The following is a 57,671-nucleotide window of genomic DNA, read 5'->3' as shown; positions in this document are numbered from 1 at the left end:
CTGATACTGATCAGCCTCATGCATGAAGACGAGTCGGCGAACCTGCCGCGCATTACCTATGACCTGCCCGCCCCGGCGCTGTTACGCCGTCAAATTGCCAATTGGTATCCCGATGACCAGACAAGGCTGCGGGCAATGGCACATTGGCACGATGTCCCCGATGATGGAAGTTTTGAGGCCTTCAGCGGCTTTCTCGAACGCCTGAGCGAGACCACCCATTTTTCCAATGCGATTCTGCTTGCCGACATCACGCAATGGCTGGATCGGCTTGCCATGGATCAGGAACTGCGCAACTCCACAATGGTATTGAGCGCAGAAGCGCTGGGACATTGTGATGACCGTATCACGCTTTCATTCAACCACATGAAAATGCTTGATCTGGCGGCGCAGATCAACAGCGGGGCCTATGACGAGCGACTGCCCGAAGTCATTGCATTGGCACGAGGCTGGTATCGCATGGAGCGGCTGGAATTGTTCGCCCGCCGCAAGATTGAAGAACAGACCGCAGCACACGAAGCGTGGCAAGGTGACGAAGCCGCCACGCCGCGTCCCCCTCTTCCCGATGACGTTGAAGTCTATCTTGCGCTTCAGGTGCGGCTACGGCGATTACTGGCACTACCCATCGATGATGCTGGCATGCTTTTCGAAAACATTGCCGCTCTGAGTGAGGAAGATTACACCGCAGCAGCGCGGGAAGTCATTGCATCCGAGCGGGATGGTTTCGTGCGCTACCTTGCGTTGCAATGGTCGCCCTGGCTGGAATTACTGAAGCGGCTGGACCCGGAGAACTATGAAAATGCGCAGGAGCGGATTGTCGATCAGCTCAGCAGCGACCAATATCACCAAAGCATCAACGCTCGCCTTGCCAGTTTCGAAATCGAAGAACCCGGTGGAGAACGCGATATCGAAATTCAGCTGGGCAGAGTGATCAGCGACGAAATCAGAGAAAGGGAAATCGTTGACTTAACAAGACATCTTCTTGAATCAAGAGGTCTTGTTGATTTGCTGGACCGACCGGCTCTTCCCGACATCAACGATGCAACTGCGATCCCGGAAAATCCGCATGCCGCACATGACGGCCAGGCAAACCAGCCTGAAGCTCAAGGACATCCACAGCATCCGCGGCATCCATGATTTTTCGTAGCATCGCCAGGTAGTTGATTTTCAAACTTAGCTCCAGGTCATTGCAGCACGAGAAGGATCGATGAACGCCTTTTCTGGAAAGGCGCACCCGTCATCCATGGCAGAACCATGGACGGCGGGCACAACGCAGCCAAACCTGAAAACCGCAGCCAAACCTGAAAACGCAAGCTTACAGGATTGACTCGCTTGAAATTGGCATAAGGCTGATGACAGTAGTCACAGCCAGGTAGATCAGCGCCAGGCCGCAAGCCACATTGATGAACATGGTTGTTCTTGCCGACATCGTACGATGCAGCACATGCACCAGGCCGGCGCAAGCGAAGCACCAGAGCAGCGAGGAAGTCATGAAGCCGGCAAAGAAAACCACGTAATGCGCAGGCTGGGGCTCCGCTACCCCAAGTGCGCCGAGCACGCCGCCCAGCGCCGCCCAATAGAAAATGTTGGCCGGATTGGTCAGCGACAGCGACGCGCCGCTGGCCAGCGCTCCCTTGTCCATTGCGCGGGACTGCGTGCTTGGTGCTTCCTGATCCGGATCCGGATCCGGACGGCTGAAGCAGGATTGGAGGCCAAGCCATGCAAGATAGATGGCGCCGAGGATGGAAAGGGGCACCTGCACGGAGGGCAGTTGCAACAGCATGCCCGCGCCAGCCAAGCCCAGCACCGCCCACGTCGCATCTCCCGCCAGCGAGCCGACCTGTACATAGAATGCCGGGAAGTACCCGCCAGCGATACCCCGGCGCACGGTTTCGGCGAACACTGCACCCGGCGAGGCATTGAAGATCAATCCAAGCCCGAATGCCGACAAGAATAAGCCCGTCATGCGAACAAGGTCTCCATGGTCTCGTGCGAAGTAGGCTTGTCGAGCTCGTCCATTGCTGCCCACACCATGTTGACCACCACACGGCTTGTGCCTTCCTGTATCGGGCTCACGCGGTGCATGCCGGTGTCGGTGCGCAGTATGTAGGCATCGCCGGGCTCCAGCCTGAAGGCATAGGCGGGGCCGCTGAAGAGTGCGGCCTCGACGCTGGGTTTGTCCTTGTTCCATGACGTATTCGGTACCACCTGTACGTAGCCGCCCGATTCAGCGGGAGGCGTCTCGACGGCGAATACAACCCCGTACTTGTAGTCATCCCAGTGCCAGCCGTGGGTATCATCGGCACGATACAGGCAATTGATGATGTACTCCTCGGGTGTGTATGGGCAGGTCGTAAAGCGCTCGCCGGTAATGATCTCGAACAGCCGCCTGACCATGGGATCATCATAAATCCTTGGTATCAGCAAGCCATGCTCGTTGATCCTGTCGCGCTTGACATTGACCATCCTGCGCGGCGTATAGGCGGTTTCCTTCATGTGGAGATTGCGCTCGACTCCGTGCCTGTCGATCAGCTTCGCGCATTCATCCTGCAGCTGCCGCAGCAGTTTGTCGCGGAACAGGCCGCGTATTACCGCGAAACCCTTTTCGCGCATGGAGGCCTGCAATGCAGGCAAGTCGGTGTGACGCAGGCAGCTGGTAACATTATCAATAAGCTGGAGATGCAATTGATCGCTGGTGTTGCTCATTAATTCCTCGCAAGTCGAAAGTCAAACAAACGTGTCTGGATCAGGCGGAGAAAGATTGTAAGCACTCACTAATCATGACGCAATTGCAATAAAAAGAATGCTGGTGCGATTTCAACAACGCTGCAATAAGCATTGACTCCTGTCCGCCGATGTGGCCGACGACTGCAAACCTTAATCAGGCTTGACACTGCATGCGTGCCTGCGCCAGGCATGCATGACACGAATTAATTGTTCAATGAACCGTTGCAGCCAAGCGGTTAACCACGATGAACATGTATTCGAAACCCGTCCCCGACCTGCCGGGTGTTTTAAAACAATCCCGACAGACGTGCGTGCATTTGATGTGGTAAATGCCGGACAATGAGATTGCCGATTCAGGCTGGACCAACTAAACATTTCGCATGTAGCTGCATGAGGCGATTTATTAACTGTTCAATGAAGGCCTTTGATATGACCGCAACATCTCAGGGCGCTGAATCAATGCATCGCGTCATTTTCGATTTTTAACACGGAATCAACAAAGCCTCGATTCGACCGGCAGCGTTGCACGCGACGCGGAGCGACTTCCGCTTCGTAAATAAATGCTGTCCCTTTTCCAATGGAACCAAAATGGAGGTAGCAACACTCATTACGCTCTTCATAGCACGGAGGTCACATGCCGGGAAAACGCGATCCCAATCGGTGCCATCCTGCCGCGCTTGAGTTCGACGTTCCGGCATATTGCACCGTTGCGCCGATTATTCAAATTTCATTGAAACCGTTATGGGAAACTTCATTTCTACCATTCGCAATCCAGCCTCTCTGCCAAGTGTTCAGACGCCAGCCATACCTTCCGAATCCGATCCTGTCGCCAGGCTATCCGAACCAAATCCCGCAAACGAGGAAGCTGCTACCTTCGGCAGGACCGTTTCCGAAGGAGCGACTCGCAGGCGCCTTCTGGGAAAAATACCGGGCTTTTACCGTCGGGACAGGCCCGGAGCGGCAGCCTCTCCAAACGCACCCGTCTCGACAGACACTCAAGGAACGATGCCTGCGGTCGTGCAGCCAGTGAAGCAGGTCCATAAAACGTCGATGTTCAGGGATGCCTTGCCTGAGCTTCCCTCCCTGTTGCAGAAACGGTTCCCGAATGGCGCGAACATTCATGTTTACGGGGCTTCGCACGGCGATGAAGTCGTCGGCTTTGCCATCCTGTTCGACCGGAAGCTTGGGCCGGAAAATGCCGCGAAATTCAGGTTCATCGCATCGGATTATGAACCACAGGTCGATGGAACACGGATCTTCGACAGGGTCAGGGAAACAGGGCAGGTTGTGATGAAAGCAAAAACCTCGAGACGTGTTTCCATTAATCATTCCTCTTATATGGCGCTGGAACAGCCAGCTGACAGCAACGCGAGATTCCGTCACTACGTGCTGACGGAAGCCGGCACCCGTCTGGTGAATGAACGAATCACTTTTATCGGTCAGTCAACGAACATCATCGAAGATTTAAGAACCAAGCTGAACAACGACGACTTCAGAAACCAGCCCCAGGTAATCATGTTTCGCAACGCAGCTTATCTTCTCGATGCGCCCGTCAATCCGGGCGGGCGTTCTCTGTATCACGAAATTGAAGCCGGATTCACGACTTCGGGAAAAAAGGATTTCAGCAACATCAGAAAGGAAGTCGCCAGGCGCTATCCCGAATTTCACAATGCCAGATTACTGGAAGGCTTGCTGAGGCAATGCGCCCGCGGCACGGTGGTGGTCATTGGCGGCATACCTCAAGAAATCATCATGAGCAGGCATGTGCTGCCAAATGCGGGTTTTAAAGCCCGCCACAATAGCGATAACAGATATAACCCCGACTATGAGCATCGGAATACGCGGCAGATTTTCATCAAGACGGACCCGGTATGGAAAAGGATACTTCAGGCGGGATGAACTTCGCTCATTCAATGCCCCCCTCTCCAATCATGCGGAAAAACAAGGCGCCGTACTGGAGGCGGGGGTGATAGGTGCTCAAGGCGATCTGTCGAAGCAATCATTTTTGTTATGCCGACTTGTCCAAGGCGGGACGTTTCATAGTGCCGCACCCAGTCTCCCTCTTGCGGACCGCATGTGACTGCTTGAGTGTCCTTTGCTGCAGGTCCGCTGTGACAGCTTATGGAACTGCCATGGCCCGGATGTCACTCATTATAGATCCGGCCCGAAAATATATTGAGCCGGATCCCCTCACCCCGCCCCTCTCCCAGAGGGCGAGGGTGAGATCGGCGGTCCGAAAAATCAACCATTTTTCGGGCCGAATCAATAGTGCAGTCCAGCGACTTTGTCTGAGGACACGATCATGTTCGATGCATCCAGGGAAGAGAATGCGCATCTTTAACAACAAACGTCCGGATCTTCCGGGAAGCGAGACGAAGCTGTCACTGGACAATTCCTCAGCGCCCGGCATGATGCATCCACCAGGGGCCGTACCGCCCGGGATGCAGACTGCCAGCAGTCGCACTGCCCTCAATGCCTTCATGCGCAATGCGGGCAATCGCATGGGGAGCAAGCTGATGACGATGTTGAATTCAATGAACGCCGCCAAGACCCAAGGCTCCGCGCCGTCGAGTGTTGCCGACCTGATGCGACAGTCGCATCAAGACAGCTATCAAAAATTCACAAGGAATGAGGCCGGCATCAACAATGCCATGGCGGAGTGGGCCAACAGCAGCGAGACCCTGACGCACTTGCTCAAGCCCTACATCAACCCCGGCAGCAAGAAAGCAGGCATTCCTCAGACCGACGGACTGCGTTCCGGCGTAACCACCCTCTTGAACGGCATCTACAAGGAAGGATCCCGGGCACCGCAGGACCTGCAGGATGCGGCAAGGGCGCTGGGCAACACGCCCATCTTCAAGGTGCAGCAGGAAGACGGAACATTCAGGGATATCACGTTAATAAACTTTGCCACTACCTATGAACATGGCACCGGAATGCTGGACGCATTGGACATATCGCCGGAACACAGAAAACAGATTGCACAACGCGTAGCCTTCGCACTCGCCGATCTCCGCAAAATCGGAGATGCCTACATCAATAACGGCACGTCTGCACCGGAAAGACGATTGGATAGCGCCGATTACGTCCTCGTGTCCCCTCGGACTCCTGAAACCACAAACCTGAAAAGACGCAATGCCATCCGAAGAACGTCTCAGGAGATTGGCTCTTCCAAGCAGGCGGACACATCACTCGCTTCGGCAACGGATCAGCTGCCTGTACGGCAGCGCATGGAACGTCCTCCCCGTCCCTTGGGGCCAAGGTCAATGTCGAAGCCCACATCCTGATCATGTAGAGAGACTGCGTCTGCTCTGCCTCGGCACGAGGCACGAGGCACGAGACATGTGAACAAACCGTCATTCCCTCCGTGCAATTGTCATTCCGGCCATCCAAATGGACCTCCAAAGTTGCAACTCGGGAACAAAACGTCCCCATCTTGCATCTAGGACATTGCACATTTCCGGAAGTCAACGGATAGTAACGTTCATGCGGTCGACCGATGGTCGTATCGCACCGATGACACATGCATCCCGGCCCTTCCGGTCCAACTCGCGGCTTGCGCCGCAGGGACGGATTGCATAGTGACCTTATGAGCTTATGAGAGTGTCATGATCATTTACCAGGTATATCCCCGCAGTTTCCAGGATTCGAACAACGACGGCATCGGCGACCTGGCCGGCATAGAACAGAAGCTTGCCTACATCAAGAGCCTTGGCGTGGACGCCATCTGGATCAGTCCCTTCTTCAAGTCGCCGATGAAGGACTTCGGCTATGACGTATCGGATTACCGTGCCGTCGATCCCATCTTCGGCACGATGGACGATTTCAAGAGCCTGATGCGGCGGGCCAAGGCGCTCAAGCTCGGCATCATTGTCGATATGGTCATCTCGCACACCTCGGAAGAGCATGCCTGGTTCAAGCAGAGCCGCGCCAAGGAAAACAACAAGTCCGACTGGTATCTGTGGGCCGACCCGAAGCCCGACGGCAGCCCGCCCAACAACTGGGTTTCGGTATTCGGCGGCCCGGCGTGGCGCTGGGATGCCGAGCGGCGCCAGTACTATTTCCATTCCTTCTTCTCCAGCCAGCCCGACCTCAACATGCACAATCCCGACGTGCAGGCCGCGGTGCTGAAGGAAATGGACTTCTGGCTGGACATGGGCGTATCGGGCTTTCGCTTCGACGCCTGCAATCACATCTTCCAGGACCAGCTGCTGCGCAACAATCCGCCGCGCCAGGACACCAGCGCCGCGCTGCATCCCTACGGCTTCCAGCTGCATGTCTACGACCAGGCGCGCCCCGAGATGGATGCCTTCCTGGAAAAGATCCGCAAGCTGCTCGACGCCTACGGCGCCTTCAGCCTGGCCGAAGTCGGCGGGCATGACGCGCTCAAGCTCATGGGCCAGTACACCAGACCGGGCCGCCTGCATTCTGCCTACAGCTTCGCGCTCATGCAGCCCGACAGCAGCGCGCCTTATGTGCGCAATGTGATCACCACGCTGGAAGAGAGCATCAAGGCGCCGGGTTCGCCCTGCTATGCCTTGAGCAATCATGACAAGCCGCGCGTAGCGAGCCGCTGGCTCAACGGCCGCGACCCCGAACAGAATGCCAAGCATGCGCTGGCACTGCTGTTTGCAATGCGCGGCGATATCTGCCTGTATCAGGGCGAGGAGCTGGGCCTTCCGCAGGCCGACGTGCCCTTTGAACGCATCCAGGACCCCTTCGGCAAGACCTTCTGGCCCAAGTTCAAGGGCCGCGACGGCTGCCGCACGCCGATGCCTTGGACGGCTGCTCCGCATGGCGGCTTCAGCCAGGCCGAGCCATGGCTGCCGGTCGACAACGTGCATATCGAAATGAATGTCGAGAAGCAGGATGCCGAGCGGGATTCGATTCTCAACTTCGCCCGCGAGATGATCGCCCTGCGCAAGTCGCGTCCGGAATTCAGCCAGGGCGGCATCACGCTGCTCGATGCTCCCGATGGCGTGCTTGCCTTCTCGCGCGAACATGAAGGTTCGGAGATCGTCTGCCTGTTCAACATGGATGTCGTCGAGAAGAAGGTGGCGCCGGTCGATGTCGGCACGGTAATCATGAGCAGGAACATGAGCGTCGACGCACGCACGGTGGTGCTGGGCGTGAGCGGGTTCTGCTTTCTTCAGGGTTGAGCAGGAACGAGACAGGAACGGAGCGATGCGGGAAGTTGGCCAAACCGGCCTCCATGCCTGCATCCTTCACAACGAATGGTAGTGGTGCAGGCATGGAGGCCTGCACATCGATGACGCAACCGGCATTGCCCGGGCGGCAATTGCCAGCCGCATCATCATCTGCAGCGAAGGATAGCCGTCCAGCCGCCGTCCACCGCTAGCGTCGTTCCCGTGACCAGCGACGCCGCGCCGGAGGCGAGGAACACGACCGGCCACGCAATTTCAGTGGTTACCCCTACCCGTCCCAATGGGATACGGCTGATGACGCTATCGAGGAACTGCGGATCGTCCAGCCATTTGCGCGTGCCGTCGGTGCTGACGAACGTCGGCGCCACCGCATTGACGCGTATGCCGGCCGGCGCCCATTCCACCGCGAGACAGCGCGTCATGTGCATCATGGCGGCCTTCGTCATGCAGTAGACGGATTCATCGCGCAGCGCAACCGCCCCGGCCTGCGAGGCGACGTTGACGATCGCTCCGGTCCGCCTTTCGGCAATCAGCCGGCGCGCAACCGCCTGTGCGGTGAAGAACGCGGCCTTCACGTTCAGCCCGAACATGCTGTCATATGCCTCGGGCGCGACATCCAGCGCGGCAGCGGGCAGGCTGTGGCCGGCATTGTTGACCAGCACCGTGACCAGGCCGAGTTCCGCTTCGGCTTCGGCAACGGCCTGTGCGATTGAAGCGGGGCTTTGCATGTTCATTGCAACGGCCATCGCCTTCACGCCCTTGGCGCGCAGCACGGCGGCAAGCTCGTTTCCCGCTTCAAGATCGCGGCTGTCGATCGCAAGCGAGGCGCCCGCCTCGGCCAGAGCAAGAACGCATTCGCGCCCGATTCCGCGCGTAGCGGCTGTCACCAGTGCCGCCTCGCCGTGGAGTGAAATCTTCGCGCCGCCGGTGCGAGCCCCCGCGCCGCCCATATCGGATATGCCTGTCAGCGCTTGCACGATTAAGCCCTCCTAACGGTATCCGTTGACAGGCTGATAGGCACGGACATAATCCACCACGAAGTCTTTCGGATAAACCGATGAACGTCCTTCGGACTGGGAAAGCGTTTCCTTCGGCCTTTCATAGATGCCCAGCATGAACTGCATCGGATAGCTTGGCGATTGATGCACCGTGCGGATCAGCTGGTTGTCGACGAAGAAATCGATATGGGTCGGCGTCCATTCGGCGGCATAGACATGGAATTCGGAAATGTCGATGGGCAGTTCGACTTCGCGGAAGTCATCGGTGATCCTCTCGTCGCCGAAGGGGTGCACACCGACGCCGACCTTCGACGTGCCGGCCGTGACGTGCTTGCCGAAGATTTCGCAGATGCAGATCTCGGCGGAATTTTCCGACACCTCTTCATAGCCGATCATCCACAAGGCCACATGGTAGCCGGCTTCCCTGACGCCCTTAAGCCGGGTCTCGAAATAGCCGTAGGTCGGCGTGTAGAGGGCGCGGTTGGCCTGCACTTCGCGCACGACGCTCTCGCGGTTGAACCGGTGCTGTCCCCTGGTACTGCCGAGCGGCCCGGAAAACACGCCTGTCTGGAGCGAGGAAACGCGTATATCGCCGTCATATTCCGGACACCAGGGTTGCTGATCGGCCCCGATGCTCAAGACAAGATGGCCGTCCTCGAAACGTGCGCTTGCCGCTGACTGGCGCGAGGAAGACCACTGCGGCAAATGGCATGCAATCCATTTGCCATCGTCCATCGAGTTGCCGTCGAACTCGTCGTGGAACTCCAGCCGGTAGCCCGGCTTTTCCAGAGGGTTTGCAGGAAATACTTTTTGCATGAAGATGTTTTCTCCTTTGATTAGCCTTTGGTTTGCCGTGCAAGTGCAGGCGATGCGCAATGCCCGGTTCAGCGTTCCGATTTCAATGGCACCGGAGGCTTGTAGGACGCATGGCCGAACAGGATGGCCCGCCAGTAGCGCAGCCTGTTGGTACCCAGCTCTCTCAGCATCTGCAGCCATGGCCGGAACAGAAACCGCAAGGGCGTGCGGCGGTAGTCCGCCGTGTCGCTGAAGAGTCCGGTACGCGGCAGGATTTGCAGCGGTTCGATGTCGGTGCCGAACAGGCGGTCCCAGAGCGTGGTGCGTGCGCCGAAGTTGCAGCCGTCGGAAATATTGTGCCGCCCTTCCCTGGAATGATGCGTGTAGTGAACGGCGGGCGTCAAATGCCGGAGAAATGCGAATCGCGTTTCCAGGTAGTAGAGCACCACCGAGTGCGAAGGATCGGTCCAGGTATCGAAGACGATAACGGCAATCAGCGCCCATCCGCTGTCCCGGATGTCCAGTGAGAACAGCTGGGTCACCAGCGGCAGGAAGAGCAGCACGAACACCTTGCCGCCGGCGGTATCGAGAATCAGCGATTGAGGATCGACTGCCTGAGTGAGCTGGCAGAGTTCGCGGTTGCGGTGATGATTGATGTGTCCCAGATACCAGAAGAAGCGGATCTTGTGGCAGAAACGGTGCGACCAGTAGAAGCAGAAATCGCCGAGCAGGCAGGCGAGTATCAATGCCACTGCGCCGTTCATCTGCACCAGCGTAGGCACATGATCGAGCAGCGACGAGTAACCGTCGATCCATGACTCGACAAGCGGATTCGTGAACGTAAAGACGACGGTCAGCAGGAAAACGCAGTTGACGATGGGCCGTATTGATCATCCCTTCCCAATCGAAAGGCCGGACGGTGACCTTGCGGTACATCGCCAGATCGAGCAGCGCGATCGTCATGCCGAAAAGGGTTCGGCAGATTGCTGCCGCGATGAGTATCGATGCCATGGACGGATTCAAATCTGCCAGCACGACTGCCTTGACGTTGTAGAACACCACGACCGATTTCTGCACAAGGGCTTCACGCAAGCCGAATCCGCCATGATGATAGGCCAGTTCCAGCAGCAGTGCGGCTGTCCATAGGAAACAGAGCAAGAGCACCTTCCATCGAGCACCTTGTAGTGATATTTCTTTATCCCACAGCCATCGCTTGCACTAGGAAAGCGAACGAAGCGGTGAAGTGTTTAATGCAGCAGTAACGCCAGTGTTGTCTGCCATACGCATCTTTCCTTATATCGAAGCTGGCGATACTCGCTTTCTTCGATAGGGCAAGCCCTTCCTGACAGCCGCCACCGGTTTCAAGCAATCTTGAACCGAGCTTAAACGAGGAATATTGTTTTACAAACAATTACTGTATTTTTATTTCTTTAATTTTTCGATCCATTGTTGGATTCGTGCCATTGGCCATTCACGGGAGACTTCGCAAATGCGAGTGTGTAAAAGACGACGCCTGCGAAAGGCACATATGCCTGCATTGGTTGTCTACCTCAGCTCTTGGCAAAGGAGCATTCGACTTGACCTGCATCGGATATCACTGCTCTCACGAGCAATACCTTCCTTCCCAGCTGCTGCGCAACGCAAAGCTCGCCGCACAGGCGGGCTTTCGAATGGCAATGTGCTCGGATCATTTCCATCCATGGAGCGAACGGCAGGGGCAGAGCGGCTTCACTTGGTCATGGCTGGGAGCGGCATTGGAGTCCACGCCGCTATCTTTCGGCACGGTATGCGCGCCGGGCCAGCGCTATCACCCCGCCGTCATCGCGCAGGCCGCCGCCACGCTGGCCGAAATGTATCCCGGCCGCTTCTGGATGGCCGCAGGCAGCGGCGAGGCGCTCAATGAAAGCATTACCGGCGAACCCTGGCCAGCGAAGTCCCGGCGTCGCGAACGCTTGAAGGAATGCGTCGACGTCATGCGCGCATTATGGGCAGGAGACACCGTCAGCCGCACCGGAGCGGTGCAGGTACGCAATGCCCGGCTCTATTCCCGGCCGGCGCGGTCACCGGCGGTGCATGCGGCCTGCCTGTCGCCGGAAACGGCGGAATGGGCCGGCGGCTGGGCCGACGGCATGATTACCGTCTCGCAGGACCATGCGCAGATGAGGGAGGTGCTGGACGCATTCCGGCGCGGCGGCGGGGCCGGCAAGCCGGTCTACCTGCAGGTCGTGCTTAGCCATGCGGCCAGCGAGGAGGAAGCGCTGCACGCCGCCGCGACGCAATGGCGCCAGGCTGCGCTCGACAAGGCATTGCTGGCCGACCTTGATACGCCGGCTGCCTTCGACCGTGCGACCGAGCACCTGACGCCGAAGGATGTTGCCGCCAGCGTTCGCGTATCCGCAAATGCGGAGCAGCATCTGGAATGGCTGCTGAGAGATGCCGAGCTTGGTTTCGATGCGCTCTTCCTTCACAACGTGCATCATGACCAGCAAGCCTTTGTCGAAACGTTCGCCGAAAAGGTGCTGCCGCATTTCGATCGTTAGAGCGCTTTCGCACTGACAGACGCATCCTATTTCCGCCGGCGGCAGAGGAATTCACATAAGCCGTTCCATGCTGACTTAATGGGAAATGGGCAACCGCAATCAAACGATGTTTGAACCTGGTTCGACTTGCACGTGGCGCGGAGAAGAGGGAGTAGGCGTGCACTTGGAAGATGCCGTGCAAGGAAAAGCAAAGGCGGTGGAATGACAGCGTCGGAACTCGTTCGCACGGCGCCTGGCGGCGCCGTGCATGGTCGCGGCAAGCCCGAGGCTTGCGCGCTTGCATTTCAACAGTTTACGGTGCGTATGACATGGCAACATTCTCGGCCGTCGCGAGCACGCCGACCGGCGAATTGATGTCTTCCAGGTCTTCTTCGCTGTCCTTCGTGCGGCGCGCCATCCTGCGGTCGCGCGCATTGTTGAGGCCGGCGTCCTCGCTATCCGACAGGCGCACCATGTTGCCCTTGCGATCGACGCTGTAGTCGCCGCAGACGATCACTTCCTCCAGTTCGGTGCCCGGCAGTACGCGGGTATATTCGAACAGGATGCTGCGTACGACTTCTGCGCCGGCACAGACATGGCTGCCGTGACCGATCCATGTCGGACCGATGATGGTGCTGCCGGCTTCGATATGGCAGCCGGCGCCGATATAGACCGGGCCTTCAATGGTGGTGCCTTCCCATTCGATGCGGGTATTGAGGCCGACCCAGACGCCTTCGCGGATCTGCGCACCGGGCACTTCCAGCTGCGGCACATCACCGGTGAGCAGGCTCTGCAGCACGCCCCAGTAATCGGTGACGCTGCCGATGTCCAGCCACTCGAACTCCTGCTTCTGGGCGTAGAAAGGCAGGCCCTTTTCGGCCATCAGCGGGAACAGCTGCGAACCGATGTCGAACACCTCGCCGGAAGGAATCAGATCGATGGCTTCCGGTTCGAAAATATAGATGCCTGTGCTGGCCAGGTTGGACAGGGCATCTTCGCGCTTCGGCTTTTCCTGGAACTTGATGATGCGGCCATCTTCGTCGCTGACGACGACGCCATAGTCGGAAACCTTGTCCCAGGGAACTTCGCGAGTGATGACGCTGGCCATTGCACCCTTGCGCTTGTGTTCCGCGACAGCAGCCTGGATATCGAGATCGATCAGCGCGTCGCCGCAGAGAACGATGGTGGTGTCGTCAAAAAATCTTCCGAACTCCTGTATTTTTTTCATGCCGCCGGCCGAGCCGAGCGCTTCGGGAACGACCTCGCCGTTCTCGTCCATATAACCTTCAAAGGAATAGCCGATACGCACGCCAAAGCGGCTGCCTTCACCGAAATAACTCTCGATCTTTTCGTGGAGGTAACTCACGTTGACCATGATGTCCTTGACGCCGCACTTCGCAAGGTGCTCCACAATGTAGGCCATGACCGGCTTGCCCAGGATAGGGATCATCGGCTTGGGCAGGTCGTAAGTGAGAGGACGTACGCGAGTGCCTTTGCCGGCAGCGAGAATCATTGCTTTCATATGTATTTAGCCTTGAATAATTGTCCGGATACGCAATGAATGCGCAGGCCTTAAGGAGAACACGTGTTGCCATCGAAGGGCTTGAACAATCTCAAGCTATGATGCGGTAAGGCAACCTCAAGCTGCTGCATTTTCATTCCATTCAGGCGCGTTCACGTTCGGGTGACGCGTCTTTTTATTAACGCAAGATTTATACCCAGACCCCGAATCGGCGCCGGTAGTTCCCCGAAGCAGTTAATAAAAGGGAATCATCTTTGCGCTGCACCAATCTACCGCGCATTTGCCTGAGATGCTCGGAAAACCGGCTCGAATTACGCTCGAAGGGCAACGAACGACCACAGGAATTGCATGAAGAGTTCGAAACTCGATGGATCATGCCTTTCGTTGAACGACTGCAAGCCAATCCTACGGAGCCCTGACCTTTCTCTTGTCGTTTCTCATTGCTTCGAGTCTTTTCCCGTCTTGTTTCGACCTGGCCTGCACACGTCACGACCCCTCGCACTGCAGGACGATGGTCGCTAGCGGCGGCAGCGTCAGCAGCAGTGAAGCCGGCTGTCCATGACTGGGTTCATCCTGCGCGATGACAGCGCCGAGATTGCCTGTGTTGCTGCCGCCATAGCAGTGCGCATCGGTATTGAGAACTTCACGCCAGCGCGCCCCCTTCTTCGCGGCCGGTATGCCGATACGGTACGCTTCGCGCGGTACCGGCGTGAAATTGCACACTACCAGCACCGGAGGCGCATCACTTGCGACGCTGCGTCGCAGATAAGCGAAAACGCTATTGCCCGCATCATCTCCGATCAACCATTGAAAGCCCTCCGCATGCGCATCGCTGTCATACAGCGCCGCTTCGCTGCGGTAGAGGCGATTGAGATCGCCAACCAGATCGCGAATACCGCTGTGCCCGGGATCGATCAGCAACTCCCATTGCAACTCGCTGTCGTGATTCCATTCGCTCTTCTGGCCGAACTCGCTGCCCATGAACAGCAGCTTCTTGCCGGGATGGGTCCACATGAAGCCGAGAAAGGCGCGGAGGTTGGCGCGCTGCTGCCAGTCGTCGCCGGGCATCTTGCCAAGCAGCGAACCCTTGCCATGCACGACTTCATCATGGGAAATCGCCAGCACAAAACGCTCGCTGAACGCATAGCACAGGCCGAACGTGAGATCGTCGTGATGGTAGCGCCGATGCACCGGTTCGCGCTGCATGTATTGCAGGCTGTCATGCATCCAGCCCATGTTCCACTTGTACGAGAATCCAAGCCCGCCTTCGTCCTCGGGCATGCTGACGCCGGGCCACGCGGTGGACTCTTCCGCAATCACCATTACGCCGGGACAGCGCTCCCGCACCACATGGTTCAGCAGACGCAGGAAATCGATGGCTTCCAGGTTTTCGCGGCCGCCGTAGCGGTTGGGAATCCATTCGCCCTGCTTGCGGCTGTAATCGCGGTAGAGCATCGACGATACCGCATCGACCCGCAAGCCGTCGACGTGATAGCGTTCCAGCCATTCGAGCGCACTGGCGATCAGCATGCCGGCGACTTCATTGCGGCCGAGGTTGTAGATCAGCGTGTTCCAGTCCTGATGGTAGCCTTCGCGCGCATCGGCATGCTCGTACAGGGCGCTGCCGTCGAAGCGTGCGAGGCCATGCGCATCGCTTGGGAAATGCGCCGGCACCCAGTCGAGAATCACGCCCAGTCCGGCTTGGTGGCAGCGGTCAACGAACGCCGCGAATGCCTGAGGCGATCCGAAGCGAGCGCTCGGCGCGAACTGCGACAGCGGCTGATAACCCCATGAACCGCCGAAGGGATGCTCCATGATCGGCAGCAGTTCGATGTGGGTGAATCCGCATTGCCGTACATAGGGTATCAGGCGGTCGCCGAGTTCATTCCAATCGACAATGTCGTCCGCACTGGCATTCACTTTGCCGCCGGGTCTGCGCCATGATGCGGCATGCACTTCATAGATCGAGATCGGCGCAGCGGCATGCTGGCGGATGGCGCGTTCGCGCATCCAGTCATGGTCGCTCCAGCGACGATCGATCGGCGCGGCAATCACCGATGCCGAGTCCGGCGGCAAGCTGGTGGCTCTGGCTGCCGGATCGGCCTTCTGCGGCAGCAGCGTGCCGTCGGCGGCACGTATTTCGTAGCGGTAGCGTTCGCCGGCGCTGAGCCTCGGGATGAAGAGTTCCCAGACTCCGGCCTCATGGCGCAGCCGCATCGGATGCCGGCGGCCGTCCCATTGATTGAAATCGCCCACGACCGACACCCGCATCGCATTCGGCGCCCATACCGTAAAGCGCGTTCCCTCAATGCCGGCTACCGTCATCGGCAGTGCCCCCAGGCAGTCAGGAGCCTGCCATTGCAGGCCCTGCGCGATCAGCTGGAGCTCCGCATCGCCAAGCAGCAGGTCGAATGCATACGGATCTTCCAGGATCTGGCGCAGTGTTCCTCCAAATCCGTCGGGCCAGGTGATACGCAATCGATAGCATTGCGGCGTGTGCCCAGGCTCGCCGCTCAAATCGACGATACCGGAAAACAGCCCGCCGCTGCTCACCGGCGTCAGCGTGGCCAGCACGCAGTCCTCTTCGTCGCCCGTCGTGCCGGCGAGCACCTCCACCCTGAGCGCGCCTGGCTGAAAGGTCCTGATGACGTACATGCCGTCCTGCGCGATTGAACGCGGCCCGTAGAACGAAAAAGGATCGCGCAGCCTGCCGGTTTCGGCGGCATCGATGGCATGTCTGTCGAACGTGAGCGGATCAATCCATCCGGCAAGCTGCCGGATGGCAAGGATTTCACTGGGTTGATCGGAATCGGCGTTGTTGCCTGTTGTTGTCTTGACGTCCGGCAGATGACGTTGTCGGCTTGCTCCCTGCGCCATGCGTTATGCCGTCATGTATTCAGGCATGGCCGCTGCTTCGGCAGCCTCCTCGTCGGCCGGAAGGTTGACGCTGTCATTGACGGCGGCGCTGCGTTCATCGAACAGAGCCTGCGCCTCGACAGGAGCGATCTCGCGATAAACGCCGATGTACTGCTCGGCCGGTCCGGACCAGGAGAAATCGGCGGACATCGCATTGCGCTGCATGAGGTGCCACTCATTCGGGCGGGCATACAGCTCGAAAGCGCGGCTGATCGCAGCCACCATGTCCTGGGCCTGTTCGCCGTCGAACAGGATGCCGCTGGCATCGTCGGGAATGGTGCCCTGCAGGCCCGCATCGACGATGGAATCGATCATGCCGCCGACGCGCGAAGCAATCGGTATCGTGCCGTAACGCATGGAGTACAGCGGCGTCAGGCCGAAGGGTTCGAAGCGCGTGCCGTGCAGCAGCATGTCGGCGCCTGCATGCAGCGCATGGGCGCGGCGTTCGTCATAGCCGATATGGATCGCGACACGTCCCGGGAAACGTTCTGCCATGCCGAGGAAAGCCTGCTCATAAGCATGGTCGCCGCGGCCGAGCACGATCAGCTGCGCGCGCGGGAAGCGTTCGAGGACGCCGGGCAAGGCATCGATGGCGACGTCGGCCATCTTCTGATGGGTAATGCGGCTGCCGATGGCAAGCACCGGCGCAAACGGATCGACAGGCAGACCGAACAGCTGCTGCAGGTCGCGCTTGCAGCCGCTCTTGCCGCGCATGTCGTTCAGCGAGAAGTGGCGAACGGTCAGCCGATCGCTTGCCGGATCCCAAGCGCCGGTATCGACGCCGTTCGGTATGGCGACCAGTGCTTCCCTGCGGGCACCAAGAAGGCCGTCGAAGCCATGGCCGAAGCGCGGGGTCAGAATCTCGTTCGCATAAGAGCGGCTGACCGTGGAAATACGGTCGGCATAAAGAATGCCGGCCTTCAGGAAACTCATCTTGCCCCAGAATTCAAACTGGTCGGGCGTCAGCATGGAATCTGGAATGGCCAGATCAGCGGCCGCACTCATGGCGAAATTGCCCTGGAAGGCAAGATTGTGGATAGTCAGCAGCGTGCCCACGCCGGTAATGCCCTTCATGCGCAGCAAAGCCGGGACCAGGCCTGCATGCCAATCATTCGCATGCACCACATGCGGCACCGGCAAATCGGTTTCGCCAGCGCAGATGCTGACGGCCGCGTGAGCCAGCGATCCGAAGCACAAGGCATTGTCGTCGAACTCGGCACCGTTCTCGTCAACGTAGGGATTGGCCGTGCGCTGGTCGAAGCGTTCAGTCTTGAGCAGCACCACGGGCACGTCGCTGCCCGGCATGACGCCGTGGAGGATGGTGCCCGGCCCGCCAGGCAATTCAGGCAGATTGCCTGCCTGCTTCAAATTGCAGGCATTTTCGATTGCGGCCGGATAGCCCGGCATCATGACAGTGGCATCAACGCCTTGCTGGCGGAGTGCTTGCGCCAATGCAGTGATGACGTCGGCAAGTCCGCCGGTCTTGACAAGAGGTACGGCTTCCGAAGTGACGAGTAGGACGCGGGCGGTCAAAGTGGATGCTCCCTGGGATTGTTGGATGTTGATGCTGGCAAGGGCATCAAGCTTCGGTATTCGACTATGCAGCGTTACATGTTGTTGCATGAGGCAGCGCAAACTTTTTGTTTTTTACAAGTTTTTTGTTGCAGCAAATTAATATTGATGTAGCGTGTGAAGACGATAAAGGCAGGCTGCTCATCGCCCATTGCGTAAAGTCAACTTTGTTGCGCTGCTACATAAGATTGATCGAACAGGGATGGTGTTGAAGACCGGAAAAATGAGAAGCGGGGAAGAGGCGAGAAAGAAAAGCGGAGGAGACAGAGAGCAAAAGCCGGGGGAGGAAAGCTTGAAGGGGAAAGTCGGGAGAGGGGGAGCAGGAAACTGCAGCGTTTGTGTTCGCGGCCGTATTGCGAAGAGGAGCACGCTGCGCAGCTCCTTCGCGGCACGAAACTCAAACGACCAGCGTCGCGTGGTCAGGCAGCATGTGAAGAACCTTGTCTACGCTCGCCTGCATTTCCATCTTGTATTCAATGCGAGCCATGCGCACGAGGTTGTGCAGGGACTCACGCAGCAGGTACTTCTCGCGGGCCGGCGCATCTGCGCCAAGTGTAACGTCAACAAGGTTTTCAATCGTTGCTGCGGTATTGAGGATGGTTTGCATAAATGCTCGAACGGAGGAAGTGAACTAAGGAGACCTCAGTATGGAGGCATCCAGCTTCGCATACTTGATCATGCGCAAGATTTCATCGGAATCGTCCTACACGCAACAAGGTGAATGCTGACGCCCGGACTTCTTGCATATCGCATAACTGTTGCTTGAGAGAACAGTCACGCAATGTACGCTTCCCGACATATCCCGCTTTCCGCCGATTTTGTTGAAAGGAATTCATCTCCCCTGAGCGCATTGTCCTTTTCTTTTCCGAAGGTTTTAATGCATACTGGAATGATGCAAAACGGAAACGGGCAGCCTATGAAAGACAAGCATGTCGTCGCTGTCGCGGAAGCGATTCGTTACTACCTTTATCGCTGGCCGGATGCGAGCGGTACGGTGGCGGAGATTGCCAAGGAGTGGATTCCTGCTTCCGGCATGGTGGATCACGATACGGTGCTTGCCGCACTTGTGCAGTTGGAGGCGCAGGGCTTCATTGAGCGCAGTCTGGCCAACAATGCACTGATCTGGCAACTGAAGCGCGGTAACGGTAACGGTAGCAGCAGCGGCTGAAGAAAGTTCACAACCGATCGACTAACGCCGGAAACGTCCCCCACCATGGCCCCATCCATGACCGCGATGGCCGTAACCGCCCCTCCCGCCCCAGTAATTGAAGCCGAAGCTGAATCGGACCGGAGGGCCGACATACACCGGCGGACCCGCATAGACCGGAGCAACCGGAACTGCGTATGTCGTCACCGGTGCGCCATAGGCACCGTAGGTTCCATAATAGGCGTCATCGTAAGCAGGCACGGCTACGCATCCCGATAAGGCGGTCGCCAGCAGAATCAAAGAATATCGGATCATGTTCCCCTCCGGAAGCAAGAGACTTCCACCAAAGCACGCCGCTTAACTGCAGCATGGCAGGGTTTTCGTCAGACCGTTTCCATCGGGCGAACGTTCCGTCCGGACAGGCACTCGTCATCAATCCTGCGTTCAAACACGCACCAATGCAGTTCGCTTGTGCCGGCTCAAGCAGCAGAGCGCGGAGCCTCCTAATGTAGGAATGAGTTTGCGTGCATTGCGCATGCCCAAGGCCCCTCATGCCAACCATCAACCAGCCCAAGGACGCAAAGGAAAAGGTCCGAGAATACATGGAGCGGCGCCACGCCGAGCGGCGCGTCAACGAGCGCACGCCGCTGCATGGCCCGGAGGAAATCCGCAAGGAAATCGGCTGGGATCAGGTGGAGCGCCGCAAGAACGATCGGCGCGAACGCTGAGGGCGTGAAGGCAACGGAGGCTGCAGTGCGCATACTCCGCTTCGCTCCCCCGGCGGCTCAATCAGCTATGGGCCTGGTCGTCCGTTTTTTCCGCTTTGGTTTGCGGTGTCACTGTTGCGGCAGGCTGTTCCGTCGCAGCCGGATCGCCGATGCCGCTCACCTCCGAAGGCAGCTGGCCTTGCCCCATTTCGGGAAAGAAAAGGATGACTGCGCTGAAGAGAACAACGACTGCGAAAGCAGTCAGGTACTCGAAGATATTGTGAGCGGCTTTCATGGTGGTACTTGGCGATGTGGATAGCACCACTGTAGCGGGCATGTTTGCGAGGCGAATTGAGGGAAGTTAAGCCGACGACGTCGACTGCATGAGCGAACGCACCTTGCCGCAGCATGTAGAAATCGGCATGCGGCGAGTAAGAAATTCACTCGCCGCGCGCGCAATGAATCATCTGGACGAAACGTTCGCAGGGGACCATGCGCGGACTGCCACTGGCATGCTTTTCGCGATGGCCATGCATTTTCGGGAGAGCGGCATGCGTATCCAATTGAAGGCGTTGGCGGATCAGGTCATGGTGATCACGGGAGCGACCAGCGGCATCGGCCTGGCGACGGCGCGCATGGCCGCACGCCGCCGCGCCAGGCTGGTTCTTGTGGCGCGCAACGAAAGCGCGCTGCGCCTCATCTGCGATGACTTGAACATGCTGGGCGCGGAGACCATGCATGTCGCAGCCGACGTGGCGAACGAAGCCGATGTGCAGCGCGTCGCCGACGCCGCCATCGAACGCTTCGGCGGATTCGACAGCTGGCTCAATATTGCCGGCGTCGGCATCTTCGGCAAGAGCGAGGCGGTGCCGGCCGAGGACATGCGCAGGCTGTTCGATGTCAACTTCTGGGGAGTCGTGCATGGCTCCATGATTGCGGCAAGGCATCTGAAGAAGCACGGCGGCGCACTGATCAACATGGGCAGCGAAACCTCCGACCGCGCAGTGCCGCTGCTGGGAATCTATTCCGCATCCAAGCATGCGGTGAAGGGCTTTACCGACTCGCTGCGCACGGAACTCGAAGAAGAAGGCGCGCCGGTATCGGTCACGCTGGTCAAGCCGGCCTCGGTGGATACGATGTTCGTTGCCCACGCAAAGAACTATATGGAAGTCGAGCCGCAGCTTCCGCCGCCGGTATATGCGCCGGACGTTGCAGCCGATGCCTTGCTGTATGCCGCCGAGCATCCCATGCGCGATGTGTATGTCGGCAGCCGCGCACGCTTGTCCGGTACCGGCGCCCATCTCATGCCGCGCCTGCTCGACAAGGGCATGGAGCGCTTCATGATTCCCATGATGAAAACCGACCGGCCGCCGCGCGATCGCGACGACAACAATCTTTATTCTTCCAGTACCGATCTCATGGAGCGCGCCGGCGCCGGCAGCAATCCGCCGCGTGAATTCAGCGTTTATACCAGCGCGGTTACCCACCCGCGCACCACGGGTGCGGTCATGGTGGGCGCAGGCCTGGCGCTGGCGGCGCTGCTGCAGATGCGCCGCCAGCGTACCCAGCAATAACAGGGCCATCCGCTTCAGGCATCTGTCAATGCAGGAAGCGGATGGCATGAGACATATGCGCACTGCTGTCTTGTCGCGCTTGCATTACAAACCATTTTCGACCATATCCAGCAGCGCTGCGATATGGCTTTTTTCTGCTCCGCCTCAAGGCCGCGCAGCGGGCCGTCCAACACAGGCACCGGCAATCCATGTACGGCCGACCAGGCGAGAAATTCCGCTCCCGAACGTTTTCCTGCGGCAGTAAGCCGGCCCCGCCTGCGCCACGTCGTACACCGGTTCAAAGCCTGCTTGCAGCCGAGTTTGATAAAGATCGCCGTGCCGGTATGTCTCCCGCTTTGCGATGTTGGCTTTATTTCGTGAGATCGAAAATGTTGTGTACAGCGTCCACAAACCGTTCTACTATAAGTGGACACTGTACACAACATTGAAAGCTGGTGTGCAGCGTCGAGCAGCATGGGGCATGCAGTCCATGATGCTCCATAGCGCATGCGGTCCATGGCCTGCAATTGCAGTCGGTGCAATCGATGCCGCTGTCGCGGGCGTTTGACCACCGCTGCCAACTCTTACTTTCAAGGATAGCCAATGCAAGTCCAGCCTTATCTGTTCTTCGATGGCCGATGCGAAGAGGCGATCGAATACTACCGCAACGCATTGGGCGCGCAGGTCGATATGCTCATGCGCTTCAAGGACAATCCCGATCTGCAAGGCCAGCAAGCTCAGCAGAGTCGAGAGAACTCGTCGGCATGCATGAGCCCGCCGGATGCCGCCGACAAGATCATGCATGCCAGCTTTCGCATCGGTGACACCATCGTCATGGCTTCCGATGGGCGCTGCAGCGGCGCCACCGACTTCCGCGGTTTTTCGCTCTCGATCTCCGTGCCGCGAGCCAGCGAAGCAGAGCGAGTGTTTTCCGTTCTGGCGCAAGACGGACAGGTGCAAATGCCTTTGGGACAGACCTTTTTCTCACCATGCTTCGGCATGGTGACGGACAAGTTCGGCATGAACTGGATGGTGGTGACCACCGCCTGATCTGCCTGGCGAACCGTCTCGCCAGGCCGGCTCCCCATGATGTTTCCAACATTGTTTTGCAGCACAAAAGGAGAAGGCCCATGAATTACGTCGATGGCTTCGTGCTTGCCGTGCCGACCGCAAACCGTGAAATCTACAAGACCCATGCCGAGAATGCCGCAGTGGTGTTCAAGGAGCATGGTGCATTGACGCTGGTGGAATGCTGGGGAGACGACGTGCCGGAAGGAGAAGTCACATCCTTTCCGATGGCGGTAAAGCGCAAGCCGGATGAAACCGTCGTCTTCGCATGGATCACCTGGCCGTCCAGGGAAGTGCGCGACGCCGGCATGAAGAAAGTGATGGAGGATCCCCGGCTCCAGGCCGGAGCGGAATCCATGCCCTTCGACGGCAAGCGCATGATCTACGGCGGCTTCCAGAAGATCGTCGATGCGTGAAAGGCAGTCGCGCACCTGATGCCGCACGCCGGCCCCTTCTTCAAGAATGCGGCCGAAGGAGCCGGCGTGCCCGTATTAATCCGTTGCCGCAGCAGGCGCCGGAAGCAAGGCCAGCATCCTTCCGTAATCGAATCCCGCCGCCAGCAGTGCCAGGGCGTCGGCCGCTTCGGGATCAACCATCCTCACTTCATCGATCGCAAGGTTGACGGCCTCGACGTCCAGTCCTGCCAGGGCTGCGCTCAGCTTCTCCCGCAGCTCCGCAGGCAGTGCAGCCACCCGTTCGGCGCTGACTGGTTCAGCCACCCTCTCTTCCCGAGGCTGTTCGTATATGAAATTCACTCCGAGATGCTGATGCAGCTGCGCGAACAAAGCCTGTTCCTGAAAAGGCTTGCGCAGGAAATCGTCGCAGCCCGCATGGAGGATCTCGTCACGCTCGTCTTCGAAGGTACTGGCCGTCAATGCAATGATGACGGTCGATTTGCCCTTCTCGGTCGCCTTGATCCTGCGCGTCGCTTCCATGCCGTTGAGGACCGGCATGCGCATGTCCATCCAGATGAGATGCGGGCTCCACTCTTCCCAGACTTCAATTGCTTCGGCGCCGTTGGCGGCTTCGCGCACTTCAAAGCCGAGGCTGCCGAGCAGTCCGCGCAGAAGTTTGCGCTGGTCGGGCAAATCGTCAACCGCCAGAATGCGGAAGCGCTGCTGGCCCGGCGCCAGACCGATCACGCGGCCGCTGGCCGTCTGCGTCTGCGCATACCTGCCTGGATTGTCGATTTCGGTGACACCGATCTCGAATGAAAACCGCGAGCCCTGGCCGATCTCGCTCTCCATGCGAAGCTCGCCTCCCATCAGCTTGACGAAACGGTTGCAGATGACGAGTCCCAGCCCGGTCCCTTCCCTTGAACGCCGCCCTTCTCCCGCCTGCACGAAGGCATTGCCCAAGGTTTTCAATTCGTCTGCGGAAATGCCCGGGCCGGTATCAGTGACGGTCATGGAAAGATGGTGCAGGCCGGCGCGCCTGACATGCAGCGTGACGCTGCCTTGCGCCGTGAACTTGAGCGCATTGCTCATGAGATTGATCAGGATCTGGCGCAGCTTGACCGCATCCGCACGCACATGAATCGGCAGATCGGGCGCGCGTTCTACCGTCATCGTCAAGTGCTTCTGGCGCGCGCTCAACGAGAACATCTGCTCCAGTTCATCGAGCAGCAAGTGCAGGTTGAATACGGTGTCGTTGAGCGTCATGCGCCCTGCCTCGATTTTTGAAAGGTCGAGAATCTGGTTGATCAGGTGATACAGATGCTCGCCGCTGCGCAGCACCGTCTGCAGGTTGCCTCGCGTCTCGTCGGAAAGTCCCGGCTCCCTGGTTACCAGCCGCGAGAATCCGAGGATGGCGTTCAGCGGCGAACGCAGCTCATGGCTCATGTTGGCAAGGAATTCGCTCTTGGCATGATTGGCTTCGGCCTCGGCAGCCACCAGCCGCTTCTGATGCTCCATCTCGATGCGCGTATCGGCGGCGCGCTTGCGCATGTAAAACACCAGGCCGCCGATCAATGCCGCGCTGAGCACGACAGTCAGCGTCAGGCCCAGGGTAAGGGCCAGCCGCCTGCTTTCGGCTTCCTGCCTCTCGGCGACCAGCCTTGCGTTCTCGGACTCGGTCAGTGCCACGTCGAAGCGGACCTTGAGCTCGTCGGTCAGGCGCTGGTTGCGCAATGCATTGAGCCTCGCCTCGACCTTGCGCAAGGCTTCCAGCTGGCGGTAGGCATCATGAAAGTCATCCAGGTCGGCGTAGATCTCGGCGGAACGCAGGTAATACAGGACAGTGCTCGACGGGTCATTGATGCGGGACTGCGCCGCTTCGGACAGGCGAAGAGCTTCAAGCCCCTCCGCGCGCCGGCCGAGCCTGAACAGCACGTCGGCGCGCAGCAGCATCGCCTTGATGTAATGCCGTTTGTCGGGATGATTTTCCACCATCTGCAGCGACAGGTCGACGTGGCGGAACGCCTCCGCAAGGCGCTTTTCCGCCTTGGCAATATCGGCAAGCTCGCGTTCGGCAAGACCGGTCAGGAAATGATACTGGACGCCGCGTGAAATGGCGGTCGCCTTCTCGAACCGGGTGCGTGCCTCGCGCAGATTTTGCAGGAAGTATTCATTGTGGCCATGCAGCAGATTGATTTCGGCGGCCAGCAGCCGATATGTATCGAAGTCAACCAGGTTCGACGCACGGTCGAGGTATTCTCGGATTTTTTCGGCGTCCTTTTCGGTATTGCGGATCAGGGTGTACGCCGCGATATCGGTCAATGCCGCCGCCATGCCGAAGCGGTCGCCTTCGCTATCGAATACGGTATAGGCTTTCGATGCAGCAGCCAGCGAATCGGAAGTGAGACGCACGGCGTTGAATATCTTTCCGCGCGCCAGTTGCACCCAGCCCAGACAAGCCTGCATCGAATGCTTCTCGCCGATGGCAGCGGCTTCGTCGAACAGTTTGCCCGCTTCCCTGAGCGCGGCATCGGCATCGAGTGAGCCCTTGCTGTACAGGCCGAGGCCGCCGTAGGCCAGAAACCAGCAGAGCGCGTTCCTGTCGCCGGTCTCGCGTGCGATCTCAATGCCCTGCTCCGCATCCTTGGCAAGCGCATCGTAGTCGGACAGAAAATGGTGTGCCGTGGCCAGCCCGAGCAATGCCTTGGTCTCGTCGATCGGGTCCATGCGAGCCTGCGCATACCGCAAGTTATGTTCGGACTCGCGAATCAGTTGCCGGGGATTGGTTTGCGCGGTCTCGAAAAGCGCCTGCGATTCTCTCTTGGTCAGCGCGGCCGATGTCATTGGCAGGCTGAGCAGGAGTGCCATGGTCAATGCGACACAGCAGCACACCACCAAGGTAGGCCGCAATGAGCTTGAGGACGACGGCGAAGATGAGGGCGAAACCGTGCACACCGCCGGTGCCGCCGCGGCTTCTTGAACACGAGCCTGTGCGGAATGCTTCATTCCAAAGCGATTCCCGAAGAGGCTCCGTACTACCCTTAGTTCAAGCATAGGCTTCCGGGCGTGCCGGGTCCCGGGCCAGATGGATCGCACGCTGTCGCTTGCATATTCTCCTCGCTGCGCATCATTGTTGTTCGTGAAGAGAAAAGTCTCCTGCCAGCACTTTAACTCTTTATTTATTGAGGCTATGCTATCAAGACAAATTGCATTAGGGAATAGACAAGCGGGCAACAGCTACGGTTTTCACTGATGGGTTGGCAAGCGCTGCCCAATCAATGATTTGATGATGAACGAAAAATAATTATCAAATAAATAAAGATGCGACATGGCACTTGGCGGTTTAACAACCGGCTTGTCATTTCGCCCGCAGTACAAACCCCGGTTATCGTCGTCAACTCACCGCAGGGAGGCGGAGTGATGAGACATAAAATCTGCATGGCCGCCGCTATCGCACTTTCGATGGCCAGCGCCCATGCGCAGACTGACGTGAGAGTTTACGGCCTGTCCTCTGCAGTGCTCGAATCGGTGAGATCGACCACTGTTTCTAGGACCGCGCGTTTCGTGTCCAACAGCTCGCTCCTCGGCTTCGAGGGGGTGGAAGACCTGGGTGAAGGCTACAAGGCCATGTTCCAGATCGAAGGCGGATTCGATGTCGACAACGGCTCGGGCCGGATCAGCAATCGCGATACCTTTGTCGGCCTCCAGGGTGATTTCGGCCGCGTCAAGGCGGGCTTCATGACCTCGCCGATGCGCGGCATGGGCAGCCGCATGAACTTCGTGCCGGGCAGCACATCAATCGCCAACAATATCGGCATCATGGCCACCCTGAACGGACAGGCAACCGGTCTCAACAGCCGCATGCAGAACAGCATACGCTACGACACGCCGAACCTGAACGGACTGGCCGGCGCGCTGATCTGGGCGCCCGGCGAGAACCGCCCCGCAGGGCAGAACAATTACATCTACGGCGCCGGCCTGAGTTACGTCAACGGGCCGTTCTACACGGGTTATGCCTACGAGTCACGCAATGCCCAGCGCATCCTGGCGCAGGGCGAGTCCGAGGATTTCGGACATCGCCTGGCCGCGCGTTATACGATAGGCACGACGACATTCGGCGCCGCCTGGGACAGAATGGAATCCCGCGGCGACTTCGGTGCGGGAGCCGGCACGGGTCCGGGCAGCATCTACCGGAAGGCTTGGTCAGTATCGGTCAAGCACACGGCCGGCATCCACGACTTCGTCGTCCATTATTCGGGAGCAGGCGACGTGCGCTGCGCCGGCGCGGCCAACGAAGGACAATGCTCGTCCGCGAGCAGATCCGTCACTGGCGCGCGACAGCTGTCGCTGCTGTACCAGTACATCCTCAGCAAGCGCACGATGCTGCAGGCGTATTTCAGCCGCATCAACAACGAGGCCGCCGCACGCTATGAGTTTGACGGCGATCCTATCGTCTCTGCCCTAGCCGCGCGCGTTCCGGGATCGGACGTGCGCGGTGTCGGCTTTGGAATCCGACATGAATTCTGATTTTCCCCTGATGCCGGAAAGCCGCACCGGCCATGCTCCTTCGCTTCCGGTGCGGCGCACGCTGCTGCTGGCGCTGGCCGGTCTGCCGTTGGGTTGCGCCATGCTGCCCAACGGCAGACCGGCCGATGCCGAACACAGTTTTGCGCTGACTTCTCCCGAACGCGCCAGACAGCTCGCCCAGCTGGTGCCTGCCGATGTCGCAGCGCTGACCGTAGAGGCGGCACGCCTGACGCTCGGCAGGGAAGCCCGGCCGATACCGCTGGTGCGCACCGCAGGCCTGCTCCCCGGCGAAGGCTTGCGCACGGTCAGCATCTGGGCGCAGGATGACTGGCGCGAAATACGCATGCAGGCGCTCGCCTATCGCCTGACCGGAGAGGCGGCGCATGCGGAGCGCGCAGTCGCCAATCTCAACGCATGGATGGCGTCCTACTCGCCTTCCTTCAATCCCATTGATGAAACCCAGCTGCCCAGCCTGCTGTTCGGCTTCGACCTTATCCAGGATCTTCTGCCTGAAGCGATGATCAAGCGCGTGCGCGCATTTTCATCCGCGCTGGCTACCGGCTATCTCGCCGACAAGGTGCTGGCCGGCGACCGCAATACCGAAAGCAACAACTGGCACAGCCATCGCATCAAGATAGCTACCGCCGGTGCATTTGCCAGCGGAGATCCTGTGCTTGCTGCAAGGGCAAGGACGGTGTTCATGCGCCATGTGCTGCGCAACATCCGTCCTGACGGCAGTACTCTGGATTTCGAAGAGCGCGATGCAATGCACTATGTGGTGTACACACTGGAACCCATGCTGATGGCCGCGTCGATGGCGGCGGCGCACGGCCAGGACTGGTATGGCGCGCCGGAAACGCAAGGCCGGCTTGCCCTTGCGCTCGACTGGCTCAAACCGTATGCGCTCGGCGAGCGCACCCATGAGGAATTCGTGCGCAGCACAGTGCCCTTCGACCGCAAGCGTGCATTGGCCGGCGTAAAGGATTTCAGCGGCCCGTTCGACAGATACAAGGCGGTGAACGTGTACTGGATCGCCGCCCGGCTCGATGCCCGCTTCCAGGAGGTCAACGACGCGCTTTCGCCGCCGCCGCTCTGGCTGCGGAAACACGAGGAATGGAAGCAGGCCCGCTCCGACACGACGGTCGGCCATCCATGGTCCTGGATGCGCTCGTTGTTCTCACAGACCTATCATGCGCCCACGGCAGCCGCCTGATCTCTGAGCAGCCGGCCCCGATCATTCGATGCGGCAGTCTGCGTTTTCCAGACGCAGCATGGCGGCGAAGTCCTCCGCCGGCACCGGCTTGCTGTAATAGAAACCCTGGGCCGCCTCGCAGCCGAGATCCTTCAGGAAGGCGGCCTGCTGCGCATGCTCGACGCCCTCGGCCACTACCTTCAGGCGCAGGCTGCGTGCCATGGCGATGATCGCCGCAACGATTTCCGCATCGTTGCGGTTGTCGCCGATGCCATTGACAAACGAGCGGTCGATCTTGAGCACGCTGACCGGGAAGCGCCGCAGGTAGGCAAGGCTGGAATAGCCGACGCCGAAATCATCGACCGACAGCTGTATGCCCATCGCCTTGAGCTGGGCCAGGGTCTGCAGATTGTCTTCTCCCGGCTGCATCAGCATGCTTTCCGTGATTTCCAGTTCCAGCGCCGCGGGCGGCAAGCCCGTTTCGCGCAGGATGCCGGCGACGATATGCTGGAACCCGGCCTGATAGAACTGTCGCGCCGACAGATTGACCGAGACCTGAAGTTCGGGGAATTCGGAGTCATGCTATTGCTTGAGCTGCTGGCACGCGTCACGCAGCGCCCATTCGCCGATAGGAAGGATCAGGCCGCTTTCCTCGGCGATGTCGACGAACTCGCCGCAGGAGACGATGGCGCCGTCCGGCCTTTTCCAGCGCAACAGGGCTTCCGCGGCAAAGATGCGGCCAGTCTTGAGATCGATCTTGGGCTGGTAGTACAGGAGAAACTCCTTGCGTGCCAGCGCCTGCCGCAGGCCGCCCTCGAGCATCAGCCTCTTTTCGGCGGCGATCTTGAGCGAAGCCGTGTAGAAGCGATAGGTATTCCTGCCCTTTTCCTTGGCGCTGTACATCGCCGTATCTGCCGCGCGCAGCAGGGCATCGACATCGCCGCCGTCGTCGGGATACATGCTGACGCCGATGCTGCCGCCGGAATGCAGCTCATGGCCGTCGATCAGATAAGGCACTCTCAGCTGATCGAGCACCAGCTCCGCCGCAGCGGCGGCCTTCTGGCCGTTATCCAGTTCGGGCATCAGCAGCACGAATTCGTCTCCGCCGAGCCGGGCAACCTTGCCCGTGGCACCAAAGCCGGCCCGCAGCCGCATGCCGGCTTCCCTGAGCAGGGCGTCGCCGGTCTGGTGGCCGAGAGAATCGTTGATGTTCTTGAAGTAGTCGAGGTCGATGACAAGCAGTGCCACCTTGCGCCCGTCACGCCGCGCCTGCTCGATGACTTGCGCGGCCTGCTGGCGCAGAAGCGCCCGGTTGGGCAGACCTGTCAGCGCGTCGTAATGCGCCATGACATGCAGTTGCTCTTCCGCTGTTTTCTTTTGCGTGATATCGACCACCATCACGCCGCGCATCTTCACCGGCGTGCCATTCTCCACGATGACCTTGACGATATTCCTAAGCCACACTGTACGGCCGCCGGCATCGACCATCCGGTATTCGAGATCATAGTTGAGCGCCCGGGCAGCGTCGGTCTTGAAATAGCCGACCACTCTTTCCCTGTCCTCGGGATGCAGGCGATCGATCCAGAAGCTGTCCGACTGCAGCCAGACATTCTGCGGAAAACCGAGCATCGATTCGACCTGCTGGCTGACATAAGCCAGCCGGAACGACGGCAGTTCGAGCTCCCAGAAAATGCCGTTGATGGAATCGACCAGGGATTTGTAATCCTGGCGCGTGTTGGTAAGCGCCTTTTCGGTGCGTATGCGTTCGGCGATTTCGCGTGACAGCGCTGCGTTGATGGAAGACAGTTCCGATGTTCTTTCGGCGACCCGCTGCTCCAGCCGCTTCTGCAGGTCGCGCAGCGACAGATGCGTCTTGATGCGCGCCAGAACCTCCTCCTGCTGGAAGGGCTTGACCACATAATCGACGGCGCCGCAGGAGAAGGCCTTGACCTTGTCGATCACATGGTCTGCCGCGCTGACGAAGATGACCGGAATATCATGCGTGCGCGGATCGGTACGCAGGCGCCGGCAGACTTCATAGCCGTCCATGTCGGGCATCATCGCATCCATCAGGATCACGTCGGGCAAGGTGGTCTGGAGGAAGCGCAACGCCATGCTGCCGCTATTGGCCGGGTAGGTGGTATAGCCGCCTTCCTTGAGCATCTGCTGGAGCAGCCGCAGGTTGTCCGCAAGGTCGTCAACGACCAGTATTTTTCCGCCCTGCACATCCATTCCCTGTCTCCCGATAGATTGTTATGGAGATTCGCTCACAGAACCACAGTACGATGGATCTTCGATGCCGCTGCGGGACCGGACTCCTGTACATGCCTACCCGGGCTTGTGTCCACCTTTTGCACCCTGTTGGAATTGCTTTTCTCGCCTTCCTGTTACCTTAAATCAATTTAATTGCTTTGTCAGCTTGAGTTTGCCAAGGTCGATTGCTGAAGAAATAACAGTTGTGCGAACAACAATAAACAGAAAGCCCTTTTGCTTGCAATAGACAAAAGGGCTTTCGACGAGCCACGCGATTTGCCTTTCACGCAAATCATCTTTTGCGTGGAAAAAGGGTCATATCTCGTCCTCGATCAAGCCGTCAGGCAACTCTTCGAGCAAAGGCGGACAATCCGGCCACTGCTCCAGTATCTTCCAATCATTTCTATCGCTGAACATAAAAGCCTCCAAAAAAGTTACAGAGACTCTTAAGCAGGTTTTATGCCGCGTTGCACCATCAAATAATATTCGAAAGAATAACAGCTTAAGGAAAGATGCTGCTGATTTATGCTGCAAACGCAAATATTGTTTCCAAGCGGTCAGGCAATTTACAACGAGGATGTAATAGATACCGATACGGAAATGAATACAGGCAAGGTCCAAGGGCAGCAAGGTAAAGGATACTTGCTGACAAATTTATATGAATGAATTATTCGAAAGAAACATGCACCTTAGCGCATGAAAAACCGTTCTCTTTTCGCTTGACCTTCCCGCTGTGGGAAGCCTTACACTGCTGGGATGATGGTGGTCTCAAGCAACCTTCCCTTGCGATAGATTTCTGGAATGAACCGAGTCCTTAAGACGTTTCTGCTTTGCCTACTGATGGCCGCTCTGCCCATCGAAGGCATGGCTGCGGTCATTAAAGCGTCCTGCGGACCGCGTCATCACGATATCTCGCATGGCGTGATGGTAATGGCAAGCCATTCTCATGATGAAAGTTCAGGACCTCACCACCGTGATGCTTCGGAAAACGTCGCAGTCGCTGATGACGCGCAGAAAGCCTCAACCGCGAAGTGTGTTGAAGCCAAGCAAGGGCCCCATCTTTCACATTGCAGCGCCTGTGCAGCTTGCGGTTTCGGAACTGCTGCTCCCCCGCCGTCGGGTTCTTTGACGCCAGTGTTCAGTCCTGTTGAAGCTGCGGCAGTTCCTGCTGTTATATCGTTCACCGGCTTCATTCCGCCTGGTCTCGAACGCCCTCCAAGACATCTTTCCATCTAAATCGCTGCAAGGAACGGAGGACAGGCTTCATTCGCCGGTCCGGTCACGCTCCCATGCAGGCTCACGTGCATTTGTTCGCCCGTATGTTCTACCGATTTGAGGAAAGAAATGTCAACCAGACAATGGCTGGCGGTTGCCGCATGGGGTTTACTTCCCATTGCCGCTCTCGCACAACAGGAACAAGCCAAGTACAACCCTGCTGACGCAAGTGCGCCGGTCAATGCAGTGCCATACGAGTCCGCCTTCAAGGGCTTCCGCTCGAACGGCGATGAACAAGCATCTCCGGACAAGATTTGGCGCAGCGTCAACGACGAGATGGGCAAGCTTGGCGGGCACGCCGGTCATATGAACTCCGGCCAAGGCCAGCCTGCTGCTTCCTCTGCCGTCGCAACAGTCCCGGAAAAGCAAGGCAGTGGTGCCGACCATGGCATGCATCACTAAGGGGACAGCAATGGCAAAGGCAAACCTTATACCGCACCTCTCGATTATGGCCACCGGGCTTCTGGGCGTTTTTCTGACCGGTTGCGCCACATTCTCGGCCGACGGCGGACTTGATGACGTGTCTGCCTTGGCCAGGGAGCGTACCGGCCAGGATGTCCGCTTTTTCAAGCCGACAGGGGATACCGGCGGTACGACGTCAGACACAGTCAACCAGTTGCTGGCCAAGCCGCTGACGCCGGATACGGCTGTGCAGATTGCTTTGGCAAACAACAAGTCGCTGCAGGCCTCTTTCGCGGAGCTTGGCGCTGCAGAAGCCGACCGGGTGCAGGCCGGCCGCATCCGCAATCCCGGCTTCTCGTTCGGCCGCATGCGCGGCGGCGAGGACGCCGAAATCGAGCGGAGCGTCATGTTCGACCTGCTCGGCATCGTCACCATGCCATTTCGCAGCGGTATAGAAAAGCGGCGCCTTGAACAGGCAAAGCTGCAGGCTGCCTCGCAAGCCGTACAACTGGCCGCAGATACCCGGCGTGCCTACTTCAACGCAGTAGCAGCCGAGCAAACGGCGAAATACATGGAGCAGGTTCAGACTGCTGCGGATGCAGGCGCCGAACTGTCGCAACGTCTGGCGAGGGTTGGCAACATCAGCAAGCTGGATCAGGCGCGGGAGCAAGTGTTCTATGCCGACGCGACCGCCCAGGTTGCGCGCGCCCGGCATCACGCCACCGCGGCGCGTGAACAGCTTACCCGTCTCCTCGGCCTGTGGGGCAAGAACACCGCTTTCAAGCTACCCGACCGCTTGCCGGACCTGCCCAAGGCGCCGACCGAGATTGCGAACGCGGAACAGCTGGCGATGGAGCAGCGTCTGGATATCCAGATGTCCAGGCGAGATGCGCAAGCGACAGCCAGCGCGCTTGGCCTGACCAGGGCAACCCGCTTCATCAACGTGCTGGACGCCGGCTATGCCAGCAAGAGCGAGACAGGTGCGCCTCGCGCCAATGGCTATGAAATCGAACTTGAGCTTCCCCTTTTCGACTGGAGCAGCGCCCGTACCGCCAAGGCGGAAGCACTGTACATGCAATCCGTATATCGGACCGCCGACCTGGCCGTGCGTGCGCGGTCCCAAGTCCGTGAGGCGTACTCGGCATACCGCACGACCTATGACCTGGCAAAGCACTACCAGACCGAGGTCGTTCCTCTCCGGAAGAAGATTTCAGATGAGGTCCTGCTCCGCTACAACGGCATGCTGGCCAGCGTGTTCGAATTGCTATCGGATGCCCGCGACCAGGTCGGCAGCGTCAACGCCGCAATTGAAGCGCAGCGCGACTTCTGGCTGGCCGAGACCGATTTGCAAGCTGCCATCAATGGCACTGGCGTCGGAAACGTACCAATTCGTAGTGCAGCGCCCACAGAAGCCGGCGCCGCAGGACACTGAACGAGGAATGGAAATGGTATCGCGCAGAAATTTTTTTGCAGGCGCCGCCGCGCTGGTAGGCGCGGGCGTAGTCAGCCGTATTGGTGCGGCTTCCTTGCCCGAAGCACCGGTGATGGATAGCGCTGCGACCGCAGCTCCCCTCACTCCACCCAATGGACGGCCGTACAACCCGGTCGTCACACTCAACGGCTGGTCGCTACCCTGGCGCATGAACAACGGCGTCAAGGAATTTCACCTGGTGGCCGAACCGGTCGTGCGTGAACTCGCACCCGGCATGAAGGCCAACCTGTGGGGTTACAACGGCCAGTCTCCGGGTCCGACCATTGAGGTGGTCGAAGGCGATCGTGTCCGCATCTTCGTAACGAACCGGCTGCCCGAGCACACCAGCATCCACTGGCACGGCCAGCGCCTGCCAAACGGAATGGACGGCGTGACCGGCTTGACGCAACCTGGCATCCCGTCCGGCAAAACCTTTGTCTATGAATTCGAAGCAAGGCGCCCGGGCACCTTCATGTACCACCCGCATGCGGATGAAATGACGCAAATGGCCATGGGCATGATGGGCTTCTGGGTGACACATCCGAAGAATGCGAACTTCATGAAGGTGGACCGTGATTTCGTCTTCCTGCTCAGCAATTACGATATCGAGCCTGGCAGCTTCACGCCAAGGGTGAATACGATGCTGGACTTCAATCTGTTCACCTTCAACAGCCGTGTCTTCCCGGGCATCGACTCGATGAATGTGCGTCAGGGCGACCGGGTTCGAATCCGCTTCGGCAACCTGACGATGACGAACCACCCCATTCACATGCACGGTCACGAGTTTGTGGTCACGGGGACTGACGGTGGCTGGACTCGTCCTGAATCGCGCTGGCCGGAAGTGACCACGGATGTGGCGGTGGGCCAGATGCGCGCCATCGAGTTTGATGCCACCGAACTCGGCGACTGGGCGTTCCACTGCCACAAGTCGCATCACACGATGAATGCGATGGGGCACGACGTTCCAACAATGATCGGCGCCGACCATCGCGGCATCGCTCGGAAAATCAACAAGCTCGTCCCCGACTATATGGTCATGGGCGAGCGCGGCATGGCGGACATGGGCGAGATGGAAATGCCGCTGCCGGACAACACGCTGCCGATGATGAGCGGCCAGGGCCCGTTCGGCGGCGTTGAAATGGGAGGCATGTTCACCATGGTGAAGGTTAGGAAGGAACAGAAGCCGGGAAACTACAAAGACTCGGGTTGGTACAAGCATCCGGCGGGCACGGTTGCCTATGAGTGGACGGGAGAAACTCCTCCTCCAATTCGGAGCGGGTCAGCCGGCGGGCAGTCAATGCCGTCGGCAAGTAATCGGCAAGCGTTGAAATGACCGTCAGCAAGCCTTCGGGACACAACGGTCACCATTAAGCGACAACAAAGGTGAAAAATTGGCAAAGACAGTCAAGGAACTGAAAAAGGGCAATGTATTCAAGTCTGCGACAGCGGCATTAATGACCATTGCGTTTGCGTGTGGCGCCGGTCTCGCGCATGCACACGGCAATGAGAGGCACGCCAGGAAGGCTGACTCACCTGTCTCGACTGATGAGCATGCTTTCGGAAAGCAGGGAGACCGCAAGAACACCACGCGCACGCTCACCATTGAAATGGCAGACACGATGCGTTTCGGTCCTGCCGACATCACCGTCAGGGAAGGCGAAATAGTCAGATTCATCGTGGCCAACAAGGGAAAGATGATGCATGAGATGGTCATCGGCACGATGGATGAGCTTACGGCCCATGGTGAACTGATGAAGAAGCATCCCGGGATGGAGCACGATGAACCTTACATGGCACACGTCAGTCCGGGCAAGAAGGAAGAAATGGTCTGGCAGTTCACCAAAGCTGGCGAGTTCTACTACGCCTGCCTTATTCCCGGGCATTTCGAAGCAGGAATGATTGGAAAAATCAGAGTCATCAAGGCAAAGGCTTGAAAGGCATGTCGCAGCAAGCGAAATCAGGCAGCTGATTGCCGAAAAGCCAAAAGCGAATGGCGTGACAAGCCCCCGCAAAGACCCGTATGACGTTCTGCTGGCAAAGGCAGACGGCAAATACTCTGTGTACAAGCATTACAATTGATTCAAAAGGAAGAACCATGAAAACAATCGCTCAACTGGCACTAGCCGCGGCAATCCTTGGCGTGGCGCCAATGACTTTGCATGCCGCACCCGATTCCGCTGCCGCAGCCATATCGTCCGAATCCGCGGGTGAGCCGACAGAAGGTGAAATCCGCAAGGTAGACAAAGAAACCAGGAAAATCACCATCAAGCATGCTGAACTGAAGAACCTTGAGATGCCGCCGATGACCATGGTGTTTCGGGTAAAGGACCCCGGCATGCTGGACAAGGTCAAGCAAGGCGACAAGGTCAGCTTCGTCGCAGCAAAGGTTGATGGTCAATTTACCGTGACCCGGATCGACGTCAAGCAGTAACGTCGCCCTCTTCCGGCACGCGATTTTCCGCGTGCCCGTGATATGCAGTCCTCATGGGGTTTCGATCCGGGTTCGCCTAAGGCCTGTTTGAAATCCTGCCGCGCGGCGTGATCTTGACACTGGTCGCGCGGTCTACTTCACGTACGCGCGAGCTCTTCGTATCAGGCGCAAGCCGCTCGCCGCAGTCTTCAAACAGATAACACTGCCATCCTTGTCTCCGGATTGCGCCGCTTTCACATTGCAAGGAATGCCGCCGGAATCTTGTCGAGATTGTTTGCGTGAAAACTGCCAGAATATCAAGCATGGCCCATCAATCCACTCTCGAATTTTCCGTGTCCGGACGCGGCACCCGCGACATTACCAGCGCCGTCGCCAAGGTGGTCGAGGAATCGGGCATTCAATGCGGCATCGCCCATGTCTTCGTGCAGCACACCAGCTGCTCCCTGACGATTACGGAAAACGCCGATCCGGATGTGCGGCGCGATCTCGAGACCGTCATTTCCCGCCTCGCGCCGGACGGCGATCCGGCCTACCGGCATGATCTGGAAGGGCCGGACGACATGGCGGCGCATGCGCGCAGCGTGCTGACCGATACCAGCCTGACCGTGCCGGTGGGCGCAGGCCGGCTGCTGCTCGGCACCTGGCAGGGCATATTCCTGTGGGAGCATCGTGCCGCACCCCAGCGGCGCAAGGTCGTGGTGACCGTGCTGGGCGTCTGAATCCGTTCAATCGGCTCAATTTCATGCTGTTCAGGATTCCCATGAACATGGGATTACGCTACCCTGTTTGTCGCATACTATATTTCCATTAAGAAATTACTCCATTCCTGAAGATGCTTGGTACAAAAGAAGCATTTCTCATTGCCGCGCTGCTCTGCTTCCTGATGTTTTTGGTGGTTTATTCAGTCAATGAAAGCAGGGTCAGCGGCGTGCGTGAATTATTGCTGGGGAATGTCTTCGGCATGGCGGCCTATATCCTGTACGCCTTCGGCAAGGAACTGCCGCCGCTGTTCGCCTACGAAGTCGCCAACGGCGCCTACACCGCGGCCAGTGCGGCGACTCTGGTCGGCTACCGGCGCCTGACTTGCCGTACCATCCGCCCGCCTTGGTTGGTCGCCCTGGTGGCGGCAGTCATGGCGTCGATTGCGCTGTGCCATTACGTCATCGACTCATTCACCCTGCGCACGCTCACGGTGTCCCTGTCGCAGGCCGGCATTGCCGCAGCGATCGGGCTGACCGTGGCATCGACCTGGCGCACGTGGCCTTCGTCGCGCTATCCGCTGCTGTTCATCATCTGCATGTGCGTGCTCATCACGGGCGGCCATCTTTTCCGCTCGGTCACGCAGCTCCTGGATATCAATGCGCCGTCCCACCTGCTGGAACCGACGGGCTGGAATGTGCTGATATTGTCGGCGGGGGCTTTCATGCTGCCTGTGCTGACGCTGGGCGGCCTGCTGCTGGCCCACCGTACCATCGTTTCCGTGGCCGAAGACGCGGCCAACCGCGATTTCCTGACCGGCGCCTGGTCGCGCCGGGCTTTCTTCGATATCGGGCAGCGGGAGCTCGACAGGGCCAGGCGCTCCGGTAATGCACTGGCGCTGCTGCTGATCGATCTCGACAACTTCAAGGCGCTCAACGATACCGGCGGCCACGCCGCCGGCGATGCCACCCTGCTGCGTTTTGCCGCCGCATCGAACGGCACGCTGCGTTCAATCGACTACCTGTCCCGCCTCGGCGGCGACGAGTTCGCGGTCCTGCTGCCCGGAACCAGCTTCGATGGCGCCGTGTCGGCAGCGAACCGGCTGCTGATGCAGCACCCTTGCGCCGACCAGCTGAACGCCCCGGCTCCGGTCACGCTCAGCATCGGGCTGGCGATTTCGCGCGACGACGATACCCTGCACACCCTGCTGCAGCGGGCGGACAAGGCCTTGTATGCGGCGAAGGCGCAGGGCCGGAACCGCCTCGTGGCCGACGACCTGCCGGCATAACTTACGCGGGAGCGGACCGGCATTGAAGCCGCTTGCAGGCCCGCGCTTCAGATCTCCACCTGGGTGCCCAGTTCGATGACGCGGTTGGCAGGGATCTTGAAGAAGTCGGCGGCGTCGCGGGCGTTACGCGCCATCGTCACATACAGCGATTCGCGCCATAAGGCCATGCCGCCGCCGACGGTAGCGAGAATCGTATGCCGGGCGATGAAGAAGGAGGTCTCCATCGGCTCGATTTCCAGCCCGGCTTTGGTACAAAGCTGCAGCGCGTGCGGAATGTCGCGTTCATCCTTGAAGCCGTAATACACATTGACCTGATAGCACTCGTGGCCGAGCGGCACGACGCGGATGCGCTCCTGCTCGGGTACGCGCGGAATGTCGGTCGCATGCACGGTCAGGAAGATGACCCGCTGGTGCAGCACCTTGTTATGCAGCAGGTTGTGCAGCAGGGCGTGCGGCACGCCGTCGCCCTCCATCCGGAAGTAGATCGCCGTGCCGTCCACGCGGTGCGGCGGCGCGATGAACAGCGAGGTCAGGAAATCGTCGAGCGGTATCAGGTGGCGCCGAATGTTGTCGAACACCAGTTCGCGGCCTTTTCTCCAGGTCAGCATCAGCGTCACCATCAGCGCGCTGATCACCAGCGGGAACCAGCCGCCGCTGACGATCTTCAGGCTGGTCGAGGAAAACAGGCTGATGTCGATCGCAAGGAAGAAGGCGGTGGAGGCCAGTATCACTGGCAGCGGAAATTTCCATCCGTGCCGCACCACGAAAAAGGTCAGCAGCGTGGTGATCAGCATGGTGGCGGTGGCGGCGATGCCATAGGCAGAAGCCAGGGCGGACGAGGAACCGAAGCCGACTACCGCGAGCACCACCGCGGTCAGCTGCAGCCAGTTGACCACGGGAATATAGATCTGGCCGATCTCGATTTCCGACGTGTAGATAATGCGCATGCGCGGCAGGAAGCCGAGCGCGATTGCCTGCTGGGTGACGGAGAAGGCACCGGAAATGGTCGCCTGCGACGCGATGACGGTGGCCATGGTCGACAGCACCACCAGCGGATAAATGCTCCAGGAGCCGAGCTGATTGAAAAACGGGTTGGTGGCCGCGCCCGGATTGGACAGCAGCAGCGCCCCCTGCCCCAGATAATTCAGCGCCAGCGCTGGAAAAACCGCGGAAAACCACGCCAGCCGGACCGGTTTGCGGCCGAAGTGGCCCATGTCGGCATACAGCGCTTCCGCGCCGGTCAGCGCCAGTACCATCGCGCCCAATGCAACGAAGGCAAGCCAGCCGTTGCTGGCCATGAAGCGGAAGGCATGCAGCGGATTGAATGCCGCGAGAATCGCCGGATTGCCGACGATGTTGATGACGCCCATGGTCGCCAGCGTGCCGAACCACACCAGCACGATGGGGCCGAACCAGCGACCGATGCCGGCCGTGCCGCGGCTCTGCAGCGTGTACAGCCCGACCAGCACGGCCAGCGTGATCGGAATCACGTAGGGTTCAAGCGCGGGCGTGGCCACTTCCAGGCCTTCGATGGCCGACAGCACGGAAATGGCCGGCGTGATGACGCCGTCGCCGAAGAAGAGGCCGGCGCCGATCATGCCGAGCAGCATCACCGGATAATGCATCCGCGAGCGCTGCGTGACCGACGACAGCGCCAGCGCGGTCAGTGCCATGATGCCGCCTTCGCCGCGATTGTCGGCCCGGAGCACCAGCGTCACGTACTTGAGGGAAATGACGATGATCAGGCCCCACAGGATCAGCGAGACCACGCCGATGATGTTCGCCTGGGTCAGCGCAATGCCGTGATGTTCGTCGAACACCTCCTTCATGGTGTAGAGGGGGCTGGTGCCGATATCGCCGTAGACGATGCCGATGGCGGCAAGCGTCAGCGCGGCAAGGCTGCTCTTGGGGGAAGCTGTCGTCAAGAAATCCTCGTTTTCCTTCGAGTTCGGGAGGCCGACCGGTCACGGCCGGCGGAAAAAGCCCTATCTTAAAGCGTCGCGCCAAGCGCTTGTTTGCGGCAAACAAATATCACGCTGTTCGCTGCGAAAACGCATCGCCTGCCTTCAGTGTTGGAGGCCGGCGATGGAACAACTTTGTTGCAACCTAAGCGATAGATCAGCAGGCGGCCTTATCGACTCGGGAGATTCATTGACTACACTGCCGTCTCCGCTTCCCTCACGCCCGCTTGGCCAGGTCATCAATAATCGGACACTCGGGCCGATTGTCGCCGTGGCAGCAATCAGCCAGATGATGCAGCTGGTCGCGAATGGTCTGGAGCTTTTCGATATCCCGGTCGAGCTCCTCGATGTACTGCCGCGCCAGCGTCTTCACGTCGGCGCTCCGGCGGCCGCGGTCGCCCCACAGTGCCAGCAGGGTGCGGATGCGTTCGACGGAAAACCCGAGTTCGCGCGAGCGCTTGATGAAGCGCAGCGTCTGCACTTCATTCGGCCCGTACTGGCGGTAGCCGGAATCGGTTCGCGCCGCCTGGCCGATCAGGCCCACGCTTTCGTAATAGCGGATCATCTTGGCTGTCACGCCGGAGGCGTTTGCCGCTTCTCCGATATTCATGCCGCACTCCTTTCCATCGTATTCGAGACCCCGGTGTCTGCCGCAGCGGGTTTCCAGCGCTTGAGCAGCAGGGCATTGCCGACCACGCTCACCGAACTCAATGCCATCGCCGCGCCGGCGATCACCGGATCGAGCAGGCCGAAGGCCGCCAGCGGTATGCCGACCAGATTGTAGATGAAGGCCCAGAACAGGTTTTGCCGTATCTTGCGGTAGGTCCTGCGGGAAATGTCCATCGCTTCCGCCACCAGCGCCGGGTCGCCGCGCATCAGCGTGATTCCGGCCGCATGCATGGCCACGTCGGTGCCTGTGGACATGGCGATACCGACATCGGCAGCAGCCAGCGCCGGCGCGTCGTTGATGCCGTCGCCGACCATGGCCACCTTGTGTCCCCCTTGCTTCAGTCCGGCCACCACGCCGGCCTTGTCGGCGGGCAGCACTTCGGCGCGGAAGTCCTCGATGCCGACCGCCCTGGCAACCGCAGCGGCGCTTCCGGCATTGTCGCCGGTGAGCATGACCGAGCGTATGCCCTGCCGATGCAGCCGGACCACCGCCTCGGCGGCGGCCGGCTTGATCGCATCGCCAAAGGCCAGCAGGCCGGCCAGGCGCAGCTCACCGTTTTCGGAGACGGCAAGCCATGAAACCGTGCGCCCTGCCTGTTCATGGCGCCGTGCGGCCTCTTCCAGCGAGGCGAGCGGCATCCGCAATTCCTGCATCAGGCGCCGGTTGCCCAGGTACACCGTCATGCCGCCCACGTCGGCCTGGACGCCTCGCCCTGCCAGCGCCCTGGCATTGGCCGCTGCCGGTGCGGGAATGCCGCGCTCTCCGGCAGCGGCTTCCACTGCCTTGGCGAGCGGATGATCGCTGTACTGCTGCACCGCCCAGGCGAGCGAAAGAAGACTGTCTTCCGTCCGGCCTTCCGAAACTTCGATGGCGGCCACCGCCGGCTTGCCCACGGTCAGCGTGCCGGTCTTGTCGAAGGCAACCGTAGTGACCGCATGCGCGGTTTCCAGTGCTTCCGCATCCTTGATCAGGATGCCGTATCTCGCCGCCACGCCGGTGCCGGCCATGATCGAAGTCGGGGTCGCCAGCCCGAGCGCGCATGGACAGGCAATCACCTGCACCGCGACCGCATTGAGCAGCGCCTGCTCCCAGTCGCCCGTCAGCAGTCCCCACGCCAGCAGTGTCACAACGGAAATCAGCAGCACAACGGGCACGAACACCGCACTGACCTTGTCCACCAGGCGCTGGATCGGCGCCTTGACCGCCTGCGCATCCTCTACCAGCTTGATGATCTGCGACAGCATCGTCGCGCCGCCCACCGCTGTGGCTTCGATCACCAGCAGGCCTTCGGCATTGACCGCGCCGCCGGTGACCTTGTCGCCGATGGTCTTGCTGACAGGCAGGCTTTCGCCGGTCAGCAAGGACTCATCGAGATGGCTGCTGCCTTCGAGCACCTTGCCGTCGACCGGTACCCGGCTGCCGGGCCGCACGACCAATACGTCGCCAACCCGAACGGATGAGACCGGCACCGGCTTTTCCAACACGCCGCTGCGCAGGATGGCCTCGGTGGGACGCAGGTTTTCCAGCGCATGCAGCGCGGCGACCGTCTGCCGCTTGGCACGCATTTCCAGCCACTTGCCGAGCAGCACCAGCGTGATCACGACTGCTGAGGATTCGAAATACAGGTGCGGCGCACTGCCGTGGACATCATGCCCGGTATTCGCCAGCAGCAGGTAGACCGACAGGCCATAGGCAGCGCTGGTGCCGATTGCCACCAGCAGATCCATGTTGCCCGACCGCGCCAGCAGGGCCTTCCATCCGGCACGGTAGAAGCGCGCCCCCAGCCAAAACTGCACCGGCGTGGCCAGCGCCAGCTGCCACCAGCCCGGCAGCATCCAGTCGCGGCCGGCCAGCATGCCGAGCATCGGCGCGACCAGCGGCAGGCTGAGCAGCGCCGAGACGGCAACCGGCCACCATGCGGGGAGTACCATGGGGCCGTCCCTTGCAACGTCCAAGCCACCCTGCCCTTCCGGCACATCGAGCGCGGCTTCATAACCGGCCTTGCCCGCTGCCGCGATCAGTGCCTCCAGCGGCACGCCGACCGCGCTGACCTGTGCCTTTTCGGTGGCCAGGTTGACCGAAACATCGGTGACGCCGGGCACCTTCTTGAGCGCCTTCTCGACCCGCATCACGCAGGACGCGCAAGTCATGCCGGAAATGGAGAGGCTTACGCTTTCTGCGGGCACCGCATAGCCGGCCTTGGCAACCGCCTGGGACAGGTTTTCCGCGTTAACCTCGCGGCCGGCCCTGACCGTTGCGGTTTCCGTGGCCAGGTTGACCGAGGCCTGGCGCACGCCCGGCACGGCCTTGAGCGCCTTTTCCACTCGGGAAACACAGGAGGCGCACGTCATGCCCTCCACCTTGAAGGACAGGTCTGCGGTGTCGGCTGGTTCGGCCAGGCTGGTGTTCATGATGTTCTCCACACGATGGGACGACTAGATGGTGAAGATAGACCTTCCAGTGATTGGAAGGTCAAGAGGGAATTGTACGCGTCTGCGTGGTTTACGCTGGCAGATGTCCGAGTGCAGGCAATCAGGCAATTCCTGGTTGCCTGATTGCTCAGAATGCAAGAATGGAAAATCGTTATTGACGAAGGGTGTGAAGCAATGAAGCGCCGTCTGGCTTATTGCGCCGCCAACCCGCCCAGCAATGCCGGCGCAATATCATGAACCTGCCGAAACAGATAATCCGGCATGACCGACGCCAGCACGTCGGCCCGCGTATAACCCCAAGTCACAGCACCGAAGCGCAGACGTTCGCCGCGCGCCGCTTCTGCATCGCGTACTTCGTCGCCAATGCACAGCGCATGCCGGCGCTCGACACCCATCGCAGCAAGCATGCGTCGCAGCTTGCTGCGTTTGCCGAACAGCGATGCGCCGCAGGCGTAGCATTCGATCAGGCCGGCATGTTCGGGGCCGAGCACGGCGCGCACATTGGCTTCGGAATTCGAGCTCAGCACGGCAAGCTTCACCTTTTCCTGGGCGAGCGCCCGCAGCATCGGGCCGACGCCGTCAAACAGGGGGATGTCATCGATTTCCCTGGCCATCATGCCCCTGAAATCCGACGCCACGCGCGGCACCTTCCAGAGCGGGATGCCGACATGGCGCATGATCTGCTTCGCGTCGAAGCCGCGCAGCGTCTCCAGGTCGTGGCCGGCGATCGGCTTGAAGCCGTGACGGCTGGCGAGGACATCGAAGCTGCGGATGAAGAATGGGAAGGAGTCGGCAAGCGTGCCGTCGAAGTCGAAGATGACGAGTCTGGGTCGGCTGGAGTCTTCTGTCATGTCGGTTGCCTGGCATGCACGAGCCGCCGCGGGCTCAACTGCCGCTCTGCATACTGATCGGGATGGACGGGATTCTACCCTGACCAGGCATGCCTGCGCGAAGGCACATCTTGCTCCGTCTTCGTGCATGGACGCGCCGTACGAGGCGCTTCCTGCAAGGTGCAGCGTTTGAAACCATAGATACCGCACCGTACCAGTGCTTTTCAATGCGTTGTATCATGCCGGTTCGCGCAGGCGACTGGCTTGGAACTTGCTATGCAGCACCGATGTAGTAATGAATGTCTTCACGAGTATCAATCATCAGGGACCCTTATGCTGGATATCAAAAAACGTAAAACGCTCAAATCCGGACTTGCCATTGCCGGATCGGCATTGATGCTGATCGCCTGCGGCAAGAAGGAAGAATCCAAGCCGGCCGAATCATCCGCGGCGCCTGCGCCTGCAGCGGCTGCCGCCGCAGCAGCGGACCCGCTGAAAGTCGCCTTCATCTATGTCGGCCCGGTGGGCGATGCCGGCTGGACCTTCGCCCACGACAATGCGCGCAAGGCGGTCGAGGCGGAATTCGCCGGAAAGATCACCACCACCTTCGTCGAAAAAGTCCCCGAAGGCGCGGACGCCGAGCGCGTCATCCGCGACCTTGCCTCCCAGGGCAACAAGCTCATCTTCGGCACCACCTTCGGCTACATGGAACCGATGCTGAAGGTGGCCAAGCAGAACCCGGACATCAAGTTCGAGCACGCGACCGGCTACAAGACTGCGCCCAACATGGCGGTCTATGAAACCAAGACCTACGAGGGTGCCTATCTCGCGGGCGTCATCGCCGGCAAGATGACCAAGTCCAACAAGCTCGGCGTGGTCGCCTCCTTCCCGATTCCCGAGGTGATCCGCAACATCAATGCTTATACGCTCGGCGCGCAGTCGGTGAACCCCAAGGTCACCACGCGCGCGATCTGGATTTCGAGCTGGTTCGATCCGTCGAAGGAGCGCGATGCGGCGCTGACCATGATCAGCCAGGGCGTCGACGTGCTGATCCAGAACACCGACTCGCCCGCCACGGTGCAAGCCGCCGAGGAAAAAGGGGTGTATGCGTTCGGCTGGGATTCCGACATGTCGAAGTTCGGCCCGAAGGCGCATCTGGCCTCCGCCATCATCAACTGGACGCCTTACTACAAGCAGTCCATTCAGTCGGTGCTGGACAACAAGTGGAGCAGCGGCGAGACCTGGTGGGGCGTGAAGGAGAACTCGATCGACCTGGTCAGCCTCAATCCCGCGCTGCCGGATGAAGTGAAGAAGGTCGTGGCTGACAGGAAGGCTGAACTTGCCGCCGGCAAGCCCATCGTGTTCACCGGCCCCATCGTCGACCAGTCGGGCAAGGAAGTGGTCCCGGCCGGCAAGGAAGCCGAGGTCGGCATGCTCAAGGGGATGAACTTCTATGTAAAGGGCGTGGAGGGTTCGATTCCGAAATAAGCTGCGCGAGCAACGAAAGCAACGCAGCTGGCTGCGGCGCGTCCAGCATGCCGCCGCAGCCTGGCTTCGGGACGGAGAAATTCCAACTTTGTACCAACGTAGTACAACTTTGTAAAAACATTCGTTCCCACTTTGTTAATCCACCTGCCCATCGGCGACTCCATTCATGACCGACGAACTTCTGCTGAACGACTGGCACCCGGTTGCCGCTGCCTCTACCCTGCAAGCCGGCACGCTGCTGCCGGCGCGGTTGTTGGAGCAGGATCTGATCGTCTGGCGCAGCAGCGACCGCGCGGTGCATGCCTGGGATGACCGCTGTCCGCACCGCGGCGCCAGCCTCGCGCTCGGCCGCGTGGCCGAAGACAGGGTGGTATGCGCCTATCACGGCTGGCAGTTCGACGCGACCGGCCAGTGCCGGCTGCAGCCGGCGCATCCGCGCGACACGCCGCCGAAGGCCGCCTGTACCCGCCGCTTTCATGCGCAGGAAGCCTTCGGGCTGGTTTGGGTTTGCCTCGGGCAGCCGAAGCGGGCGCTGCTGCCCTTCCCCGAGCATGCCGATCCGGGGCTGCGCAAGGTGATCTGCGGCCCGTATGCGGTGCATGCCTGCGGGCCGCGCATCATCGAGAATTTTCTCGACATGGCGCATTTTTCCTTCATCCATACCGGCATCCTCGGTGATCCGGCCCATACCGAGGTACCCGACTACAAGGTCGCGCCCTTCGACGACGGCCTGGGCGAGCAAGGCATGCAGGGCGTGATCGCAACAGAATGCTTTGCCTACCAGCCGCTTTCCAACCTGCTGTCGGACAAGGGGTCGATGGTCGAATACACCTATCGCGTGGTGCGGCCGCTGTCGGCCATCTTGACCAAGCTGCCGCAGCAGCAGGACGGTTACACCGAAGCGATCAGCCTGCATGTGCAGCCGGTCGACGAAGAGCATTGCCGCGCCTGGATCATCCTTGCGATGACCAATTCGGCGTCCGGCGACGACGAACTGCGCGCCTTCCAGGACCGCATCTTCGGCCAGGATCTGGCCATTCTCGAATCCCAGCGCCCGAGGCGCCTGCCGCTGGACTACGGCATCGAAGTGCCGCAGCGCGCCGACCGGCTGTCTGCCGCCTACCGGCGCATGCTGCGGGAACTGGGCATGACCTACGGCGTGATGTAGCGCAGCGCCGGATTCGATTTCCGTCCGTTTTCTTCCTCCGGCAGGCGGCTTTCCCTGCCGCAGGTTCATGCCTGTAAATCATGTCTTCAGGCGATGGAACTCTTCCCGCTGCCGCGCCACTCATGCCGGATGGACGGAAACGGAAACCTTTCCGGCGGCCGCCCATGCGTTGCAAAACTCCTGCACTTAACTGCAGGAGGGAACCAGCCTGGCAGCCGCAATCACCCAATTACGTATAAGAGCGTAGACAGGCGTGCCTGCCGATCAATGTCGACGTCTTCAAAGGAAAGCGAATGGCCAAAATCACGGGATTACCAGCCCAGAACGTCATCAACAACGCTGTCTCGCAGGATGCCAAGCCCGCCGCCGGCGCCTCTTCGCCGGAAGAGGTAAAGCCTGCCGTCCCTTCGGCGGATAAGCGGCCGCATTCCGGCAATGCAGCAAGCTTTTGGCGATCCAGAATTTCGCCTGCTCCGCCGGGCTTGTCGGAGCCGGAAGCGGCAGGAAGCTCTTCCCGCTCATCTCAGGAAATACTGCGCAGCGACACGAAAAAGCCTGGAGCCAGGACCGGGCGTCAACAGGCTACCAGTGCGATCGTTTCGAGATTGCTGAACCAGAAGACGGCGATTCCGTTGGAGTGGGTACCGGGAGCAGGCCCGCTGCCCGGCACGCCCGACCTAGACTGGAACAGCATGAAGCCGACGGGGAAATTGCTCGGTAGCGGCAACTCCGCATGGGTCGTGGGTGTCAAGGCCATGCGGCGCGATGGGCCTGCGGGCCAAGGGAAAAAAGGCGCCTCAGGCACCGAAGTACGACTGGCCGCCAAAATCCTGAAGGGAACTGCTCCGAATGCTCCGCACATCGGCGAAACGGAAACGGCGGACAGACTTGCCGAAGTATTCAATGGCTATCGCAGCATCATCGACGCGAAACACGATGGCAAGCCGCTCGGTACGCATCCGAATCTATGTGAAATCTATGGCATCGTGACCATGAACGTAGAGGGTGTTCCAATGCATGCCATGCTGATGGAAGCCATCCCCGGCCGCGATGCCAAGGCCGCCGCCAACACGCTTCGCCGGCACCGGGAAACAAACTCTTTGACAGAACGTGAATACTGGGGAGCGATCCAGTATCTTTGCGACGGCTTGCTGGCGGCTGTCGCACATGTCGAGAAATCAGGAATTGCGCATGGGGGCTTCAACCTGGAGGACATCCTTGTGCGAAATGACGGCACCGTCAAGGTGATCGATTACGGACGTGCAGGCAAGGCTGGCGACAAGCCGTTCGACGTCACAGCAGCCTACATGTCGGCCATGGGAAAACTCCGTGATGCTGTTCCGGCTGCGCCAGGTGAAGCAAAGGGCAAAAATCTCGTTACTGACCGGATGCTGGCTCCCGAAGAAGCGCAAGCCGTGCTGAGCGAGGTGTTTGCGCTGGAAGAAATCGGAGGCCAGAGAGAAAATCACGCCCGTCCGCTGCCGCGCACGGATAGCCGCCGCATCGCAAACAGTGCATTCCTGCATGAACATCGGAGAACGCACGGCGCAGGCAATCCTTCAAGCACTTATGCGGAGAAGGATTCCACGCCGCCTTCGCTTTCGGCTTTTCTTGAGCAGCCAAATTTTCAAAACTATGCCGCTCTGCAGCAGCATTACCAGGGCGTGCGCGGGCGGGAGCAAACGATCAACGAGGTACTGAGCTCGCTGCCGGAAAAGGCACTGGAAGCACTTAAACAGGAAATCACTCACACGGTCAGCACAAAAGGAGAAACTCTACTTGCGAAGGGAGCCTGGTTGACCGGGTTGAAGTCCCATCTTACAGCCGGGACAGAAGACGGAATCAGGCAAGCGGCCGCATCGCAATCGCTGCGGACAAAACAAAACGACGGCAAGGAGACTGCAATAGAAGCCGTGCTGAATTCGGTCGGCAAATCGATTGAAGATCTTCGTCTCTATATTGCCGAAGCAGGTTCGCTGTTTGCCGCTTTGAACGCAGTATCCCACCCCTTGACCCCTGTGGACTGGAAAGGAGTCAGCGAGGTCGGCAGCTTGACGAAGTTTGCTCTCAAGCTGAGGGCGGAGCACCTCGGAATACAACAGGTCGCGCTATTGGCAAAACAATGACAAGCCCACCGTGATGCAAAGCCGGCATACGCGTCCATGCCGAATCGTCACTGCGATGCTCCTGACAATAAGCTGACAAATCATCCCTCCTGCAATCATCCGCTCACCTGCCTTGCCGCCGTCTGATCAGTGTGACAGCAGACGCCGGCATGCGTCGATTTTTGTCCGTGCTCCGTCAACGGAACGAATCGTCTTGCGTTAGATCAGAATCCGTCTATCGGCGTGCCGTACTGCAATGGTTCGGCACGCCGTTAGGAAGAACACCGGAAACCATCGGTGTTCGGCATTTATCGACGCCGTACGAAAGACCCAATGTTCAGTATGACAACAGGCCTGCATGCCGGGGCGAGCTGATGGAGCAGATGTGGCCCCCATGCCCATGCAGGCGAGCCTGCATATGCGGTGTGCTCACATGCCGCTCGGCTCGGTCCAGGTCTTGTCTTCGCACCTGAACCAACAGCTCCTCGTCTTCCGCTCATCTTCCCCAGCGCTATTGCAAAGCTTTCAATGACCGCATCTCTCCAGACCGACCTGGTCGACCTGTCAATGCCTTCATCGCCTTCCCCGCTTCACGGGTTTGCGCGGCCCGAGATCCTGCACGGTCCATCCGAACCGAGTCTGATCAGAAAGGAAATCCTGGCCGATCTGCTGGAAGCGACCGCTGCCCGACTTCCCGAACAGACCGCGCTGATCCATGGCGAGAGGCGCCTGAGCTATCGCGAGCTGAATGCGCAGGCCGACTGCGTCGCGTCGCGCCTCATTGAAGCCGGCGTCCAGCCGGGGCAGATCGTCGGCTTGTGGCTGCCGCGCGGGATTGATCTTCTGATCACGCAGGCGGGGATCGCAAAGACGGGCGCGGCATGGCTGCCGTTCGACGCCGATACGCCGGCCGAGCGCGTTGCGGTCTGCCTGAACGATGCGCAGGCAACGGGTCTCGTCAGCTGCAGCGAGTTCATTGCGCCGATGCATGCGGGCGGCGACCCCGCCGCTTCATGGAGCGGCACGGCATGGACAGCGCAAGCCCTGCTCGCTCCGGCATCAGGACAGCTGCGCAGGCGCACGCTCGCTTCGCCCGCCGATCCGGCCTATGTCATCTATACCTCGGGTTCGACCGGCAAGCCCAAGGGCATCATGATCACCCAGGGCAGCATCTGCCATTTCCTGCGCAGCGAAAATGCGATGCTGGGGGTCAGCGAACAGGACCGCGTCTACCAGGGCTTCTCGGTCGCCTTCGACATGTCGTTCGAGGAAATCTGGATCAGCTATCTGGTCGGCGCTACGCTCTGGATCGCCCCCAAGGAAATCGCATCTGATCCCGAAGCCCTTCCGCGTGCGCTCATGGAACAGCAAATCACGGTGCTGCATGCGGTGCCGACGCTGCTTGCCTTGTTCAACCAGGATGTACCCAAGCTGCGGCTGATCAATCTCGGCGGCGAAATGTGCCCGGAAGCGCTGGTGGCGCGCTGGGCGCGTCCCGGCCGCCGCGTCTTCAATACGTATGGCCCGACCGAAGCCACGGTATCGGCCAGCCTGGCGGAACTGCACGCCGGCGAACCGGTCACCATCGGCCGGCCGCTGCCCAACTACGGATTGCTGGTCATCGATACCGCCATCGAGAAAGGCCTGTCCCTGCAGCCGCGCGGCGAGGTGGGAGAACTCTGCATCACCGGTCCCGGCGTGGCTGCCGGCTACCTCGGACGTCCCGAACTCACGGCGGAAAAATTCCTGCCCAATCCCTGGGCGACCAATGAACACCAGACGCGGCTCTACCGCACCGGAGACCTGGCGCGCATCGATGCCGACGGCCGCGTGCAATGCCTAGGCCGCACCGACGACCAGGTCAAGATTCGCGGCTTCCGTGTGGAGCTGGGAGAAATCGAAGCGGCGCTGACGCGCCAGCCCGGCGTGGGCACCGCCGCCGTGGTGCTGCGGCAGGACGACGGCATCGACCAGCTGGCAGCCTATCTGGTCGCGGACAGCGACGAGCAGCTTTCGACAGCCGCCCTGCGCAGCGCACTGTCGGCGACGCTGGCTCCGTACATGGTGCCGGGCAGCTATGAAGTGCTTGCCGAGATGCCGCGCCTGACCTCGGGCAAGATCGACCGCAAGGCCTTGAAGGCCCGCCCGCTGGCACAGGCGCCGGTTGACGGCACGAACGCAGAAAGCGACGTCCCGGCCTCACCGGAGGAAGAGGCGCTGTTCGCCGCGCTGGCCAAGCTGTTCCCCGGCCAGCCGATCCGCCGCAGCGCCGATTTCTTTTCCGACCTCGGCGGCCACTCGCTGCTGGCCGCGCGCCTGGCGTCGACGCTGAGGACCGATCCGCGTTTCGCGCATGTGACGGTGCGCGACATTTATCAGAACCGCAGCATCGAACGCATCGCTCAGGCGATTGCAGCCGTTCAGCCGAAAGCCGCCCAGGTCGATACCGAATGGACGCCGCCGAGCGCATTCAGGCGCTGGCGCTGCGCGCTCGCGCAGGCCGCGGCCGTGCCTGCACTGGTATCGATCCGGATGGGCCAGTGGCTGGCGCCCTTCTTTGCCTACCATTTCTTCACCGGTGATCCGGGCGATTCCGTCCTGCGGGCCGTTGCCGTATCGATTGCCGTCTTCGTGGCGGCCACGCTGCTCGAATTCGCGCTGGCGATCGGCGGCAAATGGCTGATCGCCGGCCGCCTCAAGCCGGGCAAGTATCCGCTGTGGGGCATGACTTATTACCGCTGGTGGCTGGCCGACAGGCTGGTGGAGGCGGTGCCAGCCTACCTGCTGACCGGCTCCTCATTGCAGGCATGGTGGCTGCGGGCGCTGGGCGCCAAGGTCGGTGACGATGTCACGATCGGATCGATGACGATAAGGTCGCCCGATCTTCTTTGCATTGGCGACGGCGCAAGTATCGGCAATGCAGTCAATTTCGAGAATGCCCGCGTCGAACGGGGCATGCTGCATCTCGGCGCGATCGACATCGGCCCCGATGCCTGCATTGGTTCCTACGCGGTCCTGGAGGGCAATACCTCCGTCGGCGCCTTCGGTCATCTGGAAGGACAGTCTGCATTGAGCGACGGCAGGTCGGTACCCGCGGAACGCATCTGGAAGGGATCTCCCGCCGCCGATGCCGGCGCCTTCGATCCTTCGGACAATCCGCCCCGCCCTGTGGCCTCACGCAAACGCCGCGCCGGCGAAACCGCCTTCTTTGCCGTCGGCGCGCTGCTGGTATCGGTGCTGTTCTTCCTGCCGGTTTTCCCCAGCTTCATGCTGATCGACTGGCTCGATACCGGCAGCCACTTCACCTGGCTGCAGGGCAACGGCATCGCGTGGCAGCTTGCGCGCTACTTCGTGCTCGCCTTCCCGGCCACGGCGGTGCTGGTGGTATGCACCCTGCTGCTGTCGGCGCTGATCCGCTGGAGCGTGCTGCCGCGCATGAAGCCGGGCACTTGGCCGGTGCACAGCAACCTGTACTGCCGCAAATGGTTCGTCAACCAGATTCAGGAATCCAGCCTGAACGTGCTGCACGGCCTGTACGCGACGCTTTATGCCTCGTCCTGGTACCGGATGCTCGGCGCCAAGGTGGGCCGCAACGCGGAGATCTCCACGGCGCTCGGCCTGGTACCCGACATGCTGACGCTGGGCGACGATACCTTCATCGCCGATGCCGTCATGCTGGGCGACGAGCGCATCGACGGCGGCTGGATGACGATGAAACCCACGGAGGTCTCGCGCCGCAGCTTCGTCGGCAACGGCGCCTATATTCCCGACGGCACGCTGCTGCCCGAGAATGTCCTGATCGGCGTGCATTCGACCGTGCCGGACAACGCCGCCATCCGCGACGGCGACACCTGGCTGGGCTCTCCGCCCATGCACCTGCCGGCGCGCGAAGAGACCGCGGGATTCCCCGAGAAGCTGACCTTTCGTCCGTCGCCGCTGCGCCGCCTCGCACGCGGACTGGTCGAAGCCTTCCGCATCATCGCGCCGCACGCCATCGTGATCGCGGTCGGCTATACCATCGTGCTCGACGTGATGCCGCTGGCCGGCGCCGGACGCTGGCTGGAAGCCGTTGCCGACTTGACCATGGCCGGCCTGGCCTACGGCGCGGGCACCTTCCTTTTCGTCGCCCTGCTGAAGTGGACGCTGCTGTACCGGTATCAGAAGCGCAATGCGCCGATGTGGACGCCATTCGTCTGGCTGTCTGAAGCGGTGACGAATCTCTACGAAGGCATTGCCGTGCCCAATTTCATGCGCTACCTGCGCGGCACGCCCTGGCTGCCGCCGGCCTTGAATCTGCTGGGTACCCGCATCGGGCGCGGGGTGTACATGGATACCACCGACATCACCGAATTCGACTGCGTGCGCATCGGCGAGTACAGCGAGATCAATGCGCTGTCTTGTCCGCAGACCCACCTGTTCGAGGACCGGGTAATGAAGATCGACGACGTGAACATCGGACGCTGCGTCTACATGGGCCCGCGCAGCGCCGTGCTGTATGGCGCGAAGGTCGAGGACCATGCGCGGCTCGGCCCGCTTACGCTGGTGATGAAAGGCGAGCATATTCCATCCGCCACGCGCTGGCACGGCTGCCCGGCACAGCCGGAGAGGGACTGATTCCGTGCGGGGTGCTCCCGTCGAGGTTTATCCGTGGCCGCTGCCGGAAGGGCTCAAGCTGCGCGAGATCGCCGCGGACCCGCTCGTCGTCAGCGTCGCGACCGCCGACTCGGCGATACGGCACGATGCACGCGCAAAAATACGCGCGGCCCTGCGCGACGTCCTCTCGCTGCAGCATGCGGTGCCGGCCGAATTGGTAGAACTGGTGACGCAGCCGGGCCAAGCACCGTACGCCGTGGTGCGCGGCATGAAAGTCCACCTGTCGATCAGTCATGAACCCGGCTGCTCGATCGCCGCTCTCAGCCGGCACCCGGCAGGCGTAGATCTCATGCGCGTATCGGCGATGCCGGACTGGGAAGCGGTGATGCAGGATTACCTGCCGCCGGAAGCGGCAACGCGCATTCGACGACAGCCGCCTGACCAGCGGGAGCGGGCATTTGCGCATGAGTGGACCGCGCTGGAAGCCGCGCTGAAATGTCTGGGCATGGCGCTTGAAGAACAAAGCCAAGCCAGGGATGCCCGGCTCGGCACCTGCAAGCTGCGATCTCTGGATTTCTCGCGATGCGGCGGGTGCCGCAATGAATATGTCGGCACCCTGGCCGATCTTGCCGAAACTACCAGGCCGGCCTGAGCTTCCGGCACCAGGCTTGAAGCGGTGAAAGAGTCAGGCCGAGAGGCTGCACATCGCAGCCCATAAGCCCAGGCGGTATGCGTCAGGCACGCTGTTCCCGCCACATGTCGTACGACAGCCGGTACAGGCAATGCCGGCGCAGCGCATGACCTTCCGGGACTGCGGGATGGTCGAAGTCTTCGCGCAGATTGCGGCGCATGCCGAGCCTGCGCATCACCGCCTGCGACGGTTGATTGGACAAGGCGGTAAAGGACACGATTTCCTCCAGCGCCAGCTTCTCGAAACCGAAACGCAGCGCCCCTTCCGCGGCTTCGGTTGCATAGCCCTTTCCCCAATGGCTGCGCGCCAGCCGCCAGCCGACTTCCGTGCATGAGCCGAAGGGCATGTCCGGCATGGTTTCCCGCAGCCCGACGAAGCCGATGAATTCCGCATGGCTGCGGGTCTCCACCGCCCAGAAGCCCCATCCGTCGCGTGCGATGAGCTGGCACAGGCGGCCGGCCAGCGCATTGCTCTGCTCGACATTCAGCGGCGCGGGGAAATGCCGCATGACCTCTGCATCGGCATTCATTGCCGCGAAAGGCATGAGATCGCGTTGCTGCCATTGCCTCAGGATCAGGCGTTCGGTTACCAGCATGGCTGGTTGGTCGATATCCATTGCATTACTTGACATTGTCTGTTTCTCTTACGAGCCTGAAAGCGTTCGCACCGTATCCCGGACGCGGGAAGACCGCTTTCGCAGGCGGCGCCATAAAAGTACGGGGCAGGGGATTTTACGCTGGAACTACTGATGTCAGCCGTCTGGAACGAGATTGCGCAGGATATTTATGGCTGCAAGTATGTACAGCCATGGTTTAAGGGATGGTCATCGATTCTTGCAAGAACAGCGCTTCTGCTGGCGTGCGTCTCATGACTGCTGCAGTGAAATGTTGTAACTGAATGCACTGTCGTCAGGAACTTTATCGTCGGCTTCGCCACACAAAAGTACTAAGCGTTAAATTTTTTACATATATTCATGTCGGATCAAGCGGTTCCATGACATAGCGCTTCACTGCAGAGAGGTATTCTACCGGGTATCAGAGAAAGCGATCGAACCGCTTGGCGATTCAGCATAAACCTGAGCAAACCGGCAAAGCAGATAGTGATATCTCGCCTGGAATATATTTGATTAAAAAACCTTTTTTAATTTCAAATTGGAGAGGCCTGAATGACTACAATAAATTCCGCATCCATATCAAATCCAATATCGGATTTTTTCTCAACATTACCAAAGAAGAATGAGGAAGTATTGAATTTTTCCTCAACATTACCGAAGATAAAAGGGGAAATACAAAACGTCGTTAACAAAGCCGCACCGGTACTTGCTGATGAACTGGATCGCCGTTTCCCTAATATGGATGTTGGTTACACAGAGGGAAATTTAAGAATGATTTCAGAGATGGGATACGTAAAAAACTTTAATGGCGAAAAAGTTGCGTTTTCTCCCGAAGCGAGAGAAGCAGCGAGGCAAATTTTGGAAGTAGGTGGCTTAGCTATTATTAATCCGAACGACAATAATAACTACACAAGTGCGGAAGAGCTTCGCAATTTGGTTAAATATGGGATTCCTGATAAAACATCCGGAAATGAGACTTCCCATAATTTTCAACAAGGTGATTTGAGGTAACCTGAAAAAAAGTAGAGAATCCTTGAAGAACTGGCCATTGCGACCTGCGGTTCATCGAGAAATCTCTACTCAGACGGCTGTCGGCGTATGCTTTCAGGCAGGATCCAAAGGAGAACTTGCCGGGCATTACCCATCAAGTACATGCCTTTGCTTTCCGAAACTCACACGAAGTTAAAGCAATCCTGCGATCAACGCCGCTACCTTGCTTAACGCTCTTCCAGCTTAGTGCTGCGTCACCGAACCGCGCCACGCGCCAGTCTCGCCGCCTTTGGCCTCAAGCAGCTGCTTGAAGCGCTTCAGATTTCCCTGAGTCTGCATCTTCACCAGTCCCAGGGTATCGCCGACCTGCTCATCGATGCTCTGCGGCTCGTAGTCCATCTGCAGCATGATGCGGGTGACGTTTTCATTGATCTTGTGGAAGGTGACGACGCCGGCATTGGGCACGCCGTTGATGCTGCGCCACGCGATCCGCTTGTCGGGAATCTGCTCGGTGATCTCTGAATCCCATTCTTCTTCCTTGCCGGCCACCGAAGCACGCCAGTGCAGGTGGGTGTCGTCGATCTGGCGGACCTCATGCACGCTGTCCATGAACTTGGGGAAATCCTCGAACTGCGTGAACTGGTTGTAGGCCGTGCTGACCGGCACATTGACCTCGATCGACGCAGTCGTCGAAGAGCTCATGCCGGAACCGCGATTTTTCTTGAACTGCTTGGAAAGAAGGTAGCCGCCCACTGCCAGCGCAGCCACTGTTGCTAATCTGTTGACCATGTTTTTCTCCGTAACATCGCTTTGATTGCTCAGAAGACTCTCTGAAGACCCGAAATAGAACGATTGCCGGGGTCGCACCCCCTTGTGCAGCCTGGAACCACTGCCTACTTGTTGATAAGTCGGCACCTAAAAAGTTCGCCGCAACGTTGATATCTCTTCAACGCTTTTCGATTTGCAATTGCAGTCAGGATCGGGATTGAAGACGCAGGCCGAACCAGACATAGCGCGCGTCGGCGCCGCTCGGATGTCCGCAATAGGGACAGAATAATTTCCCCAGACTATCCGGGCGCGAGATCGTCGGTACGAGTTTGACCGCACGATAGCGCAGGCCGCAGGACGCATTCGCGCACTGTACGATGTCATCAGGCCAGGCGGAGTCGTTTTCCTTGTACATCAAAATTTCAGGCTTTCACTGTAGTTGACGAAAGCCTAACCAGCGGTTTGGCATATAACGACAAGCCGGATGTATCAAGGGTAAATAACTGTAACCAGCAGCGACATCGATGAACATTATGTGACGTCTCTCAAGACCTCGAACTCTTCCGCTTTATCGAAGCATATGCATGCGTCGGAGCGCGGCTTCGGCCTGTTGCAGGAGGTATAACGGAATGTTGTGGATGAGGGGTAGTTGAAGAAGGCGGCGGATGCTGCTGAAATAAGGTTGTCTAGACCGAAACATTTCAGCAGAAAGGAATCCGCCACCATGGGTGACGATAGAGTTA

45 protein-coding genes and 3 pseudogenes (1 of these 48 running past the window's edge) are annotated in these 57,671 nt (G+C 59.6%); 26 read left to right on the top strand and 22 right to left on the bottom strand.

The genetic code is table 11. The features are described 5' to 3' along the window. Positions 1-1,134, top strand: the 3' portion of a protein-coding gene (locus IGW03_RS22545) for an NEL-type E3 ubiquitin ligase domain-containing protein (RefSeq protein WP_194724783.1). Its footprint begins 2,112 nt before the window's first position; the window shows 1,134 of its 3,246 coding nt (coding positions 2,113-3,246); the start codon falls outside the window, past its left edge; it ends in the stop codon at positions 1,132-1,134. Positions 1,135-1,312: 178 nt separating this feature from the next. Here IGW03_RS22545 and IGW03_RS22540 read toward each other — a convergent pair whose 3' ends face one another. Beyond that, complete coding sequence (locus IGW03_RS22540; RefSeq protein ID WP_194724782.1) at positions 1,313-1,963, bottom strand: LysE family transporter; 651 nt, start codon at positions 1,961-1,963, stop codon at positions 1,313-1,315. Then, positions 1,960-2,703: a HalD/BesD family halogenase gene (locus IGW03_RS22535; RefSeq protein WP_194724781.1), complete on the bottom strand. Its 744-nt coding sequence runs from the start codon at positions 2,701-2,703 to the stop codon at positions 1,960-1,962. Before IGW03_RS22535 ends, IGW03_RS22540 begins: the two co-directional genes overlap by 4 nt. A 762-nt stretch (positions 2,704-3,465) precedes the next feature. On the opposite strand from IGW03_RS22535, the gene IGW03_RS22530 reads away from it, so the two are divergent. The 3 genes from IGW03_RS22530 (at position 3,466) to IGW03_RS22520 (ending at position 7,883) form a co-directional block, all read left to right on the top strand. Beyond that, complete coding sequence (locus IGW03_RS22530; RefSeq protein WP_194724780.1) at positions 3,466-4,623, top strand: hypothetical protein; 1,158 nt, start codon at positions 3,466-3,468, stop codon at positions 4,621-4,623. A gap of 428 nt (positions 4,624-5,051) precedes the next feature. After that, on the top strand, positions 5,052-6,011 hold the full coding sequence (locus IGW03_RS22525; protein ID WP_194724779.1) for a hypothetical protein: 960 nt from the start codon (positions 5,052-5,054) through the stop codon (positions 6,009-6,011). 321 nt (positions 6,012-6,332) lie between these two features. Beyond that, positions 6,333-7,883, top strand: a complete 1,551-nt coding sequence (locus IGW03_RS22520; RefSeq protein WP_194724778.1) for an alpha-amylase family glycosyl hydrolase — start codon at positions 6,333-6,335, stop codon at positions 7,881-7,883. A 155-nt stretch (positions 7,884-8,038) separates the two neighbouring features. Here IGW03_RS22520 and IGW03_RS22515 read toward each other — a convergent pair whose 3' ends face one another. From IGW03_RS22515 to IGW03_RS22505, 3 genes are all read right to left on the bottom strand, one after another. Next, entirely contained in the window at positions 8,039-8,866 is an 828-nt protein-coding gene (locus tag IGW03_RS22515; RefSeq protein ID WP_323745011.1) for an SDR family NAD(P)-dependent oxidoreductase, read from the bottom strand. Positions 8,867-8,878: 12 nt separating this feature from the next. Further along, positions 8,879-9,703 carry a glycoside hydrolase family 16 protein gene (locus tag IGW03_RS22510; protein WP_194724777.1) on the bottom strand — a complete coding sequence of 275 codons (825 nt, stop codon included), beginning with the start codon at positions 9,701-9,703 and terminating at the stop codon, positions 8,879-8,881. Positions 9,704-9,771: 68 nt separating this feature from the next. Next, positions 9,772-10,434 (bottom strand): sterol desaturase family protein, encoded by a 663-nt coding sequence (locus IGW03_RS22505; RefSeq protein ID WP_194724776.1) that lies wholly within the window; start codon positions 10,432-10,434, stop codon positions 9,772-9,774. A 124-nt stretch (positions 10,435-10,558) separates the two neighbouring features. On the opposite strand from IGW03_RS22505, the gene IGW03_RS22500 reads away from it, so the two are divergent. Further along, complete coding sequence (locus IGW03_RS22500; RefSeq protein WP_228535942.1) at positions 10,559-10,828, top strand: hypothetical protein; 270 nt, start codon at positions 10,559-10,561, stop codon at positions 10,826-10,828. Between the two features lie 431 nt (positions 10,829-11,259). Then, positions 11,260-12,222, top strand: a complete 963-nt coding sequence (locus IGW03_RS22495; RefSeq protein WP_194724774.1) for a TIGR03885 family FMN-dependent LLM class oxidoreductase — start codon at positions 11,260-11,262, stop codon at positions 12,220-12,222. Between the two features lie 292 nt (positions 12,223-12,514). Here IGW03_RS22495 and IGW03_RS22490 read toward each other — a convergent pair whose 3' ends face one another. From IGW03_RS22490 to IGW03_RS22475, 4 genes are all read right to left on the bottom strand, one after another. Beyond that, positions 12,515-13,723 carry a nucleotidyltransferase family protein gene (locus tag IGW03_RS22490; RefSeq protein ID WP_194724773.1) on the bottom strand — a complete coding sequence of 403 codons (1,209 nt, stop codon included), beginning with the start codon at positions 13,721-13,723 and terminating at the stop codon, positions 12,515-12,517. 486 nt (positions 13,724-14,209) lie between these two features. Beyond that, positions 14,210-16,600: a 1,4-alpha-glucan branching protein GlgB gene (gene glgB / locus IGW03_RS22485; RefSeq protein ID WP_194724772.1), complete on the bottom strand. Its 2,391-nt coding sequence runs from the start codon at positions 16,598-16,600 to the stop codon at positions 14,210-14,212. 3 nt (positions 16,601-16,603) lie between these two features. After that, positions 16,604-18,172 (bottom strand): glycogen synthase GlgA, encoded by a 1,569-nt coding sequence (gene glgA / locus IGW03_RS22480; protein ID WP_194724771.1) that lies wholly within the window; start codon positions 18,170-18,172, stop codon positions 16,604-16,606. 436 nt (positions 18,173-18,608) lie between these two features. Beyond that, complete coding sequence (locus IGW03_RS22475) at positions 18,609-18,818, bottom strand: hypothetical protein (RefSeq protein ID WP_194724770.1); 210 nt, start codon at positions 18,816-18,818, stop codon at positions 18,609-18,611. A gap of 174 nt (positions 18,819-18,992) precedes the next feature. On the opposite strand from IGW03_RS22475, the gene IGW03_RS22470 reads away from it, so the two are divergent. After that, positions 18,993-19,379 (top strand): hypothetical protein, encoded by a 387-nt coding sequence (locus IGW03_RS22470; protein ID WP_194724769.1) that lies wholly within the window; start codon positions 18,993-18,995, stop codon positions 19,377-19,379. A 21-nt stretch (positions 19,380-19,400) separates the two neighbouring features. On the opposite strand, the gene IGW03_RS22465 is transcribed toward IGW03_RS22470, so the two are convergent. Continuing rightward, the gene (locus tag IGW03_RS22465; RefSeq protein ID WP_194724768.1) at positions 19,401-19,673 is read right to left on the bottom strand and encodes a hypothetical protein; all 273 of its coding nucleotides are present in this window, start codon (positions 19,671-19,673) and stop codon (positions 19,401-19,403) included. Between the two features lie 236 nt (positions 19,674-19,909). Here IGW03_RS22465 and IGW03_RS22460 point away from each other — a divergent pair, with 236 nt between their 5' ends. After that, positions 19,910-20,086 (top strand): hypothetical protein, encoded by a 177-nt coding sequence (locus IGW03_RS22460; RefSeq protein WP_194724767.1) that lies wholly within the window; start codon positions 19,910-19,912, stop codon positions 20,084-20,086. Positions 20,087-20,147: 61 nt separating this feature from the next. Here IGW03_RS22460 and IGW03_RS22455 read toward each other — a convergent pair whose 3' ends face one another. Beyond that, a complete protein-coding gene (locus IGW03_RS22455; RefSeq protein WP_194724766.1) occupies positions 20,148-20,360 on the bottom strand; it encodes a hypothetical protein in 213 nt (70 codons plus the stop codon). Between the two features lie 256 nt (positions 20,361-20,616). On the opposite strand from IGW03_RS22455, the gene IGW03_RS22450 reads away from it, so the two are divergent. After that, complete coding sequence (locus IGW03_RS22450) at positions 20,617-21,639, top strand: SDR family oxidoreductase (protein WP_194724765.1); 1,023 nt, start codon at positions 20,617-20,619, stop codon at positions 21,637-21,639. Between the two features lie 84 nt (positions 21,640-21,723). Here IGW03_RS22450 and IGW03_RS39280 read toward each other — a convergent pair. Continuing rightward, positions 21,724-21,887, bottom strand: a pseudogene (locus IGW03_RS39280) (TetR family transcriptional regulator); the annotation flags it as partial. A gap of 334 nt (positions 21,888-22,221) precedes the next feature. Between IGW03_RS39280 and IGW03_RS22445 the strand changes: the two are divergent. Both IGW03_RS22445 and IGW03_RS22440 read left to right on the top strand, forming a co-directional pair. Further along, positions 22,222-22,668, top strand: a complete 447-nt coding sequence (locus IGW03_RS22445) for a VOC family protein (RefSeq protein WP_194724764.1) — start codon at positions 22,222-22,224, stop codon at positions 22,666-22,668. Positions 22,669-22,748: 80 nt separating this feature from the next. Further along, positions 22,749-23,102 (top strand): DUF1428 domain-containing protein, encoded by a 354-nt coding sequence (locus tag IGW03_RS22440; RefSeq protein ID WP_194724763.1) that lies wholly within the window; start codon positions 22,749-22,751, stop codon positions 23,100-23,102. Between the two features lie 75 nt (positions 23,103-23,177). Here IGW03_RS22440 and IGW03_RS22435 read toward each other — a convergent pair whose 3' ends face one another. Beyond that, positions 23,178-25,949 carry an ATP-binding response regulator gene (locus tag IGW03_RS22435; protein ID WP_194724762.1) on the bottom strand — a complete coding sequence of 924 codons (2,772 nt, stop codon included), beginning with the start codon at positions 25,947-25,949 and terminating at the stop codon, positions 23,178-23,180. Between the two features lie 552 nt (positions 25,950-26,501). Between IGW03_RS22435 and IGW03_RS22430 the strand changes: the two genes are divergently transcribed. Together IGW03_RS22430 and IGW03_RS22425 are read left to right on the top strand one after the other, a co-directional pair. Then, positions 26,502-27,608 (top strand): porin, encoded by a 1,107-nt coding sequence (locus tag IGW03_RS22430; RefSeq protein WP_194724761.1) that lies wholly within the window; start codon positions 26,502-26,504, stop codon positions 27,606-27,608. Next, positions 27,598-28,821 (top strand): alginate lyase family protein, encoded by a 1,224-nt coding sequence (locus tag IGW03_RS22425; RefSeq protein WP_194724760.1) that lies wholly within the window; start codon positions 27,598-27,600, stop codon positions 28,819-28,821. The genes IGW03_RS22430 and IGW03_RS22425 overlap by 11 nt, the downstream gene beginning before the upstream one ends. A gap of 21 nt (positions 28,822-28,842) precedes the next feature. Here IGW03_RS22425 and IGW03_RS22415 read toward each other — a convergent pair. Then, positions 28,843-31,032: pseudogene (locus IGW03_RS22415) on the bottom strand (two-component system response regulator). 336 nt (positions 31,033-31,368) lie between these two features. Then, the gene (locus IGW03_RS22410; RefSeq protein WP_194724758.1) at positions 31,369-31,683 is read right to left on the bottom strand and encodes a hypothetical protein; all 315 of its coding nucleotides are present in this window, start codon (positions 31,681-31,683) and stop codon (positions 31,369-31,371) included. 714 nt (positions 31,684-32,397) lie between these two features. Here IGW03_RS22410 and IGW03_RS22405 point away from each other — a divergent pair. The 7 genes and pseudogenes from IGW03_RS22405 to IGW03_RS22375 all read left to right on the top strand — a co-directional run bounded on the left by IGW03_RS22405 (position 32,398) and on the right by IGW03_RS22375 (position 38,619). Then, positions 32,398-32,730: a hypothetical protein gene (locus IGW03_RS22405; protein ID WP_194724757.1), complete on the top strand. Its 333-nt coding sequence runs from the start codon at positions 32,398-32,400 to the stop codon at positions 32,728-32,730. Positions 32,731-32,740: 10 nt separating this feature from the next. Continuing rightward, entirely contained in the window at positions 32,741-34,162 is a 1,422-nt protein-coding gene (locus IGW03_RS22400; RefSeq protein ID WP_194724756.1) for a TolC family protein, read from the top strand. A 13-nt stretch (positions 34,163-34,175) separates the two neighbouring features. Then, positions 34,176-35,572: pseudogene (locus tag IGW03_RS22395) on the top strand (multicopper oxidase family protein). Between the two features lie 20 nt (positions 35,573-35,592). Further along, on the top strand, positions 35,593-36,135 hold the full coding sequence (locus tag IGW03_RS22390; protein WP_228535940.1) for a cupredoxin domain-containing protein: 543 nt from the start codon (positions 35,593-35,595) through the stop codon (positions 36,133-36,135). Positions 36,136-36,296: 161 nt separating this feature from the next. Then, entirely contained in the window at positions 36,297-36,632 is a 336-nt protein-coding gene (locus IGW03_RS22385; RefSeq protein WP_194724755.1) for a copper-binding protein, read from the top strand. 302 nt (positions 36,633-36,934) lie between these two features. Next, on the top strand, positions 36,935-37,351 hold the full coding sequence (locus tag IGW03_RS22380; protein ID WP_194724754.1) for a secondary thiamine-phosphate synthase enzyme YjbQ: 417 nt from the start codon (positions 36,935-36,937) through the stop codon (positions 37,349-37,351). A gap of 113 nt (positions 37,352-37,464) precedes the next feature. Further along, complete coding sequence (locus IGW03_RS22375) at positions 37,465-38,619, top strand: GGDEF domain-containing protein (protein ID WP_194724753.1); 1,155 nt, start codon at positions 37,465-37,467, stop codon at positions 38,617-38,619. A gap of 47 nt (positions 38,620-38,666) precedes the next feature. On the opposite strand, the gene IGW03_RS22370 is transcribed toward IGW03_RS22375, so the two are convergent. From IGW03_RS22370 to IGW03_RS22355, 4 genes are all read right to left on the bottom strand, one after another. Then, on the bottom strand, positions 38,667-40,544 hold the full coding sequence (locus tag IGW03_RS22370; RefSeq protein WP_194724752.1) for a potassium transporter Kup: 1,878 nt from the start codon (positions 40,542-40,544) through the stop codon (positions 38,667-38,669). Positions 40,545-40,797: 253 nt separating this feature from the next. Continuing rightward, a complete protein-coding gene (cueR, locus tag IGW03_RS22365) occupies positions 40,798-41,190 on the bottom strand; it encodes a Cu(I)-responsive transcriptional regulator (protein ID WP_194724751.1) in 393 nt (130 codons plus the stop codon). Beyond that, on the bottom strand, positions 41,187-43,661 hold the full coding sequence (locus IGW03_RS22360; protein WP_194724750.1) for a heavy metal translocating P-type ATPase: 2,475 nt from the start codon (positions 43,659-43,661) through the stop codon (positions 41,187-41,189). The genes cueR and IGW03_RS22360 overlap by 4 nt, the downstream gene beginning before the upstream one ends. 212 nt (positions 43,662-43,873) lie before the next feature. Then, positions 43,874-44,533 carry an HAD hydrolase-like protein gene (locus IGW03_RS22355; RefSeq protein WP_194724749.1) on the bottom strand — a complete coding sequence of 220 codons (660 nt, stop codon included), beginning with the start codon at positions 44,531-44,533 and terminating at the stop codon, positions 43,874-43,876. Between the two features lie 312 nt (positions 44,534-44,845). On the opposite strand from IGW03_RS22355, the gene IGW03_RS22350 reads away from it, so the two are divergent. From IGW03_RS22350 to IGW03_RS38940, 5 genes are all read left to right on the top strand, one after another. Next, positions 44,846-46,000: a BMP family ABC transporter substrate-binding protein gene (locus IGW03_RS22350; protein WP_194724748.1), complete on the top strand. Its 1,155-nt coding sequence runs from the start codon at positions 44,846-44,848 to the stop codon at positions 45,998-46,000. A 166-nt stretch (positions 46,001-46,166) separates the two neighbouring features. Continuing rightward, positions 46,167-47,168, top strand: coding sequence for a Rieske 2Fe-2S domain-containing protein (locus tag IGW03_RS22345; RefSeq protein ID WP_194724747.1), 1,002 nt, complete (start codon positions 46,167-46,169; stop codon positions 47,166-47,168). A 293-nt stretch (positions 47,169-47,461) separates the two neighbouring features. After that, positions 47,462-49,294 (top strand): hypothetical protein, encoded by a 1,833-nt coding sequence (locus IGW03_RS22340; RefSeq protein ID WP_194724746.1) that lies wholly within the window; start codon positions 47,462-47,464, stop codon positions 49,292-49,294. Between the two features lie 546 nt (positions 49,295-49,840). Beyond that, entirely contained in the window at positions 49,841-53,887 is a 4,047-nt protein-coding gene (locus tag IGW03_RS22335; protein ID WP_228535948.1) for a Pls/PosA family non-ribosomal peptide synthetase, read from the top strand. A gap of 4 nt (positions 53,888-53,891) precedes the next feature. Then, positions 53,892-54,518, top strand: a complete 627-nt coding sequence (locus IGW03_RS38940) for a 4'-phosphopantetheinyl transferase family protein (RefSeq protein WP_194724744.1) — start codon at positions 53,892-53,894, stop codon at positions 54,516-54,518. Between the two features lie 82 nt (positions 54,519-54,600). On the opposite strand, the gene IGW03_RS22325 is transcribed toward IGW03_RS38940, so the two are convergent. Further along, the gene (locus IGW03_RS22325) at positions 54,601-55,188 is read right to left on the bottom strand and encodes a GNAT family N-acetyltransferase (RefSeq protein WP_228535938.1); all 588 of its coding nucleotides are present in this window, start codon (positions 55,186-55,188) and stop codon (positions 54,601-54,603) included. A gap of 534 nt (positions 55,189-55,722) precedes the next feature. On the opposite strand from IGW03_RS22325, the gene IGW03_RS22320 reads away from it, so the two are divergent. Continuing rightward, positions 55,723-56,181 (top strand): hypothetical protein, encoded by a 459-nt coding sequence (locus IGW03_RS22320; protein ID WP_194724743.1) that lies wholly within the window; start codon positions 55,723-55,725, stop codon positions 56,179-56,181. A 222-nt stretch (positions 56,182-56,403) separates the two neighbouring features. Here the strand turns inward: IGW03_RS22320 and IGW03_RS22315 are convergent, their stop codons facing one another. Next, positions 56,404-56,949, bottom strand: a complete 546-nt coding sequence (locus IGW03_RS22315) for an SRPBCC family protein (RefSeq protein WP_194724742.1) — start codon at positions 56,947-56,949, stop codon at positions 56,404-56,406. A 184-nt stretch (positions 56,950-57,133) separates the two neighbouring features. Continuing rightward, a complete protein-coding gene (locus IGW03_RS22310; protein WP_194724741.1) occupies positions 57,134-57,343 on the bottom strand; it encodes a hypothetical protein in 210 nt (69 codons plus the stop codon). Between the last annotated feature and the right edge of the window lie 328 nt (positions 57,344-57,671).

Source organism: Noviherbaspirillum malthae (assembly GCF_015352985.1).
GTDB classification, from domain to species: Bacteria; Pseudomonadota; Gammaproteobacteria; order Burkholderiales; family Burkholderiaceae_D; genus Noviherbaspirillum; species Noviherbaspirillum malthae.
This window is presented reverse-complemented; position numbering and strand designations above follow the sequence as displayed.

What these genes read in the sequence shown, in the direction of transcription:
- IGW03_RS22540 (WP_194724782.1), bottom strand. Translation starts at nt 1,963, where the DNA reads ATGACGGGCTTATTCTTGTCGGCATTCGGGCTTGGATTGATCTTCAAT.
- IGW03_RS22535 (WP_194724781.1), bottom strand. Translation starts at nt 2,703, where the DNA reads ATGAGCAACACCAGCGATCAATTGCATCTCCAGCTTATTGATAATGTT.
- IGW03_RS22530 (WP_194724780.1), top strand. Translation starts at nt 3,466, where the DNA reads ATGGGAAACTTCATTTCTACCATTCGCAATCCAGCCTCTCTGCCAAGT.
- IGW03_RS22525 (WP_194724779.1), top strand. Translation starts at nt 5,052, where the DNA reads ATGCGCATCTTTAACAACAAACGTCCGGATCTTCCGGGAAGCGAGACG.
- IGW03_RS22520 (WP_194724778.1), top strand. Translation starts at nt 6,333, where the DNA reads ATGATCATTTACCAGGTATATCCCCGCAGTTTCCAGGATTCGAACAAC.
- IGW03_RS22510 (WP_194724777.1), bottom strand. Translation starts at nt 9,703, where the DNA reads ATGCAAAAAGTATTTCCTGCAAACCCTCTGGAAAAGCCGGGCTACCGG.
- IGW03_RS22500 (WP_228535942.1), top strand. Translation starts at nt 10,559, where the DNA reads ATGGGCCGTATTGATCATCCCTTCCCAATCGAAAGGCCGGACGGTGAC.
- IGW03_RS22490 (WP_194724773.1), bottom strand. Translation starts at nt 13,723, where the DNA reads ATGAAAGCAATGATTCTCGCTGCCGGCAAAGGCACTCGCGTACGTCCT.
- glgB (WP_194724772.1), bottom strand. Translation starts at nt 16,600, where the DNA reads ATGGCGCAGGGAGCAAGCCGACAACGTCATCTGCCGGACGTCAAGACA.
- IGW03_RS22475 (WP_194724770.1), bottom strand. Translation starts at nt 18,818, where the DNA reads ATGCAAACCATCCTCAATACCGCAGCAACGATTGAAAACCTTGTTGAC.
- IGW03_RS22470 (WP_194724769.1), top strand. Translation starts at nt 18,993, where the DNA reads ATGTACGCTTCCCGACATATCCCGCTTTCCGCCGATTTTGTTGAAAGG.
- IGW03_RS22465 (WP_194724768.1), bottom strand. Translation starts at nt 19,673, where the DNA reads ATGATCCGATATTCTTTGATTCTGCTGGCGACCGCCTTATCGGGATGC.
- IGW03_RS22460 (WP_194724767.1), top strand. Translation starts at nt 19,910, where the DNA reads ATGCCAACCATCAACCAGCCCAAGGACGCAAAGGAAAAGGTCCGAGAA.
- IGW03_RS22455 (WP_194724766.1), bottom strand. Translation starts at nt 20,360, where the DNA reads ATGAAAGCCGCTCACAATATCTTCGAGTACCTGACTGCTTTCGCAGTC.
- IGW03_RS22450 (WP_194724765.1), top strand. Translation starts at nt 20,617, where the DNA reads ATGCGTATCCAATTGAAGGCGTTGGCGGATCAGGTCATGGTGATCACG.
- IGW03_RS22445 (WP_194724764.1), top strand. Translation starts at nt 22,222, where the DNA reads ATGCAAGTCCAGCCTTATCTGTTCTTCGATGGCCGATGCGAAGAGGCG.
- IGW03_RS22440 (WP_194724763.1), top strand. Translation starts at nt 22,749, where the DNA reads ATGAATTACGTCGATGGCTTCGTGCTTGCCGTGCCGACCGCAAACCGT.
- IGW03_RS22435 (WP_194724762.1), bottom strand. Translation starts at nt 25,949, where the DNA reads ATGGCACTCCTGCTCAGCCTGCCAATGACATCGGCCGCGCTGACCAAG.
- IGW03_RS22430 (WP_194724761.1), top strand. Translation starts at nt 26,502, where the DNA reads ATGAGACATAAAATCTGCATGGCCGCCGCTATCGCACTTTCGATGGCC.
- IGW03_RS22425 (WP_194724760.1), top strand. Translation starts at nt 27,598, where the DNA reads ATGAATTCTGATTTTCCCCTGATGCCGGAAAGCCGCACCGGCCATGCT.
- IGW03_RS22405 (WP_194724757.1), top strand. Translation starts at nt 32,398, where the DNA reads ATGTCAACCAGACAATGGCTGGCGGTTGCCGCATGGGGTTTACTTCCC.
- IGW03_RS22400 (WP_194724756.1), top strand. Translation starts at nt 32,741, where the DNA reads ATGGCAAAGGCAAACCTTATACCGCACCTCTCGATTATGGCCACCGGG.
- IGW03_RS22385 (WP_194724755.1), top strand. Translation starts at nt 36,297, where the DNA reads ATGAAAACAATCGCTCAACTGGCACTAGCCGCGGCAATCCTTGGCGTG.
- IGW03_RS22380 (WP_194724754.1), top strand. Translation starts at nt 36,935, where the DNA reads ATGGCCCATCAATCCACTCTCGAATTTTCCGTGTCCGGACGCGGCACC.
- IGW03_RS22375 (WP_194724753.1), top strand. Translation starts at nt 37,465, where the DNA reads ATGCTTGGTACAAAAGAAGCATTTCTCATTGCCGCGCTGCTCTGCTTC.
- cueR (WP_194724751.1), bottom strand. Translation starts at nt 41,190, where the DNA reads ATGAATATCGGAGAAGCGGCAAACGCCTCCGGCGTGACAGCCAAGATG.
- IGW03_RS22360 (WP_194724750.1), bottom strand. Translation starts at nt 43,661, where the DNA reads ATGAACACCAGCCTGGCCGAACCAGCCGACACCGCAGACCTGTCCTTC.
- IGW03_RS22355 (WP_194724749.1), bottom strand. Translation starts at nt 44,533, where the DNA reads ATGACAGAAGACTCCAGCCGACCCAGACTCGTCATCTTCGACTTCGAC.
- IGW03_RS22350 (WP_194724748.1), top strand. Translation starts at nt 44,846, where the DNA reads ATGCTGGATATCAAAAAACGTAAAACGCTCAAATCCGGACTTGCCATT.
- IGW03_RS22345 (WP_194724747.1), top strand. Translation starts at nt 46,167, where the DNA reads ATGACCGACGAACTTCTGCTGAACGACTGGCACCCGGTTGCCGCTGCC.
- IGW03_RS22340 (WP_194724746.1), top strand. Translation starts at nt 47,462, where the DNA reads ATGGCCAAAATCACGGGATTACCAGCCCAGAACGTCATCAACAACGCT.
- IGW03_RS22335 (WP_228535948.1), top strand. Translation starts at nt 49,841, where the DNA reads ATGCCTTCATCGCCTTCCCCGCTTCACGGGTTTGCGCGGCCCGAGATC.
- IGW03_RS22325 (WP_228535938.1), bottom strand. Translation starts at nt 55,188, where the DNA reads ATGTCAAGTAATGCAATGGATATCGACCAACCAGCCATGCTGGTAACC.
- IGW03_RS22320 (WP_194724743.1), top strand. Translation starts at nt 55,723, where the DNA reads ATGACTACAATAAATTCCGCATCCATATCAAATCCAATATCGGATTTT.
- IGW03_RS22315 (WP_194724742.1), bottom strand. Translation starts at nt 56,949, where the DNA reads ATGGTCAACAGATTAGCAACAGTGGCTGCGCTGGCAGTGGGCGGCTAC.
- IGW03_RS22310 (WP_194724741.1), bottom strand. Translation starts at nt 57,343, where the DNA reads ATGTACAAGGAAAACGACTCCGCCTGGCCTGATGACATCGTACAGTGC.